We start from the raw sequence: 57,671 nt of genomic DNA on the forward strand, positions 1-57,671 counted from the left end.
TCAGTGGAAGGCAGAACTCGACGAGGCAGGCATCGTCGACGTGCCCTTGTTGCGCAGCCTGCGGCAATATATGAATGCATGGTTTCCGACCAGCGACCGACCGGAGCGCCCTTGGTTCGATCACAACGCTGTAGTGATCTCCCATGCGTTCGCCAACTGGCGCTTCGGCGGCAGCAGCGACACGTGGCGCTGGGCGCTTATGCCCGAGTTGTACGCGCAATGGCATCTGCACACGAACAAACGCCTCCCTTACGGCTATTCCGCCGACGGCGAAACGCGCAAGCGGCGCGCACCGCAGGCGGCTGTGGCGAAGTGCATTGCGCAAGCCATGTACGAGCCGGCGCGAGCTATGCCCAGCCGGCTGGCCGACGGCCTGTTCAGCCCAATCACCGATTGGCGACGCGCTTGCCAAGCCGATGCCTATCGCAGCGACGGGCCTATGCGTGGTGCGCTTGAGGGCGCGATCGGACTAGGCCTCGGCGTCTTCGATCTAATCATCCTTGATGAGGCGCACAAAAGTCGAGGCGAACAATCGGTGTTGTCTTCTCTGTTCGGGCGTGTCATCCAGCGCAATAGGAACGCGCGTTGCCTCGCGCTAAGCGCGACTCCCGTCGAGTTGAGCGTGCAGGACTGGAAATCGACACTCGCGCGTCTGGACGTGGCTTCTTCTGAGATCGACTCGCGCATCGACGAATACGCGCGCGCGGTCGAGCGCGTGCGTGAAACGCCGATGGACCGCCCCACACGTGACGCGTACAAATGCGCAGCGCGGGCGTTCGAGGATGCGCTCGCGCCGTATCTGCTCAGGCGTGACAAACGCGAGGATCGGCACGTCAGCGACTTCGAACGGCACACGGGTGAGCCGCATCACGCGTATCGCGCGGTTCAGGAAATTTTCGTGGAGACGGCTAGGCTTTCGCTACCGTGGCGTCGTGCGGTCTGCGCGGCCGAATCACTTTCGCTTACCACGCGGCGCGTCGAGGACTCGGGCGCAAACCGGCTGTATCTTACCTTTGCAAACGGGCACGGCATCGCGGGCTGGCTTCGCCAGACTGAGCAGGACGAGACCGTAGACGAGGCGACGCCGCCGCTGATGGACCACGGTGCTGATCCACCCGATGTTGTTACCGACAAACGCAAGCAACGCGCCGCTTGGTGGAAAGGTGTACTTGGCGCGGCGTTCCGCGATGATGACTCGCATCCGCTTTTTGATCACCCCGCGATTCTGGAGGCCGTCAAGGAGATTGAGCAGGTGTGCGACCGCGACGAGAAAGTGCTTGTCTTCGGGCGTTTCACCGCGCCGCTGCGCGCGCTGACCGAACTGCTGAACGCGCGCGCCATGCTTAACAGCCTTGACGCGGGCCTTCCGTGGCCGCAGGCCACAATATCGGAGAGCGAATGGACCGCGGCGCAAGCGGCTCACCGGCAACTCGGACGCACTGGGGATCTCGCCCACGAGACCCTCAAGAGCCACCTCGCCGATCAATATCGGCAAATCGAGAATCAGAGGCGCTCGTTCCGAACGCGGCTCATTAAACAACTGAGCGAAGGTCTCGGCGCTGTGCAAAAGCACCCACTCGCTCTCAGTCTCTTCGATGCTTTCCAGCGCTCCGTCACCGCTGCCGAAGAGAGCGATGAAGCATCTCCGCTTGCGCAGGTCGCGCGTACTTTGCAAGAGTTGCTGAACGCGGCGGACGCGCCCGTCGAACCGGCGGCGATCGCGGGCACGTTCATCGAGTTCGTGGAAGCGTCGATTGATCGTGGTGAGCATGTTGACGACGCCGACACCGACGAGCATGACGCGATGGCGCTGTGGAAGCGCATCACGAGCGAACTCAAGGCGTCGCAGGGGGGCTTCGCGCGCCTCATGAACGGTGACACCGCGCAGCGCACCCGCCGGTTGCTGCAACTTGCCTTCAATCGCGATCACAGTTTTCCACGGGTGCTGGTCGCGCAATCGATGGTTGGGCGCGAAGGGCTGAACCTACAAAGGGCTTGCAAGACGGTCGTCCTGCTGCATCACGAGTGGAATCCAGGAGTAGTTGAGCAGCAAATCGGGCGCGTCGACCGCATCGGCAGTCTGTGGCAGAAGTCGCTCGACAAGGCCATCGCCAACGCGACCAGCGCTTCGGACACGCCGCGCATTGTCGTGCGTCCGGTGATCTTCACCGGCACCTACGACGAGTGGAACTGGGAAGTGCTACGCACGCGTTGGGACGATCTGCGCGCGCAACTGCACGGTGTGGTGATCTCGCCACGTATGGCCCAGGAGGCGGGTATTCCGCAGTCGATCGTCGACGAGATTAACGAGGCCGCGCCGGACTTCCGCCCTCCAGGCCTTTTCGGGCCATTCACTCAACATCACGCATGAAATCGAATCATCTTCCAGTGAATCGAACTGGTACGCCACGGTGAGTCGAAGTCTTTACTACAGGTAATGAACTCAAGCAGCGCGCCGCGGACACCGGGTGAGTGGGTGAATTACTTGCGCAAATAGACGGACGTCAGACGTGATTTTCGAAAAACAACGAGTTTTAGGCCATGATTACGGGACGTAGATCGGTGACTGAACAGCAAAAGAACATAAAGACGTTTGACGAATTTTGGTCGACGAAGAGAAGCACTATCTCGCTCGGCGCAAAAACCTGGGTGTAGATTCCAAGGTTGATAGCAGGATTGGCCTCGCACTTTCTGGCGGTGGGATACGTTCCGCTTGCTTCTGCTTAGGCGTTATCTCCGCCATGCTTAAGCAGGGACGCTGGAATGAAGTTGATTACGTATCCAGCGTTTCCGGCGGGGGTTACACCGCAGCGGCGCTCTCGCGACGCATGAAAAGCAATGAGCGTTTGGACGAAGGCATGATCAATGAGTGTCTCGATAGGATGAAAACTCAAGGCGGCTTCCTGTCAAGTTGGCTACTATCTGTAATTCCGTTTCTGCTCACGTTCGCATTCTCAATCGCTTTCCCGATTGCAACCTTTCTATTTGTGACGGCGACGTTGGCGGTAGCTGCGCTACAGCACTTGTGGATGCCCCTAATCGCCTTTGGAGGCGGCACTATCTTCCTCCTAGTGTGTAGTGTCGTGTCTTATTATAGAAACAGCGACAGATTTGGAGGTTTCCTTGATTTTGCGATCATTTTCCTAGCATTTTCTATTCTGTTCCTCGTGGCTAGGCTTTTTGGGTTTTCCTCAGCACATACTCTTTGGTCCTATGCTGGGATCTCGGCGTCGCTGGTTTTCATAGCTCTCGCCTTATTGTGCCCAACGCCTGACAAACCTCACATCAGGCGACGCCAGAAACTTATCAAGCCCGTCGTATTGCCAGTCGCCTTGATTTCGGCGACTCTGTGTCTGCTTGCCGGACAGCCACGCATCAAAGAGTTCGGCGGGCGAATAGGGCTCGAAAACGTCTCGATTCTAACTATTCTTATTTCTCTGGGTTGTGCGCTGATTGTCTGGGTTAGTCCAAATTTTCTGAACGGCGCGCTGCTTTATTACCGATTCAGCTTGCGATTAACCTTTACGCCGTCTTGGGAAAAATTATTTGGCTTGAGGCTGCGCGATACGGCATCAACGGGGACGTTCCCCATTCACATCATCAACTGCTTTGCGCAGTTCTCTCGCGCAAACGGTCGGTCACGAGAAGTATTGAAGAAAAGCTTTGAAGATTCGTCACTCGATCCGATCCGTGAAATGAAGCGCCGGGGCGGAGTAAACTTCGCTTGCACGCCTCACTTTTGTGGATCGCGAGCGACGGAATATCTTGCAACGTCCCAGTGGGAATCGCGCGGAACGTTCGAGTCTAGTGCGCAAGACCGCTTTTGGACGCTCGTCGCCGCATCGGCCGCCGCGGTGGATACACACCCCACGCGAATGTCACCAATGAAGCGAATGGCGCTTGTGTTCCTGAATGTTGGTTTGGGTGTATGGGTTAGAAATCCAAGCATAACTGGAAAACTTGCCACATCGTGGCCGAGCTTTACTTGCAATATTAGAAATTTGCTTGAAGTGAATGCTCCGTCGGATGCGTGGATCCGGTTAAGTGATGGCGGCCACTTCGAAAATCTTGGGTTGTATGAACTTGTCGCACGGAAATGCACACGAATCGTTGTTGTCGACGCGGGCTATGATCCCAACTACGAGTACTTCGACCTCGCGATCGCAGCCCGCCGTTGCCTTGAGGACTTTGGCGCCAGTATCAATTTGGACATCGAACGCGGTCGACCGAGCGTAGTGACACGCGGAAAAATAGAGTACCGGAACGGAAGCGCAGCGTTACCAGCAGAGTTGATCTACATCAAGCTGTCGGCACTTGATTCGCACTCGTTGCCCCTGCGTTTGCGCGCAGCGTACGATGCTGGATTCCCTCACGAGTCGACGTTCAATCAATTCGTAGACGACGACTTTGTGCAGGCTTATTTTTCATTGGGAAAAGAAAGTGGTGAGAAAGCATTCTTCTGAAAGCAGAACATATGAAGTGGCCTTGTCAGACGCTGTGTAGTGGATGCAGCATTTCGCTTACCGGTGCAGGCATACCAGATACGTGACATTGACTGCGACGACCACGCCCTCTCAAAAGATCCAGACGAACTAGGGCAGCCACAGAAAGTAAAGGAAGGGGCCTAACTGGGTGTGCGGATCGCGTCCTTCGAACCGTGTGGAACGGGTCAGGCTCGCGTCCAGACGTCATCTTGGAAGACGCAACTCAGTGAACTCTCGATCAGCGCTTAGGCTAGGAGCAACAACAGTCGGCGGACTGACAGACGAAATTGCTACAGACGCTTCAAGCACGGACGCCGTCAAAGCGATTGCGTCTACCATGAGGCGAAATAATCCTCGACGACTTGCGTCAAGGTTCCCTCAATGAACCGGGCGCCCTGCTCGGGCGCGGCCATTTCGAGCGAGGGCTCGCCGGCGAATCAGTTTTTTTGCAGGCGGTGCCAAATCAATGCCTTCTCGCGACTGCCGAATGCGGATTTCCGTCTGAGCGATCAGCATTGCGAGATGTATGGCCTTGTCTGTTTCATCTACAGACAGTCGCTCCCCATTCCCGCGGCGACGTAGCAGGTAATGCTGCGAGATCACTGCTTGACGTGATGGGGGTTCGAAGCAACCTACCAATGCTGCTCAGCTAGCCGCCTTTTTCGCCATACGACTTCGAGTTTGAAAGATAGTGCCGAGAGGTCACCACTTTCCGCGGCTGAATTCAGGGTTATTGCTAGTTCGCGCTCGCGCCCAATAAAAAACCGGCCGAAGTGGCCGGTCTAAATGGAGTTCCGTGGTGGGAGGAGGAGGATCGAACTCCCGACCTTCGCATTGCGAACGCGGTGAGGCATGCGCGGATTGGGCCGGCCTGGGGGTGACGGAGCATCAAGGCATCCAGCTTGAGACAGCTACGACGTCGCCATTCGTCCCGCGCGTTCGCGCGGTCGACTTCGGGCGATGCACCCACACCTTTGGGCCTCAGATCGGGGTGCAAATTGCACGCGCGCAACACGTTTTCTATCGGATTCTTTGTGGCCAGGCGGTCTTCCTGCTGCAACTCGTTCGCTGCGATCAGGTAGTCCGTGATTTCACCGACCGCGAACGCAATTACAGTCCAGTCTTGGGGGCGCATAAGCAGGAATGCAGGTGGGACTTGCAAGGCATCGGCAAGACGGCCGATGGTGGCGAGGTCCGGAGTGGCGTGAGCGCCGTCACCGTTCCGCGGTCTTACCAATGCGCGAAGCGTGCTGCGTGCGATGCCGGTCCATCGCTGCACGCCCGCAGATGACACTCGGCCGGGCAAGCCACTAGCGCGCTGCTTGCCCCCTACGGCCAACATCGCCTTGAGGTTTTCGCGAAAACATTGTGCGAGGGCATCTGCGCTGTTCGTTTGTTCTTTGGATTCCATGGGCGTCTTCCGGCGTCGTGTTGGGAGAACGATACCGGCCGAGCGACGGAATGGAAATAGGAATATGGAGTTGGCACACTCCATATTTAATTAAAAGTGGATTACCCGCGCTCCACATTGGTGTCGCTAAACGGTCGCGGATATTGCACGCCTCCAGCAACGGATCCAGTTGATTTTCGAGTCTTGGTTCGGCGCCACGGGCCGCCGCTGCCACAAATTGAGGCGGGCGTTACCGCAGAGGATCTGTTGACTTGGCTTGTGGGAGGCGATTAAACGGACAGGAGAACATCATGAGCAGCGACGAACTGAGTAATAAGACTACCCAGATCCGCTTTATCCGATTTCTTTAGCCAAAAAATATTTGGGCACGTGCTTGATGCGCCGAATAGCTTGAATTATCCTTTACTAAGGCACCGGCGTGAATAATTTGCGTGCCAGTTCAGCTTGGTTTTTTGTTTTTGTTTATTCTCGGGGGGAGGATGAAGGCGTTATCAGATTCGGTTATGGGGAGTGTGCCGTTCTATGATCTAGTAGGTCTCGGCGGGTATACTGAACAGCAGATAGAAATTGCAAGCATCAAAAGAGACGGTTATTTTTTCCGTGTTGAGCATCCTGATTTTTCGTTATCCTTTGGATATGAAAATGGTGATTTTGTACTAAGGCGGAACGGATACGAAGTTCGGTTCCCCGCGATACAAGGAGAAATCGATGGTGTTTTTCATACGGTTAAGGCAGCTTGGGGTGTAGACTCACTTAAGCTTGGGGCGAATGGTCTTGTCGCAACGACCAAGACACCTTACACGGTTCCTCCAACGTCAATTGTTCGGCAAGCAAAACTCGAAAATTTGATGCCTTCAGAAATTTTCGACTCGTTGGAATCGTTTCGAGGCAGAGTGCATAATTGTTTTGCGACGCTTTGCGACAAAGTTGAGGAGTCTTTGTCCACCGATATCTACTGGAACGTCGTTAAAGATGGGAAAAAAATAATTATTAGGAAACCCAAGGATGAAACCGAAATACAGGGAAACTTGCATGCGTTACTTTATGACCAGTTTCTCGCGCAATCGATTGAAGTCATCCCGGAGGCTCGCAATTCACGCGGAAGGTTGGATTTTTCCTTGCTGGCGAATGTAAAAGGGGTTGGCATTGATCGAATAGCCGTCGAATTCAAGCATGCGCATTCCAATGACCTTGAGCATGGCCTTCTTAGCCAACTCCCTGATTACATGCACTCAATAAGGGCAAAATACGGAATTTACTGTGTTCTTTATTTTAAATGTGATTGGTTCGATCAGCCAAAGGGATTTGATGATCGTTATGATCTGGAATTGAAGTTGGCGGAACTCCGAAGCCCAACTATTCATCCTGTTCAACAAAATATTAAAGTATTTTGTATACCTTTTACGAGAAAAAAAACAGCTAGCCTGATCGAGTGATTTATCTCGTACGGGGCAAGGGAAGCGATCGGCGTACATGCGTTCGTGCTGCCACTCCCTTGGCCGTGTGAGTTGGCAGGACTTGGACGAGCGGTGGCGTTGATTCGGATCTGCGTGAACGGAGTAGAAAGCCCGCCTGGGCGGCGCCGCTCTGGATGTTTTGAACCATACAACTGGGGTCGCACCCGATGGAACACTTATGGTGCGGCTTCGTGCAAGTCTTTGATTTTTTTGTGGACGCCGTCGCATTAACTAAGGCGCCCTACGGCTGACGCAGGGTGGCAGAGTTGGTGCGACTGACCTCCGACCTCCTGCCGAGGCGAGGCTGACAAGCTGTTTCAGCGTCAGCCTTGGGTAGGCTTCGCGATGCATCGACCGGAGGTAGGTGAGTTGCCCCACGGGACGTAAGCGAGTGGACTATTCATAGATGTCCCGCAGTTCACGCGCGTTGCTTTCCTTGAACGGCATCCTTGCATGTTTCTTTGACAACTCACCGTCCGCCGCCTTACAAACTTTGATTGATGGCAATTATCATGTGCCCACCGACATTGACTGTTGCGAAGCAACGAGCTTCGGTGGCGGTTCACACTTGCAGATGCAAAGATCGTCGCTCAAAGCGGCATGCCGGCCATCGGGCGAGGTCATCACTTGACGCGGACCATCGCATTTGATTTTTGCCGTGGTATTGCAAGCCGGACATTGCACGTCATCGCCTTCGTGAGCGACATCCCGGCCTTCGAGCCGGATCGTCGTTGGGATGGCGACTACCGTTCCGTTAGCGGTGCTCTTGTCGCCGTTAAGGATTAAAAAGCGTTTCATAAAAAGATGGCGTGTTCTTTTCTTGGTTAGCTTACCGATGGTCTCGCCCGAGGAAGAAAAATCAAGATATGTCCACTCGGTTAGCGCTACCCCTCATGGCTTGATCGCTATTTGGTCGGCTCTAATCCACCGAAGCAAATGTTTGCCAGAAGCACCGACATAGTCCACGTATGCCCAGCCGGATGGCGACTGCTTCAATACCGTCACTACATCGTCCCGGACCAGATAGGCCCGGCTCGCCTGTGCATCATCCGGTGCCATATATAGCGTTGCTTTTGTCGCAGATATCGTAGCCGCGCGATGTTCGCCTTCCCCGACTGCGGGCGCTGGCGTACTAGCAGCATCACCATATGCATTTGAAAACGCGGCGTCGATCAGACGCGCATCATTGTGCGCGCCTGCCGTATGCAGGGCCGCCGCAATCTTTTGATAGCTCTCGCGATTCGCAGGCGACGGCGGATCGCAACGAAGAAGATTGTCGGCGCCGGAGTCGTCGTCAATGACTAACCGTGCCGGCTGACCTGCATTGACAACGCGCAGCAGTCGGCTTACCGACGGACGGTCGCGCTTCAGCATCACGTTGGAGTCTTCGTCCTTGCCCCACTGAGCGGGCTGGCCCGCCTGCCAGCCTGCTCCGCATATCTCACCGGTTTGATCGGCAGTGATACATCCCGTGCGTATCTCAATGACGGAACAGTATTCCCGACTTAATACGGACTCCGCCTGCCCTGGTCCCGACGAGACCGTCCCCGATTCAACTCGCCCAATAACGACGTATTGTCCAGACGGTGAGATATCGGTCTCGCTTGGCGGTTCAATTTCTGTACCGCCCGCGTTCGATTTGCCGGCTCTAGGCAACAGGCTGAACGTCGCTCCGTTTGGGAAATGAAAGATCGCTTGTCGCCAGGTACGCTCGGGTAATGGTGCTTGAGGGTTCGAAGCGTTGCTATAGAAAATGGCTGCGCCGCCCGGCAAAGCGAACCGAAATGTGGACGATGGCTCCGCAGCAAATACTGTCACGGCAGCACCGCAGGTAAGCAGTAGGGCCGATGCAATCACTGCACCGACGCGAACAGCACGCGCGCCGGAAAAGCCAATTCGAAACCGCGACATACTTACGTCCATAATTTTGAAGTTACGTTTTTTCAAGATGGCATTCCCAAGGCCTGGACCAGATGCTGATATCGCACGGGCGCGACCGACACGCCGTTGACCTGCGCCATAGAGCGCGATGGCCCATAATCCTGCAGGATACTGGTTTCGTACGCAGACCTGTTCGCCCCCCACTCTGCGGGATTGCGGGGCACCAGCGGATTGTGCTGAAAGAAGCGATCCAACGACGTTTTCATACTGACTGGCGTTGCCCGGGGCCAATTGACGTCCTGATCCAGAACGGTCGCGCGACCCAGTGGCGATTGCAAATAGTCCTTGATCTGATAAGCGTATCCACTGGGACTCTTACCAATCGCTTGATTCAGACGATCAACGAAGTCCTTGAGTTGCAGTTCCTGGTATAACGGCGACGACAACGCGTGAGCCATCGAGGCCACCGGTGGACATTGGACCGGCTTGCGAGATGTGTCGATTGAGCAGTCGCGTCGCAATGCGTTGAAAAGCTCATCGCCGATGATGCGAGCGCCGTTCGTAAATGTCGGATGTGCGTACTCCAACGCTGCGTCCTGGCCCGAACCGGTGACAGTTCAACCGCAGTTGGAAAAATACCGCTGATACTCGGCTGGATGCGCGTCTCGAAAACACGCGATCTGGGTCGCCAACTCGCCTTGGCTCGCCTGGCCACGAATGGTCTTCTGCATTGCCCCCGCGCTGATGATGGCAATGTCGATTGCCTGGACCGTATCCACCTTGCCTTCATTCTGCGACATGGCGCGCAGAATCTTCTCTTCGGTTTCGCTCAATGTCCCATTTGCACGCATCGTCGCCAACGCTGGACAATCGCCCAACGAGATCGAACCCGAATGCTGCGGTCCATACCAATACGTGTGGGCGTCCTTTTTGAAACGGGTTCCGGTAACGGGCATGCAGCAGCCGCAAGCACAGGCGTCGGGATCAAAGAAATTCCCTACGATGCCGACCGGGTGTAAGTGATAGACACTTGGTGAGGACACGGGATTCAATGCCGCCGCGCACGCATCCCACATCTGCAAGAGCTTGATTCGCTCTTTCTCTATCTTCCAGTACGGTAGACCATCGTGCATGAAGGGGTCGAGCGCATCCCATTTGCTCATCGGGCCGCCCCATTCGCTCTCGTATTACACGACCAGATGATCGACGCGGTTTGCACGCCATTTCAGGTTCAAAGCGGTAAGCAGATTCTGGCCGCCGACCTTGCCTTGTGCTTGGTCTTTCGGCGTCAGGATCTCATCCAGTTTGGCGATCAGCGCATCGCTTTTTGCCGCGTTGAAGCTGGCTTCGAATGCCGTCTTTTCGTCTGCCGTTGCGTTATCGCCTTTGAGGTAAAGAAAACGCTTGTAGAGATCGGCGGTCGTCAGATTCGAAGACAACAGTTCGAAACCGGCCCACGCCCACTTGTTCTGGAGCGAGACATTCGGCTGCCCGGATCCGCAAACGAAGCCGTTGACCGTATTCATCGTGGCGTCACCTGCGTCGACTTCGTACCAGGTTTGCTTCTTGTCGTCCACTTGCTCAGTCAAACCAGCGAGATTGACGATGCGCGTGTAATCGCTTGTTCCAGACGGCGCTGCTGACAACGACAAAGGAAAGGAATTCCACGCACGCCGCGTGCCTTGGCTCGCCAACTCGCTAGGTGCAATCCAGTAATTTGTTGTGCTGGCGGTCCCGGACGCCCTGGTCTGCACCTTCGTCCACATTCCCGTCTGCGGCGCGTTGGTCGCGAGCGTCACGGTAGTGTTCGCCGGTAGAGTCAAATCACCATCGGTCTTATAGCTGTACAGATTTGCGCCCTTCGACAGCACTAGTTGAGTCTTCGGTTCTCGCGTCAATTGCGCTGCACGTGTCCGGCTGCGCGCAAGGAATGCCTGCAAATTGTCGCCCGCGAACACCTCGACATGCAGCAGTGCGCGCTGCGGACTGGGCGGCAAGGTCGATGCATGTTCGACGTTCTGATATTCGCCCAGATAGCCGATCACCTCGCCGGCGCCAATGCGAATGGGCTTGGGCAGCACATGGATGGTGTCGATCGCTTCGGGATCGATCTCACTATCGAGCCAGGGCAGAAATACCCAGCCATGCGATGCGTCGGCGGGCACCGCGTTTCCCGGCGTCAGCGGGGCGATGTCACCGGAGACGATGCTCGCTATACGTCCCCAGTTTTTCGGTGCATGCGCTGGACGTTGAATCTTGACCTTGCTTCCCGACGGCAAAATGCCGATGTTCTGCCCTGCACGGCCGTGGTTGTCGCGATGGACATGCGAACCCGTGACCGGCTCCCCGGTGCTGACGTTGTCCTGCTGATCGATGGCGCGCTGCCTGTTGACCGTGTAAAGCAGCTGGGCGTTGTAATAGCTGGGCCACGTCTTCTTGTTCTTGTCCTGCTCCGAATGCTTATAGACCGAGCACGGTGCCAGATGCATATATAAGCTGAAGAAGACCAGCGAATCCGCCGGGTCTGTGCTCAGCGTGTTTGCGTCGTTGTTGGCAGGCGCTGTCGTCGGCGGATGCGGTGCGTTGTTCGGCGAATTGGGTGTGCTGGGCGCATTCGGCGTATTTGTCGGCGCCGCAGGCAAGGTCAGCTTGTGCTTGACCAATGTGAAGCTCCGCGAATACAAGGCCGTCGATTTGTCTGGATAGGACAAATGCTGGTAGTCGCTATCAAGCCGGTAAGCCACGACCACACCATCGGCAATGCAACGCACTTCGCCACTACGGTTCATCGCGCTATCAGTCGCCGTCGGCGACGCGCTCATCTGATCGAGGTGAATCCCCCCATGCCATAGACCGATCAAGCCCAGCGGGAACGGGCCGTCGCTTCCCTGTAGCGCGGCCAGATAGGCATCCGGATCAACGGTTCCTGCGGCGTTTTTCAGCGGAAAGGGATAGGCCCATTGCGAGATCGGGGCTAACGAATCGCCATTGTCGGCTGCCATGCTATAAATTCCTGACGTTGCTCACAAAATCATCATGCGCGCGCAGAGCTCGCTGCCAATTTGCTCGAGGCTTACCCGGAAAACGACGTAGAACGCTTCGGCTTTCCGTCCGCCGCTACCCACGATGGGAACGCCGTATCCAGGCGAGTCCACCCCGAAAAATCATGCGATGCTCCCTTCACGTCGACCGTGCCAGGCGCGTGGATCTGAATATTGCCGTCAGCAATACGGATGTAGGCGCCGCCGCTCGTCAGCAAAATCCCCTTCTTGGTCGTGACCGTGACCATGTCGGTCGCCGATATCATCGTCACCCCCTTCTGCGCCGTCAGTTCGATCGCGTCCGACTGTGCCTGCACCTGTACATGTCCCTTTCCGGCAAACAGTTTGATGCCGGCGTTCTGCACGAACAGGCTGATCTTTTCGGTGACGCTTGCGATCAACGATTTGCCGGTCGCTACATGGATGTTCTGTCCACTGACGAGGTTGATCTGCTTGTCTGCCGTAATCTGCGTTGACTGTTGGGTGGACAGCGCAATGCCCGCTGGGCTGGCCGCCAGCAGGATCGGATTCGCAAAGCCGTTGGCGTTGCCGGTACCACCACCAGCAGTGTGACCGCCGCTGTTCGCGCTACCCGACACACTGTGCCGCGTCGCGTCGGTGAACACTTTCAAGGCATCCTGAGCCGGTTGCAGTGTTTCGGCATTGGCCGCTATGCTCGACTGGGAGAGGTTCTTTACCAGTGCCTCCGAGCTGACCAGTTGCTCGCTGGCCGGTGTGACATTCAGTGGCTGGCTAGCGGACGTTGGGTGGGTCGAAACGAACAGCCCTTGACCTGCGCGGATTGCGCCATACGATTCCGACTTCAGGTCAAAGCCGGTCCCGAGGTAAGCGCCACGCGTGTTATCTGTGTGCTGCACCAGATACCCGAGGTGGAGTTGGGAATTCGCCGTGCTGCTGAACAGCTGCACGCGGTTTTGACCGGTAGCGTCGTCCATTACCATCTGGTTGTAACCACTACCGCCATACTCCTTCGAGCGGTACCCCGAAAGCAGCCCATTCGAATGCCACTGCGGTTTCGCCGAGCCGTTATAAAGCCGCGATATCACGACTGGCCGATCACAGTCTCCACCGATGTGATCGATGAGCACCTCTTCCCCCACGCGGGGCATGTGCACACCGCCGTAGCCGCTTCCCGTATCCGACTGCGCTACGCGTACCCAGCACGACGCCTTCTCGTCCCCCCATTGATACGGTCCCAGATGAACTGCACCTTGATGCGGTTTAACTCGTCCGTGTGGACCTCTTCACCTTGCGGGCCCACTACGATCGCCGACTCTAGATGCGTGTCCGGCTTATGGTGTTCGAATGGGCTGCGATACGGCACGCTGGCGCGCTGGCGCGCTGGGCCGCGATCTCCACCAGATAAAAACCTTCTGAGCCGTCCGCGTACGTCACCTTCAGTGTGCTATCGCTTGAGTGGCTTGCACGGACTTCGTCTACGGTGGTCTGCAGGCTATGCGGGAACACTGTTTCCTAGGTGCAGATCGGCAGATTGTTCGCGATCACCCATGCTGCCTCAATGACAGCGAACTCCTTCTGGCTTGACTGATCCCTGTCGTGGTCCGGATGGCCGCTGAGCGTAAAGCGCCTTCCCGCATCGATCCTTCTGACGCCGCCGACGCCCTCAAACCTCTTGGCCCGCGACTCCCATTCTTCCATGCGGATTCCGGAGAGCTGGTCGCCTCGGTCCTGTTTCGGATACGTGTACGCCCCGGTGTACTCGTAGACCTCCGCCTGATCCGGCAATGCTCCCTGGTTGGGCATAGTCGGTACGGTCGTGCCTTTGGGGTTGAACGGCGTTGACGGACTCTTGTAGTCGGATGTGCGGGTGGTAAGGGACGCGCTCTGCAACGTACGTATGCCCGACCACTGCGTGAGCGCGTCGGTTTCGCTACCGGTACCTGCGCGGTAAAAGGAGACGGTTTCCGGAGAAAGCGCATCAAGCGTCGCAAGTCGGTCGGTGATTACCAGCGTGTGCGACTTACCGTCCTGCGCCTGCTGCCAGAATCCGTATAAGCCTTCGGACTCCAGCAGTCGATGCACGAAGTTCCAGTCATCCTCGTCCTGGCGACAGTACGAGCGCGAGGGCAGCGGTTTCGATAACGCGAAGTGGAACTGGCCCTGAGCCTGGGGATGCGTGTTGAAGACATCCGTGATGATGTCGTCCGCGGCCTTGTCCTGCCAGATGCGTTGATCGCGGCGAAACTTCAGAAAGTGCATCCATGACGCAAAGCCAAGCTGATAGCTGGTCAGGCCGCTATTGGAACCCAGTCGCCGCGCAGTGTGCACGTAGCCGTTGTGCGGCAGGTAGGATTTGTCGGTCTGCTGGATCCACAGCGTATCCGCCTCAAGGACGGCAATATCGAAATACACGCGCCGGGTATGGTCGACGTCAAGGGCATCCATCTGCCTGCGGATCTGCCCGCCCATATGGATCTGAAGGTCTGGTCCGGACAGATTGCCGAGCAATACGGTGAGAAGGTTCCGACGCAATATCTCGAAGGCAGCGGCCAGCAACTCATCGTCGATCTCGGCGATCTTGCCGACGAAATAACCGCGGCGGGCGAGATGCTCAAGCGAGGCGAAGTGCCGCCGACCATTTCGAGAAATGGCGTGACCGTCGAGCTCCGGGCGACGAACTGGACCAACATCGAAGACGTCTATGGCTATAGCAAGTTTGACGAAAATGTACGCGGCGCGGCGCAGACCCGTCGCCTTGGGACCGAAGAAATCCAGACCAAGGTGAGCAATAGCAGTACAACCGCGGTGGCGCGTGCCGCCAATTCAGACAACCGGTAACGGACGACGGGACCCCAATGAAGTTGTTCAGCATGCGCGATGAAACGACGCGCCGTCAGGTTTTCTGGCTCCTGAAGAGATTGACCAGCTATAGCCTCTGGGCCAGGAAGCGCGACGACTGGGAAATTTTCACGCGTGCGTATGAGAACGCGGTCAAGACCTGGCCTGCCAGCCAGCATGAGCAGATGCCCGCGGATAACCTGCCGCGCATCTACGGCATCCTCAGCACCTACAACAAAGGTTTGGACGAACTGCGGCGAGGCTATCGATTTATCTGGCGGCGCGGGGAAGCGTTCGATCAGGCGCTAACCGACTATCAGGTGGTCGCTACCTACCTGTATCCCGACGGTGATTATTGGGAGCGAGGGGTCCAGGAGGCAGCCTATCCGCCGAAAGTTGAAACGTTGAATGTGTTGATGCGCGCAAGCGAATATGTTGGTGAATGCGCTGCCTGTGAGGTGCCGGCAGGCGACCACGCGACCGCTCATTTCACGGCGGCCGGCGCGCTGCTCAATCCTGAGGCTTATGTTTTTCGCTTCTACCGGCTGAGCTTTCCCGTTTTCCCTGAGGTATTGCCGCCCGTCCCGCAGCCGACCGGTGTCGTGATTCGTACGGGCGACGCCGTGCCCGTCGACGGCATATGGGAACCGGTCACGATCACTCGCGGGAAAGTACTTGGCCTGATTCCGGTGGGCACCGCCAGCAGCGAGAATGCGGGCTGCTTCAATTACCTTGTCGAGGGCACGCGTGCGCCGCGCATGACGGGTCCGTTCAACGAGAGTCGCGGCTACGCCGAAGACATCGATGTGAGCTGGCGTTTGCTTTGGAAAGATGATCGCTATGCGGACGGCTTGATACCCGATGAGTCCGAGTACTTGCTGAGCGCCGCTGACGACGAGCCGCACGTCGAACCGGATCCGGTCATTGCGGCGGTGAGAACCGGCGAGGTATGTCCGGCCACGGGCCATTGGCAAGCAACGGATTATCCCGAGCATCAGATGCATGCCGTGAAAGGTGCGGTGATGCCGGACCTGGTGATCAAGGACTGGTCGGGAGCCGGCAAGGTGCACTACGTGGAATGGACCCTTCTTCGTCAGGACAAAGAGGGCCACGGGCGTTGAAAACGGAGGGTGTCGTCAGCATCGATTCGTTTTCGACGGCGATGAGTTTCAAATGGCGAACGCCGCGGGTCGATCTGCGCTTAGAGGCTATTACGACCGGCGTTGCATACGCGAGCCTGAAGATGAAAGGCGGGTGACACAACGTTTTGCGAAACAGGATTGAATACGCGATAACCTTTACGTTTTAAAAGGCACAATGAAACGATTCTAATTTTGAATGGCGACAAAACGACAGCTAATGGCATCGTGCAGGCAGTCGCCACGCCTATTCAATTGAGCAATAAAGACGTCGCCCACGAAGGTGATCCCGTCGCATGTCCCGCTTGCAATACAACAGGGAAAATCCAGTGTGTCGGAGCACGCCAGACGGGAGGCACGCGGCATTAAGCGACGATTTATGTATTTGTGGCTGTCATCCGCCGCCCTCACAGCAGATGATGTCCACCGAAGCATAACTGCGCGCACTTATTCCATTCGGACATTGGCAGATTGTGTTGCTTCGCCGAATAAGCGAGTCTAACGACCCGTGGTCGCATTCAAAGAGCGAGCTATTTTTACTCTTAATCTAAATGGCATAGAAATTAGAAGCAATTAATTCCGATTTAACAATTGGTTCTGAATAGAAGATTGCTGTAAACGTCTGATCTTTTGTACTATCGCGCGATGGCGCGGGGGGCGCAATCTGGCGAAACAAGAGGCGGCATGAATGCTCAGGACATAATCGTGGCGATAAATAATGGCTTGTTGCAAAGCGATCGCTTAGTGAAACTCGATACGCCACTGGGTGCCAATGTCCTTCTGCCACAAAGGCTGGTGGGTCATTCCCGGCTAGGCCGTGACTATGAATTCACGCTGGACACCGTTTCCACGAATGAGAACATCGAACTTAAAACGCTGATCGCCCAACCGGTAACGCTGTGGATGCAGCAAATCGACCAGTCCTACGCGCCTCACCACGGTTATGTCCATACCGCGCGCCGGTTGGGCTCGGACAGCGCGATAACCTGTTATCAGATCAGCTTCTTTTCCTGGATGCATTTTCTGCGCTTCAGAAAAGATGCGCGTATCTGGCAGGATAAGCCGGCAGACGAAATTCTCACTGATGTATTCAATATGCATCCGCAGGCGCGGGGTGCGTTCCGCTTTGTTTTGCGCAGTCCGTTGCCACAACGTTCTTTTTGCGTCCAATATGAAGACGACTGGAATTTCTGTCATCGATTGATGGAAGCGGAAGGGTTGTTCGGTTATTTCGAGCAGGCCACCGACGGCAAGTCGCATACGCTGGTGATTACCGACGACATGGGCAGCCTGCAACCGCTGTCGCCGCAGACGGTGGATTTTTACCGCTCGGGCACGAACAGCGAGACGGACGCCTTTGTCCAGTGGAGTGGCACCCGCACGCTGCAGAGCACGACGCTCACCACGCGGACGTTCGACTATAAGTCGCCGTCTTCGGGGGCGAACCCGAAGGGCACGACGGTGCCCACGCTGGGTACCCAAGGCAACCTGCCGCAGCAGGCGGAGGTGTACGAATACACGGGCGCCTACACGTACGATCAGCAGCACCGCGGCGATCATTTGTCCAAGATCCGGATGGAAGAGTGGGAGTCGCGCGCGAAGCGCTTCCACGGTGTGGGCGCGGTACGAAGGATCGACACGGGACGCTGGTTTGAACTTGTCGACCACCCGGATCACAGCACCGATAGCGAGCAGGAGCGTCAGTTTGCCGTTATCAGCGTCGAGTGGGTGATCGAGAACAATCTGCCAGTTTCAGGCGGCACGACGGACTTCCCGCATAGCCTGAACGGGACGCTGGCGGCGGCCCGCGCCGCGCACGGCACGGATGCGGCGCTGGTGATCAGGTCCAGCGATGGCAGTGAAGGCTTCTTCATGGCCGCCGTCGAAGCGCAGCGTAAAACAGTGCCGTTCCGCAGCCCGTTTGAGCATGGCAAGCCGAAGATGTATATGCAGACGGCTATCGTGGTCGGCCCGGCGAATGAAGAAGTCTTTACGGACGATTTGAACCGCATCAAGGTCCACATGCATTGGGACCGTCTCAATGACGGAGATGAGAGCGCGTCGTGCTGGATGCGTGTGGCCCAGTCAGATACGGGGGGTGGCTACGGCGCAGTGCATGTGCCTCGTATTGGCGAAGAAGTGATCGTATCTTTCCTCGATGGCGACTGTGACAAACCGATTGTCACCGGACGTGCCTATAACGGCGCTAAGACGCCGGACTGGCATTCGAACGGGATTCTGTCGGGCTACAGGTCGAAGGAGTATCAGGGCAGCGGCTATAACCAGATGGTGATGGACGACGCGACCGGCCAGAACCGGGTGCAGATGTACAGCAGCAGCGCGAACTCGCAACTGCATCTGGGTTATCTGATCGCGCAGACGGGTAACTCGCGCGGCGCGTATCTTGGCAGTGGTTTCGATCTCACGTCGGATGCATTCGGGGCGATCCGGGCTGCACAAGGCATGTATGTGTCGACGCATCCGACAACGGGCGCAGCGAGCCAGCCGCTTGAGGTCCGTGAGGCCAGTAGCCAGTTGGTGAGTTCGGAAAATGTGATCGAAGCGCTTTCGCAGGCAAGCGAGAGGCACCAGACGGAAAGCTTGAAGGACGCTCACGATTCGCTGAAGTCGTTCGCCGACGCTACGCAACACAGTATCTCCGGCGCCGCGAGTAGCGGCGGCAACACGGCAGGTGGCGGTACCGGCAGCGCGAACGCATTCAAAGAACCGATCATGCTTTTCGCGACCCCTGCGGGTATTGCGATGTCAACGCAAAAGTCCACGCACGTCGCGGCGGATCAGCACATCAATCTGGTGAGTGGGGAGAGCACGCACATCGCGACCGGCAAATCGCTCATTGCGAGCGTGTCGGAGAAGATCAGTCTGTTCGTCCAGAACGCAGGCATGAAACTGTTCGCCGCGAAGGGCAAGGTAGAAATCCAGGCCCACTCCGAAAGCGTCGAATTCACTGCTCAGAAGACCTTGAGAGTGCTGTCTGCAACTGAAAAGGTCGAAGCTGCAGCCGACCAGGAAATTCTCCTCACGTCGGGCGGCGCGTATATCCGCCTCAAGAACGGCAACATCGAGATTCATGCGCCCGGCACAGTCGATATCAAGGGTAGTCCGCATACATTCAACGGTCCCGCTCAGACTAACTACCCACTGCCTTTACTTCCAACGTCCCAATACGACGCCGCGATGCAGTATCTGTATCACGACAATGAGCCGGTTCAGGGCGCCAGCTACATCGCAACGCTATCGGACAACAGTACGCGAGAGGGCGTATTGGACGCGCAAGGAAAAATGCATCTGGAAGGTGTGCCGGCTGGTCCCGTCCAGGTCAAGCTCGGGCCGGACGTGCGTTCCTATGCGCGCAAGAACGTGACCCAAAATCCGGACTTCAAGGGCGAGTCGTTATCTGACGGCGACATTGAGTCGCTGATCCAGAAACACGGGGGAGCGTGATCGTGGGTTGGAGCGTTGAAGATTTCAAAAAGACCTCGATGGAAGTCGGGCAATGGTGTTGGGGAACGATGCAAGGGGCGTTCAACGAGAAGCAGACCATTTCTCAGATCATCACCGATGCCGTGATTGGCATGATTCCGATTCTCGGCGATGTGACAGCCGTGCGTGATCTGCTCGCGGTCAGTATCGGCATGAGCACAGATGCGAGGAAACGGCAGCAAGTCATGGAGTGGGTGCTCCTCGTCGTGCTCGTGTTTGCACTGATCCCAATAGTCGGCGGCGTGATCAAAGGCGTAGGTCGACTGTCGCTGCGCGTTGCGGGTGACGCGGCGAAGGACGAAAAGTTGTTGAGCGAAGTTGTGGAGTTCCTCAACCGGATGGGCCATGGCGATGCACCCAAATGGCTGCGTTCATTGGATGTGAAAAAGTACCAGGCCGAGATTCTCGCCAAATTCAAGAGCTTTTGCACGACCGTGCATCGCACCATCGAGAAGACCCTCGATGCGAGCGTCGGCAAAATGTTGCCGACCCAATGGCACATGCAGTTGCAGACCGTCTCGGATGGATTCGAGACATTGCCGGACATCGCTGACAAAATGGTGCCGAAAGCACTGGCCGAACTGGATAACAAGATCAGGGTGTTGCAGAACGCCGCGTATGAAGGCGAATCGAGGTCGATCGCGACAGGTGGAAAGCCGAAGGTGGAGCGTGAGTCGGAGGCGGTGCTGGAGGAGAAGGCTCGTCCTCGCAAATTTCCGCAGGGGCCGTATCCAGCAAGGTCGGCACGCGTGGATGGACCATTGGAAGCGCGGTTGCAAGCGGAGTTTGGGCCAAATATCAAGAAAGGCTGGCCAGATCTTTTCTATAACAAGGGCAAAATGCCAGTGTTTGGTGAAGAAGAGGTTTATCGGAGCATCGCCTCCTTTCACGGCGCGATTACCGCGGTGGATGCACGGCAACTGGCTGGGAAAAAGCTTTATCGGGCATTTGGCAAGAAGAGTGAAGTGACGACGGCAGGCAAATCGGACGCCGGCGGCTTCTTCGGAGGTTCCTATTGGGGCGTAGGCGATGCCCCCAGAAGCGCCGAAGAATGGCGCACGCAGTCTGCCGTTCTGGACGACTGGAATGCCAACGGTTTTCTCGTGGTCGCCCATCTGCCGGACAATCTCGCTGACCTGTGGCCTGAGGCCAAGGCCTGGATAGGCAAGATTTCAGAGCAGTACAGCGAAAAAGAACCCTTGCAATATCTCGAGGGCGGTGGCGAGCAGTTACTTGCCAGCTTTGGCAAAGCGATCACCGACAGAATTACGGCCGTTGGCGAGACGGTGAAGGACGCGAGTCATAGTGGTACTCATACCGAAATCATCAATGGAGTACGCTTCGACTTCTTCAAGACAAACTGGGAAGACGTCGAACGGGTATATGGCTACGGAAAATCTGCGGAGGATACAGGCGCTGCGTCCACTCGCAAGCTTGCTCAAGACGAAGTCCGTGATAAATGACGATCTAAGACCACTGTAGGTAGCGTTAGCGACAAATGCGAGAGGGATCGAAATAATGAATCAGTACGACATGCAAGACGACGTCACGCGACGCAAGATTTTCTGGCTGCTCCAGCGTCTGACCAGCTTATCCCTCTGGAAAGCAAAACACAGCGCCTTCAAGGTATTTGCCACGGCATACGAAACGGCAGTCAAGACGTGGCCATCGACTGATCCGGAAGCGCTCGATGCGGACCACCTGACGACGATCTATGAGATCCTGAGCCACTACGACAAAGGGCTCGACGAACTTGCACACGGTCGTCGCTTTGTATGGCGCAAGGGCGAGGCACTTGAACAGGTAGTTAATCGATTCAACTATCTGGTCGATTATTTTCATAGGGATCCGAAGTACTGGGAACGCGGCAGTCAAATCCAGTCGTATCCGCCGAAAGTAGATTCGCTCGCCAGGTTGATGCACGCATCTCAGGTCCAAAAGGAGTTCGCGCCGCTGGAGGTGTGGGGTACGGATTACAACTTCGCGTATCTTCAGGTGCCAAATGGACTGCTGGACCGTCACGCATACAACCACACGTTCTACGAACTCGCTTACCCGATTTTCCCCGAAGTTTTACCCAACGTTCCGAATCCGTCTGGCCCGGTGATTCGGTCCGGCCAGCCAGTTCCGTGCGATGGCATTTGGGAGCCTGTCACCATCGAGCAAAGCCGCGTCCTGGGTGTCATTCCGCTCGGAGCAAAACTGTTCGGGAACAACGGATGTTTCAATTACTTCGTAGCCGATACGGTAGCACCCAATTTCGAAGGATACGACAGCGCCACATTCAGTTCGACTATCGTACCCACGCACTGGCGTCTGCTGTGGGAGGACACGCGCTACGCGAACGGAGTCATTCCGGACGAATCGCAGTATTTCCTCGACGCAAGCAATCCAGCAGAACCGGTGAATCCCGTCCCCGTTGAGCCAGTCCGCACCAGCGATATCTGCCCGGTATCCGGAGAGTGGGGCACAGACGAATACGGAGGCAAAACTGTGCACGTCGAACAGGGCGCGTCGATGCCAGATCTGTTGGTGAAGGACAATCTGGGTGAGCGGAAGGTGCATTGGGTTACGTGGCATCTGATTAAGCGCACGTAATCCGGCTATCCATGCGCGTTGCGATAACTACACTTCGGAGCGACGGTCGGGCTTTGGTGTGCTGAGTGCGCGTCGGTCGGGTGAGTGCGGGCTTCGCCGCGTTGCAGGACAACCGGTAACGGACGACAGGACCCCAATGAAGTTGTTCAGCATGCGCGATAAAACGACGCGCCGTCAGGTTTTCTGGCTCCTGAAGAGATTGACCAGCTATAGCCTCTGGGCCAGGAAGCGCGACGACTGGCAAATTTTCTCGCGTGCGTATGAGAACGCGGTCAAGACCTGGCCATCGAGTCAGCCCGAACAGATGCTGGCAGATACCCTCAACTAATTTCGATTGGGTTTGCCGTACTTAAAATTCAGATTGAAGCGGCAATCAAAGCGAACCACCGCATAAGCGCAAAAACCCCCCACATCCCAAACATTGCTACGATAACTACCGCATCTCACTAAGCATACCAACGAACAGGCTGAAACTGAACCACACGACAACCTCAACCGAAGGCAATCCCCCATGAAACGCTACCTGATTCTCAACGGCGACAAAACAACCGCCAACGGCACGGTCGAAGCTGCCTCCACCACAATCCAGTTAAGCGACAAAGACGTCGCCCATGAGGGCGATCCGGTCGCCTGCCCCACCTGCAATACGACTGGCAAAATCCAGTGCGACGGCCCACGCCAGGTCATGACCGCACCCGACGGTCGTCACGCCGCACTCAGTGACGATCTGTGCATTTGCGGTTGCCATCCGCCTCCCAAACTCGTGGCCTCACAGCAGTCAATTTCAATTGATGCATAACGCATTTAAATTAGCCACCGAATAACTAAAAATTATACTTCTACGCATCAATTGCTATTTTTACCGAATTTACATTTTTCCAAACAAATAAAGAAACAAATTCCGATTTAACAATTTTTTTGAATACCTAATTGCCATACCGCAGTAATTTTTTGTACTATCGCGCGATAGCGCGGGGGCGCGAATTGCATAAAAAGAGGCGGTATGGGCGCGCAGGACTTAATCGCGGCGATAAACGGCGGCTTGTTACAGAGCGATCGCCTGCTTAAACTGGACACCACACTGGGTGCCAATACGCTAGTGCCACAAAGGCTGGTCGGCCATTCCCGGCTAGGTCGCAATTATGAGTTCACGCTAGACGCTGTTTCAAACACCGATAATATCGAACTCAAAACCCTGATCGCCCAGCCCGTTACGCTGTGGATGCAGCAGAGCGATCAGTCCTACGCCCCGCATCACGGTTATGTGCATACCGCCCGTCGTCTGGGTTCGGATAGCGCGCTTACCAGCTATCAGATCGGCTTTGTCTCGTGGATGCATTTTCTGCGCTTTCGCAAAGATGCACGTATCTGGCAGGATAAAACGGTCGATGAAATCCTCACCGATGTATTCAATATGCATCCGCAGGCGCAGGGCGCATTTCGTTTCACATTACGTAATACCTTGCCGCCGCGCTCATTCTGCGTTCAATACGAGGATGACTGGAATTTCTGTCATCGATTAATGGAATCGGAAGGCCTGTTCGGCTATTTCGAACAGGCCGCCGACGGTAAATCGCATACGCTGGTCATTACCGACGATATCGGTAGCCTGCAGCCACTTTCTCCACAATCGGTCGATTTCTATCGCTCGGGCACCAGCAGCGAAGCGGATGCCTTCGTGCAATGGAGCGGCACGCGCACGCTGCAAAGCACCACGCTGACCACGCGCACATTCGATTACAAGTCGCCGTCCACGGGTGCGAATCCAAAGGGCACGACGATACCCACGCTGACCACGCAAGGAGACCTGCCGCAGCAGGCTGAGGTGTACGAGTACACCGGCGCGTACACGTACGATAAGCAGGACCGCGGCGATCAGCTGGCGAAAGTGCGGATGGAAGAGTGGGAGTCGCGCGCGAAGCGTTTCCACGGTGTAGGCGCGGTCCGTCGTCTTGATGCCGGCCGGTGGTTCGAACTGGAAGATCATCCCGAGCACAGCACCGGCAGTCAGCAGGACCGGCAGTTTGCGGTGATCGCAGTCGACTGGGTGATCGAGAACAACCTGCCGGCGTCCAGCGGCACGACCGATTTCCCGCACAGCCTGAATCAGACGATCGCCGCCGCCCGCGCGCAACATGCGAACGATCCGACGCTGGTCGTCAGGGGCGCTGACGGCAGCGAAGGCTTCTTCATGGCGAGCGTCGAGGCGCAGCGCAAGAGCATCCCGTTCCGCAGTCCGCTCGACCATCACAAGCCGGAAATGCACATGCAGACGGCCGTCGTGGTCGGCCCGGCGAACGAGGAAGTGTTCACGGACGCGCTGAACCGCATCAAGGTCCAGATGCACTGGGACCGTCTGAATCCGGGTGACGAAAACGCGTCGTGCTGGGTGCGGGTCTCGCAATCGAATGCGGGTGGCGGGCACGGCGGCGTGCACGTACCGCGCATCGGCGAAGAAGTGATCATCTCGTTTCTGGACGGCGACTGCGACCGGCCGATCGTCACCGGCCGCGTCTATAACGGTGCGACGACGCCCGACTGGCATTCGAACGGCATCCTGTCGGGTTACAAATCGAAGGAGTACCAAGGTAGCGGTTACAACCAGATGGTGATGGACGATGCCACCGGTCAGAACCGCGTGCAGATGTACAGCAGCAGTGCGAACTCGCAGCTTCATCTCGGGTATCTGGTCGCGCAGACGGGCAACACGCGCGGCGCGTATCTGGGCAGTGGTTTCGATCTGAAGTCCGATGCGTACGGCGCGGTGCGCGCGGCGCAAGGCATGTACGTGTCGACGCATCCGACGATGGGTGCCACGAGCCAGCCGCTCGATGCGCGCGCGGCAAGCAGTCAGCTGGTCAATTCCGAAAGTGTGATCGAGTCGCTCTCGCAAGCGAGCGAAACGCATCAGGCAGAGAGTCTGAAAGACGGGCACGACTCGCTGAAATCGTTCACGGATGCGACGCAGAACAGCGTGGCGGGGGCGGCCACCAGCGGGGGAAATACGGCGGGTGGGGGCACGGGCAGCGCCAATGGCTTCAAGGAACCGATCATGTTGTTCGCCACGCCGTCTGGCATAGCAATGTCCACGCAAAAGTCGGTGCACATCGCAGCGGCCGAACACGTCAATCTGGTGAGCGGGCAGAGCACGCATATTGCAACGGGCAAATCGCTAATCGCGAGCGTGTCGGAGAAGATCAGTCTGTTCGTGCAGAACGCGGGCATGAAACTGTTCGCCGCGAAAGGCAAGGTGGAGATTCAGGCTCAGTCGGATAACGTAGAGATCACTGCGCAGAAAGGCGTGAAGCTGATTTCCGCAACGGAGAAGGTCGAGGTCGTCGCGAAGCAGGACATTCTGCTCACGAGCGGCGGCGCTTATATCCGCCTGAAAGACGGCAACATCGAAATTCACGCACCTGGAAAAATCGATATCAAGGGCGCATCGCATTCATTTGCCGGCCCAACGAGCCTGTCGAGCCCGACTCCAACAATGCCGAACGGCGACGGCCCATACAACGAGCAGTTCAAGATCCACGACAAGACGTCGGGTGATCCCGCGCCTTACGTGCGCTACCGCATCGAGACCGCGGAGGGCAAGGTGTTCGAGGGCATGACCGATGATCAAGGTCTCACCTCACGCATCATGACGAGCACGCCTAGCGCATTAAAAGTCTTTCTGGATACCTGATCCCGGCCAACGAGTACGTGCGCCTTCTTTTGTGAGGCGCTGAATCCTTTGCGCATTCAAGCTGACCGATACCATGAACGCTCCGAGTACAAACAACGCGCCTGACGGCAACGGCACCACCAACACGACACCCGACAGCATCGTGAAGGTGCCGCACGATCCCGCGCCAATGCTTTATTTCCGGCCCGAGACGGGGGAGTTCATCCTCGTTCCCGCGGAAGATGTCGGTGCGTTACAGAGCGAGTGCAATCTACTGCACGATCGGGTCGACAAATATCATAAGGCGAACGAGAAGCTCGACACCGTGTTGAAGGCGTATGCGGAGGACGTCCGGAATCACATGTCCGATCCGCGTGCCGGTGAAGCGTACAAGAGCTCCGTCGATAGTGCGTTGAAGGAGCGCGAGGCCGCGCACAAGGCATTGAAAAAGGAGCTGGAGCCACTCAGCAAACTCGACAGCAAAGACCTGACGATGGTCGAGCTGATTCCCATCCATATGGATGCGAATGGCAACAAGTCGGTGAAGTTCGCCAAGTACAAGCTTCACTATGTGCGCTCCAACAAGATCAAAGCCGGCTGGCATAAATTCGGTCCCGCCGCATTCGAAGACATGAAGGGCCGCAAGTCGGAGAAGGAAACCGGTGCGAAAAGTTTCATCAAGACCAATGCGCAGGGCAAGCGCAAGATCGACATCGACAAGCTGAAAGAAGGCGTACTGATCAATCGCGATAGCGCGATCAAATCGCAGTTGTATGAAAAGACCAAGGTGTCGTCGGAGGTTGTCGAAACACACGTGACGGGTACGCTCTTCGCGTGGGCCGAACAGTGGAACAAGGATCTCAGTTACAGCGCGGGCGCGGAAGAACCTGCGGAGCGCGGCGAAGCCGGGGAGAGCAGTGAGGGCGGTGAGGGTGCGAAGAAAGAAAAGGAAAAACCCAAGCAGACGGTATTCAGCAACAACGTCAGCATCGAGGCGAAAGCGCAGTTGATGCGTTATCTGGCCGGCGCAGGTCTCGACACCGAATGGGAACCGAAGAAAGGACGGGTGGCGCTCAAGGCATCCGCGCAAGCGGAATTCGCCATCGCGGAAGGCAAGGTGTCGGGTGCGTTCTATTACCCCGACATCGCTGGCTGGATGTGGAGTCTCGACGGAGACGACGGCAAGAACTATCCGCTCGGCGCAGTGCGATTCAAGGGTGAACTCGGCCTCTCCGGCATGGTGGGCGCGAGCGTGGTCGCGCAGTTAGGGGTCGTCGTCGACTATCGCGATGAGAAACGCGAGGAGTTGGGCCTGTATGGCGCAGCGGTCGACAATCCAGCGACCAAACAACGTGAAATCAAGGTAGGTGGCAAACCGGTCGATCCCAGCGCTAACGTCGATCTCGACGTGTTCGCCGGCGCGCGTGCAGACCTGTCTCTGGAAGGCGCGCTCGAGTGGATGGAGCCGGCAAAGACAGGACCGAGCGGCAAATACAAGGCGTTCGCTAAGGTGGGGGATACGGTCACCGCGATGGCCGGTGCGGGTCTCACGTGCATGCTCGACGTGAGCTACGCAGCGGGACGTTTCCGGATCAAGGCTAAGGCTGGGCTATGCCTGGGGGTAGGCGCGAAGGGCGACATCGAGGTGTCGGTCGATGCGCTGTATATCGCCGAGTTTTTCAAATGGTTCTTCTATCAGCTCTACCACGCGAATTTTCAGCGGTTGAAGTTCGTGGACGAACCGGCGTTCGACGCTTTTACGCAAATCCAGGTGATGGTGATCCAGGGTTATCAGAAACTGGCGGATACGGTTGGCCAGGCAGCACTGGACATCAACCAGGCATTCATCGAACTGGTTGCTGAATACGAGAAGGAAGCTGCACGGGTCAAACTGATGAACAGCGTATTGTCCAATCCGTGGATGCTTCAATACGCAACACCCGAAGCAAAGGGAATAATGATTTATCAGCTGACTCGTCACTGGTATGTGTCCGATGGTACCGATATGGCCAACCACACCTATGGACGTTGGTATGGACGTCGCAAGGACGCGGTCAAGCAGATCCTCAAATGGTCACATACCCGGCACGATCTCGATAACGTCGTCCAGCATATCGATCCGCAAGGGGATTCAGGCGATATCACCGAACGCCGAGCCGCTTTGCGCAGGTTTCTGGCGATGTCGCTCGGCTCGACACCCGCTAGCGACGCGAAAGAAATCGACGACTACTACAACAGCTTGACCGCCATGTTAAAAACCGACCCGACACCGGGCTATGCGGTTGCTCAGGTCGATTCACACGACTACGCATTCCAGACCGCCGCGGGTCCCCACCCGTTCTACCAGAACATGCCTGACGTGCGGGTCGCATAACGTGTCTCTGCCTAAAGCGGACCAGCCTTTTGCACGGCGCAGCGAAAGGTCAGATTGACAGAAGTAGGCCCGATCGTTTGGCCGTTCCGCAGCTTGATGACGTACCCTCCCGGTGGCGCGCTATCCCGGTAAACCGTCATCGCAGTTCCCTGCTGATTGCTTTCGGCACCGCGAATCACCTTCATCGTGCCCGTTGCCGGGCCCGTCGGATTCTTTTCCGGCGAGTGCTCGTAGTAGTCGGGCGCGAACCAGTCGTTGACCCAATCCCTCCCATCGAGGCCGACATCATATAAACCGAGAGGATTCGGCGGATATTGACCGACGAGGTAGAGGTACAAGGAAACAACGGAAGGCGCGGTGAATTTGTGCTTGATCGTATCGACGGAAGGCAGGTTGCGATCCGATTCGTATTTGCCGTTGTCGGTTCCGAAGATCACCGGTTTGCCGCCTGAGCGCGCCGCATATTCCCACTGAGCCTCGGTGGGCAGATCGACAGGTTCGCCACTGTTCTTGCCGACCCACTCGCAGTAGTCCTTTGCCATTTGCCACGGGACGCCCGCCGGGTTGCCCGCCACCTTTTGCAACTTATCGAGCTTGTATTCCGGCCAGGATGGTTTGCCGGTTGCGGTGGTATAGACGTCGAGATCGGCATACGTGACCTTGTGCCTGCCGATCGAGAAACTGTCGAGCGTCACCTGATGCGCCGGCTTGTTTTCATGCTGCGACGTGTACGGCAATTTTTCCGGCGTCACTTGCGGACCGAAGTCCCCCATCGTGAACGTGCCGCCTTTGACGAACACCATGTCACCGAGCGATTTCTTAACCAGCGCCCCGACTTCGGGAGACTGCCCGGTCTGACTGCAAGCCGGTAAAGAAAACACGAGTACCGCGAGTGGAATAGCTGACAGTTTGACGTACTTCGGCAATGACGAATGCATGCGATCAATCTCCGGGCGGATAGCTGACGGATTATAAGTTCGATCCGTATTTTTGGACGTTTTTCAATTGCAACAACTCGTAGTTTCGAAAGGTTTCGTGCATATCTGGTAAAAATTGGACCGAGATACCGCGATCTGCCTTTTCAATCTGAAAAGCGTGGCACCCGCTGTTTTTTTGCATTCGCTATTGGCGAGTTGCTCAATTGCGTTTGAGACAGAACAAAGGAATAGATTAAAACGGCAATCACGCCTGGGGATGTTGTGACGCGCAGCGGCACGTGTCGATAATGAACAGCGATGGTAACGTCATCCAGGGATATCGATCCGCAAGTGGATTCGGGCGATACAACCGAGCGACGCGAAAGTAGTCGACGACCACTACGACAGCTTGACCGCCATGCTAAAGCCCACCTGACATCGGGCTGTACGGTTGCTCACGTCGATTCACACGACTACGCATTCCAAACGGCCGCGGGTCCTCCCCCTTTCTAACAGAACATGCCTGACGTGCGGGTCGCATAGCGCGCGACTGACTAAAGTGGAGCAGCTTTCTGCACCGCGCAGCGAAAGGTCAGATTGACAGAAGTAGGCCCAATCGTTCGGCCGTTCCGCAGCTTGATGACGTACCCTCCCGGTGGCGCGCTGTACCGGTATACCGTCATCGCAGTTTCCTGGTTGTCCCCTTCCGCGCCGCGAATCACCTTCCTCGTGCCCGTTGCCGGGCCGGTCGGATTCTTTTCCGGCGAGTGCTCGTAGTAGTCGGGCGCGAACCAGTCGTTGACCCAATCCCTCCCATCGAGGCCGACATCGTATAAACCGAGCGGATTCGGCGGATATTGGCCAACTAGGTACATGTACGAGGAAACAGTAGAAGGCGCTGTGTACTTTTGCTCGATCGTGTCGATGGAAGGCAGGTTGCGATCCGATTCGTAATTGCCGTTGTCGGTGCCGAAGATCACCGGTTTGCCGCCGGAGCGCGCAGCGTATTCCCATTGCGCCTCGGTAGGCAGATCAACGGGTTCGCCGCTTTGCTTGCCGAGCCACTCGCAGTAGTCCTTAGCCATTTGCCAGGGAACACCCGCCGGGTTGCCCGCCACCTTATCCGACTGATCGAGTTTGTCTTGAGGCCAGGATGGTTTGCCGGTTGCGGCGGTATAGACGTCGAGATCGGCATAGGTAACCTTGTGCCTGCCGATCGAGAAACTGTCGAGCGTCACCTGATGCGCCGGCTTGTTTTCATGCTGCGACGTGTACGGCAATTTTTCCGGCGTCACTTGCGGACCGAAGTCCCCCATCGTGAACGTGCCGCCTTTGACGAACACCATGTCACCGAGCGATTTACTGACCAGTGCTTTGACGTCGGCCGATTGAATGTTTTGATCGCCGTGGGTGCACGCAGGCAGGCAAATAGCAGATCCGACGAGCATGGCGATCCCGATAACGGGGTGTTTCGTGACAAACAAAGGCATGCAATCAATCTCCATGTCGAAGGCTGCGTAATTATAGGTTTGATATGCCGCTTTCGAACGGAGTCTGATTTGATAATCGGTAAATCTGGAACGAATATATGCTAATTGCGTAATTAGCCGACAACCAGCCGTCAAGCGACGACGAACACAATTACATTCGGATTTATTTGACATCAAAAAAATCGCGTACTTAATACCGATTAAATTAATTTAGCCTTTGAAATCGGTCAACGACATTTAATGCAAAGTGGATTTAAGACGGACAACCGATCGCCCGCCCGGCATGCAATCGATGTATGCCGCCGAACGGGGGATCCGGAGCCGAACGGCTTTGCCGATACGACACAATACGCAGATCCTCCACCTCAAAAACTTATCCACACCCCCCTCTGGATAACTTTTGTACAAGCCCCCTGGCAGCTTGTGGGCGAAACTTTGATAACAACGCCGGTTAACCAGGTCATCAAAAAGTTGTCCCTGGCTCCGTGTTCCTATCCGCGTTAACTCCGCAGGCTTATGGTTTACGCAGCCCCTTGATACGTAAACGAAGTTCCAAGTTATCCACAGCCAGAGGCGAGGCTTGTTAACTATTACTACGTATACGTATACAAAGAATATAAAAACCAGAGAAGCAGGCAGAGCACCTGCATCACAAGCGTGCATCAAGCATGCAGACCGGCAACGTAAACGTCATCCGTAAACATCGGACCACGTATACCCAGCCCATCAAACCCGTCACTTCAACGGTAAACATATCTCCGTCACCAGATCCGCCGGCGCCGTGTCCTTCGGACTATTCAAATACTCTTCAAACACCGGCGCATCCGCCGCTTCACGACCGGACTGCACAAGCCACGTTCCATACAGCCACTCATACGCTGCCCGCATATCGCTATACGGACCTTTGTGCCGCAACACTGCATATTCCCCGCCTCGCACGGAAGTCGCCAAAACCGGCGCATTCGCCGTCACCGCCGCCAACACCCGCTGCGGCAATAAAACCCCAGCCTTCGATCGCAACGCATTTTCATCAACCACACCGGGATCATCTAGATAAATCCCGATCATCCGCATTTCCGCCTCCAGCAGATTATGTCGGGCCAGCCAGCCGAACAAAGCATCAAACGCCTTGCCGATCTGCATATACGGTCCAATGTGATCCACCGTTAAAAGCGTAAACGGCTCGACAGAACGGATATCCACTTCGCGCATCGTCATTTGATCGTCTCCTGAGAGTGCCGGACGGAACCGGCTATGCGTACCTCGCTTGCGATACTGCGCCGGCGGCACGCCGAACACCGCACGAAAAGTACGGGAAAAAGACTGCAGACTGCTGTAACCGGAGCGCTCGGCAATCTCGGCAATCGACATCGAACCGTTCGCCAGATGTCCCGCCGCGTGATGCAACCTCAGCCGGCGCACAGTCGTCGCGACCGTCTCGCCATACATCGCCTGATAAATCCGATGCCAGTGATACGGCGACAAACACGCGATTTCCGCCAGATGATCGATGTCGAGCGGCTCATCGAGATGATCGTAAATATGGTCGAGCACACGTGCCAACCGCGTTTCATAGCGGGCCCGGCTACTGGAATCATCCATGACAGAGCGGAGAGGAATAACGAAAACCAAAAGTACCACGTCCCCGTTTACCAAATCCTGCGGAGTTAACCCGCTACCGAATCCGCGTAAACGCGATAACAGTGACCCGGTAAACAAACGCCATCCACCGCAAAACTTTGCCGAATTTCGATAACACCCTCGAATAATGGCTCCCTACCATCGGCTGAAGCCTGTCTGTCAGCCCACGCGTAAACGTCGCGAACCGACGCTACGCACCAACGCCAACCTCGGGAGCCTCCGATGAAACCAGAGTCCAGCAGTCAGCCCATCGGCAAAATCGTGCATCACGAGCTCAAGCAGACGCTTGGCACATGGCAGTTATGGGGTATTGCAGTCGGCCTCGTCATCTCGGGCGAATACTTCGGCTGGAGCTATGGCTGGGCGAGTGCGGGCACCCTCGGCTTCGTTATCACGGCGATCTTCATTGCCGCGATGTACACGACCTTCATCTTCAGTTTTACCGAACTCACCACGTCGATCCCACACGCAGGCGGCCCGTTCGCGTACGCGCGCCAGGCGTTCGGCCCGACCGGCGGCTATCTCGCGGGCGCCGCGACGCTCGTCGAATTCGTGTTCGCGCCACCGGCGATCGCGCTCGCCATCGGCGCCTATCTTCACGTGCAATTCCCCGGCCTCGAACCGAAGCACGCGGCAATGGGCGCGTATCTCGTCTTCATGGCGTTGAACATCGTCGGCGTGCAGATTGCCGCGGCGTTCGAGTTGTGCGTGACGTTGCTCGCGATTTTCGAACTACTGGTTTTTATGGGCGTCGTGTCGCCTGGTTTCCGCTGGTCGAACTTCACAACCGGTGGCTGGTCGGGCGCGAATACCTTCAGCATGGGTTCGTTCCACGGCATGTTCGCGGCGATTCCGTTCGCCATCTGGTTTTTCCTCGCGATCGAAGGCGTCGCGATGGCCGCCGAAGAAGCCAAAAATCCGAAGCGCTCGATTCCGATCGCCTATGTCACCGGCATCCTGACGCTGGTCGTACTCGCCATTGGCGTGATGGTGTTTGCCGGCGCGGCAGGTGACTGGACCAAGCTCTCGAACATCAACGACCCGCTGCCGCAAGCAATGAAATTCATCGTCGGTGAACATAGTGGGTGGATGCATATGCTCGTGTGGCTCGGCCTGTTTGGTCTCGTCGCGTCGTTTCACGGCATCATCCTCGGCTATTCGCGACAGATCTTCGCGCTGGCTCGTGCGGGTTATCTGCCGGAGTGGCTTTCGAAGGTGCATCCGCGTTTCAAGACGCCGCATCGCGCGATTCTCGCGGGCGGCGTGGTCGGCATTGCCGCGATTTATAGCGATGAGTTGATCCAGTTCGGCGGCCAGACGCTGACGGCGAACATCGTGACGATGTCGGTTTTTGGCGCTATCGTGATGTATATCATCAGCATGTTGTCGCTGTTCAAGCTGCGCCGTACTGCGCCGAACATGGAGCGTCCGTTCCGCGCGCCGCTGTTTCCGTTGTTTCCGGCGTTCGCGCTGGTGGCTGCGGTGATCTGTCTGGCGACGATGGTCTACTTCAATTTTCTGGTGGCGATCGTGTTTGCAATCTTTCTCGCGCTGGGCTACGTCTACTTCCTCGCGACGCGCCATCAACGCGATGCGGCGCCGTCGGATGCATTGCTGGAAGAGTGACATAGCGGATCGAGCCGCTGCGCCAGCAGCGGCGATGGAGTCGTAATCATGAGCTACACCGAGTCGATCGGCAGTCGAACGTACCGGTTTGCCGATCTGAAAACGCTGATGGCGAAAGCCAGTCCGCAACGTTCCGGCGACCAGCTCGCGGGCGTCGCAGCAGCCAGCGAAGAAGAACGGGTCGCTGCAAAAATGTCGCTGGCGCAGGTGCCGTTGCGCACGTTCCTCAATGAGGCACTGATCCCGTACGAGAGCGACGAGGTCACGCGTCTCGTGATCGACGGGCATTCGCCGCAAGCGTTCGCCGAGATCGCGCATCTCACGGTCGGCGATTTTCGCAACTGGCTGCTGAGCAGCACGACCGATGCCGACGCGCTCACGCGCATCGCTGCCGGGCTCACGCCGGAGATGGTCGCGGCGGTGTCGAAGCTGATGCGCAATCAGGATCTGATCGCGGCTGCGCGCAAGCGTCCGGTGATCACGCGGTTTCGCAACACGGTCGGTTTGCCCGGCCGCATGTCGGTGCGTCTGCAACCGAATCATCCGACCGACGACGTCAAAGGCATCGCTGCATCGATGCTCGACGGTCTGATGTACGGCTGCGGCGACGCGATGATCGGCATCAACCCGGCCAGCGACAATCTCGCGGCCATCACGAAGCTGCTGGTGATGATCGACGAGTTCCGTCAGCGCTACCAGGTGCCGACGCAATCGTGCGTTCTCACGCACGTCACCAATACGATTGCGGCAATCGAGAAGGGCGCGCCGGTCGATCTGGTGTTTCAATCGATCGCGGGAACGGAGAAAGCGAACGCAGGCTTCGGCATTTCGCTCGCTCTGTTGCAGGAGGCGTACGAAGCGGGCTTATCGCTGAAACGCGGGACTGTCGGCAACAATCTGATGTATTTTGAAACGGGGCAGGGCAGTGCGTTGTCGGCGGACGCGCATTTCGGCGTCGATCAGCAAACGTGCGAAGTGCGCGCGTATGCCGTCGCGCGCAAGTTCAATCCGTTTCTGGTCAACACAGTGGTCGGCTTTATCGGACCCGAGTACCTGTACGACGGCAAGCAGATCACGCGCGCAGGTCTCGAAGATCACTTCTGCGGCAAGCTGCTCGGCGTGCCGATGGGTTGCGATATCTGCTACACCAACCATGCCGAAGCGGATCAGGACGACATGGACAACCTGCTCACGCTGCTCGGCGTAGCAGGCATCAATTTCATCATGGGCATTCCGGGCGCGGACGACGTGATGCTCAACTATCAAAGCACGTCGTTCCACGACGCGCTTTATGTGCGCGACGTTCTCGGTTTACGCCGTGCGCCGGAATTCGAAGAATGGCTTGAGTCGATGCAGATCACCGACGCGCGCGGCGCGTTGCTGAGCGCATCGCCGCAACAGCCGCTGCTCGAAGGCGCACGCGACTGGATGGGAATTGCATGAGCGACTTCCTCGAAAAGAATCCGTGGAATGCGTTGCGGCAGTTCACTAATGCACGCATTGCATTGGGCCGCGCGGGCAGCAGTTTGCCGACTGCGCCGTTGCTGGCGTTCAACCTGTCGCATGCGCAGGCGCGCGACGCCGTGCATCATCCTCTAGATACCGGGGCGTTGCATCAGCAGTTGCGGGAACAGGGCTTCACGTCGCTGGACGCGCATAGCGCAGCGCCGGATCGCGAGCACTACCTGAGGCGTCCCGATCTGGGCCGCCGTTTATCGGAGGAGAGTCGTGCAGAACTTGTGCAGGTCGCTGCAGAACCGAGCGACGTAGTGTTCGTCATCGGCGATGGTCTGTCGGCGTTCGCTGCGTCAAAGCAATCCATTCCGCTACTACAGGCCGTATGCCCGCAATTGAAGGATTGGAAGATCGGACCGGTGGTCGTCGCGCGTCAGGCGCGGGTCGCGTTGGGCGATGAAATCGGCGAATTGCTGAAAGCAAAAATGGTGGTGATGCTGATCGGCGAGCGGCCTGGTTTGAGTTCGCCCGATAGCCTCGGAATCTACCTGACTTACGCGCCGAAGGTGGGTTGCAGCGATGCGCAACGCAATTGCATATCGAACGTGCGTCCCGAAGGACTCGACTATCCGTTGGCCGCGCATAAGTTGCATTACCTGCTGACCAACGGCCGACGCCTCGGGCTCACCGGCGTCGGTCTGAAAGACGACAGCGACGCACAGCAGCTTGCAGGCACAAGCACCGCGCCCGCCGTGAGTGACGACTCAAATCCGGGCGCAGCGTAATACACCGTCGCATACCTTCGATTACGCGTCCGCTTTCTCCACAGGATGCGTTTCGAGCCACGCGTTCTCGTCGTCTTCGAACAACCTGGAGCGCGTCAGAAACCGCAGGCCACTGGGACGCTCAAGCGAGAACATCCCGCCATTTCCCGGCACCGCGTCGATGATCAACTGCGTGTGCTGCCAGTACTCGAATTGCGATTCGCTCATGTAAAACGGCACGCCGGCAATGAAGCCGAGTTTCACGTCGGAGCCACCGACCATGAACTCGTTCTTCGGAAACATCATCGGGGCGCTGCCGTCGCAGCATCCACCGGATTGATGGAATATCACGTCCCCATGTTCGGCGCGTAATTTGTCGATCAACTCGATGGCGGCAGGCGTCGCGATTACGCGCGCGACTTTCTTTTCATCGGTCATCACATGCCCTCGCTGAAAAAGAGCGGGCCGCGTCATGCGGCCTGCCCGAACCGACTCGTTAATGCAGGGTTACATCAGGACGACTTTCAGAAAAACCCGAGCGGCTTGTCGCTATAGCTGACCAGCAGGTTCTTGGTCTGCTGATAGTGGTCGAGCATCATCTTGTGATTTTCGCGTCCGATGCCCGACTGCTTGTAGCCGCCAAACGCCGCATGCGCCGGATACGCGTGATAGCAATTGGTCCACACTCGGCCAGCTTGCACCTCGCGGCCGAAGCGATACGCACGCGTGCCGTCGCGAGTCCACACGCCGGCGCCCAGGCCGTACAGCGTATCGTTGGCGATTTCGAGTGCTTCTTCTTCGTTCTTGAAAGTCGTCACCGACACGACTGGTCCGAAGATTTCTTCCTGGAAAATGCGCATCTTGTTGTGGCCGCGGAACACGGTCGGCTTCACGTAGTAGCCTTTGCTCAACTCGCCGTCGAGCGTATTGCGTTCACCGCCAATCAGACATTCGGCGCCTTCCTGTTTGCCGAGATCGACATACGAGAGGATTTTTTCAAGCTGTTCCTGCGACGCCTGCGCGCCGATCATCGTCTTGCTGTCGAGCGGATGCCCTTGCGTAATCGCGGCGACGCGCTTCAGCGCACGTTCCATGAAGCGGTCGTAAATCTTTTCTTCGATCAGCACGCGCGACGGACACGTACACACTTCGCCCTGGTTCAGCGCGAACATCGTGAAGCCTTCGAGCGCCTTGTCGAAGAAGCTGTCGTCCTCGTTCATCACGTCGGCAAAGAAAATGTTCGGGCTCTTGCCGCCGAGTTCGAGCGTCACCGGAATGATGTTCTGGCTCGCGTACTGCATGATCAGACGGCCCGTCGTGGTCTCGCCGGTAAACGCGATCTTGGCGATGCGTTTGTTCGACGCGAGCGGCTTGCCTGCTTCGAGACCGAAGCCGTTCACCACGTTGATCACGCCGGGAGGCAGCAGGTCGTGTATCAGTTCGAGCAATACGAGGATCGACGCGGGTGTTTGTTCAGCTGGCTTGAGCACGACGCAATTGCCGGCTGCGAGTGCGGGTGCAAGCTTCCACACGGCCATCAGAATCGGGAAATTCCAGGGGATGATCTGGCCGACCACGCCTAGCGGCTCATGAAAGTGATACGCGACGGTGTCGTGATCGATCTCGGAGATACCGCCTTCCTGCGCACGCACGGCGCCGGCGAAATAGCGGAAGTGATCGATGGCGAGCGGAATGTCGGCGGCCATCGTTTCGCGCAGCGGCTTGCCGTTGTCAATCGTTTCGGCGACCGCGATGCGTTGCAGGTTCGCTTCCATCCGGTCGGCGATGCGGTTCAGGATGTTCGCGCGCTCTGCGACGGACGTTTTGCCCCACGCTACTTTCGCTTTGTGCGCGGCGTCGAGTGCGAGTTCGATATCGGCTTCACGCGAACGGGGAATCGACGTGAACGGCTCGCCGGTAATCGGCGACACATTGTCGAAGTACTCGCCGCCCACCGGCTTGACCCATTCGCCGCCGATGAAATTCGCATACTGCTTCTTGTACGGGAATTCGGTGGTCAGAAACTGCATCTCTGCATGATTCATCTGTGTGCTCCTCACATGTTTGAATGGGCTATATACGGCGAGATATTTCGCTCGACCGTGACGGGCTAGAGCTAGAAGCGTGCCAATGCACCGCACTGGTGATCCGTGCACGTGGAGAAGGCACATTTGTGCAATTGCGCGCATCGTCGTGTTCAATCCCTTGGCGATGGTGCGCTGCGTTTCTGAGCAATCTGGGAAAGGGTGTTCAGGAATTGAGCAGGGCGCGGCGAGTGTGGTGGCATTTCAAACAGGAAAGGCTGCGAGCGGGTTCGGCATGGGAATTGCCTTCTATTGCGGCTTGTTATTCCCTTTCTGCGCCCATCTCGTATGACGATTGATGCCCGAGACGATCGCCTGACACATTCCGCGCCGAGCCCGCAACCAAGCTTCTGCGTGCAGACACACGTCGCCTACGACGCCGACGAGCAGGCGCGCAATCTTCACGGCTGGAACCAGACTTACGACCAGTTGACCGCAGGCTGCTTCGTCGGCGGTCTGACGGAGCTGTGCGTCGACGATATGCAGGTGTTCGTCGAAACGACGAGCCACACGCTGCGGCAAACCTGTGAGGTGCAGAAAGACGCGTATTGGTTCGGCATTCCGACTTGCCCGTTGGGCACGGGCCGAATCGATGCGCAAATTATTTCCGCCGACGCTCTCGCGTTTCGTCCGGGCGGCGTCGAGTTCGAACTGCTGACGTCCGCGGGGTATGAGATTTTCGGCGTGGTGGTAACGGGTGAAGCATTGCGTCGTTATGCAGCGAATATCGAGGGCGTAAGCCTCGACGAGCATCTGCCGAACGCGCAGGTCGTGTCGATCGGTGCGGAGCGCAAGGAGCAGTTGTGCGCGTCGCTGCGCCAGTTGCTAGGTGGCGGTGCGGCGAGCGATGCGCCTTTGACTTCAACGGCGCGTAGCAACTTGCAGGCATCGGTACTGGCGTCGCTGTTCGACGTCGGCGCGTTGTCGGCGTGCGAAGGCGTTGCGATGCCCGCACGTCCGCGTCGTCAGTCGATTGTGTGGGAAGCGCGCGACTATGTGCTGGCCAATCGGGATCGGGCGATCAACGTGCCCGAATTGTGCGAACGGCTGCACGTGAGCCGTCGAACCTTGCAATACTGCTTTCAGGACGTGCTCAACATGGCGCCGGCCACGTATCTGCGCGCGATCCGTTTGAATGGCGCGCGCCGCGATCTGTCGAATGCCGCGCGCGAATCGCGCTCCGTGCAGGATGTGGCGGCGGCGTGGGGCTTCTGGCATCTGAGCCAGTTTGCAACCGATTATCGGAAGATGTTCGGCGTGCGGCCTTCTGAGACGTTAAAGGCCGCTGCGGGTCGTCAGGCTGAATTCGCTCACTAACCGCGCGTGGCGCAGCTAGCAGGCGAGCATTAAAACGGTCACACCGGAATCGCCGCGCAATTTATTTGCGCAGCAAACGCAAGCCATTACCGACGACCAGCAAGCTCGCGCCGACATCGGCGAATACTGCCATCCACATCGTGCCGAGACCCATCAGCGTTAGCACGAGAAACACGCTCTTGATGCCGAGCGCCAACGCGATGTTCTGCACCAGCACCGCATGCGTCGCCTTCGATAAACGGATGAACGACGGAATCTTGCGCAGGTCGTCGTCCATCAACGCGACGTCGGCGGTTTCGATGGCGGTGTCGGTGCCCATCGCGCCCATCGCGAAGCCGATGTCGGCGCGTGCCAACGCGGGGGCGTCGTTGATGCCGTCGCCGACCATGCCCACGGTCGCGCCATTCGCTGACCACTGCGCGACCGCGTTCAACTTGTCTTCCGGCAACTGATTGCCGCGCGCTTCGTCGATGCCGACCTGTTGCGCGATGGCGGTTGCGGTGTGCGGGTTATCGCCGGTGAGCATGGCCGTGCTCACACCGAGCCGTTGCAACTCGGCGATCGCGGCGCGGCTCGTTTCCTTCACCGTATCGGCGACAGCGAACAGCGCGAGCACGCGTTCGGCGTCGGCCAGCATCACGACAGTTTTGCCCTGCTGTTCGAGCGAATCGAGACGCGTCTCGAGCGACGCGGAACAGCGCCCCAATTCTTCGATCAGCCGATGATTGCCGAGCCAATACGATGTGCCTTCGATCTCGCCACGCACGCCGCGTCCGGCGAGTGCTTCGAAAGCATCGACCGGGAGTTGGCCGATGTCTTCGGCTTTAGCCGCCGCAGCAATCGCCATCGACACCGGATGATCCGAACGCCCGGCGAGACTCGCGGCGAGCGTACGATAACGAAGCGCGTCGCCTTCAATCTTTGCAACGGCGATCAACTCGAACTCTGTCTGCACCGGTTTGCCGTGCGTGAGCGTGCCGGTTTTATCGAGCGCGAGGCGGGTCAGCCTGCGGCCTTGCTCCAGATAAGCGCCGCCCTTGATCAGAATGCCCTTGCGCGCGGCCGCAGCCAGCCCGCTGACGATCGTCACGGGCGTTGAGATCACCAGCGCGCACGGACACGCGATCACCAGCATCACCAACGCCTTGTAGACCCACTCGTGCCACAGTCCGCCGAATAGCAGCGGCGGCACGACCGCGACCGCAAGCGCGATCGCGAACACGATCGGCGTATAGACCCGCGCGAATTGATCGACGAAACGTTGCGTGGGGGCCTTGGTGCCCTGCGCCTCTTCGACGGCGTGGATGATCCGCGCAAGCGTCGTGTTGCTCGCCGCAGCCGTGACGCGGTAATCGAGCGAACCCGCCTGGTTGATCGTGCCGGCGAACACCGCGTCGCCTACCGTTTTGTCGACCGGCAGGCTTTCACCGGTGATCGGCGCCTGATCCACGCTCGAACGGCCCGCGATTATTTCCCCATCCAACGCGATCCGCTCGCCCGGTTTCACGCGAACTACTGCGCCCAATCCGATCGCGGCGAGATCGGTGAGCTGCCAGCCGCCGTCGGGTTGCTGCACGCTGGCCTGTTCGGGCGTGAGCTGCATCAATCCCTGGATCGCGTTGCGGGCGCGGTCGAGCGACTTCGCCTCGATCAGTTCGGCGACCGTGAAGAGCACCATCACCATCGCGGCTTCCGGCCACTGACGCAGGATCAGCGCGCCGGTGACGGCAATGCTCATCAGCGCGTTGATGTTCAGATTGCCGTTGCGGATCGCGAGCCAGCCCTTGCGGTACGTCGTGAGGCCGCAGGAGGCGATTGCGAGGATCGCAAGCAGCGCAGACACCCAGGCGGGTGCGCCGAGCCAGCCAGCAGCCTCTGACGCCGCCGCAGCGACGCCAGCGAGCGCAAGCGGCCACCAAGGTTTGACGGGCGCTTGCGGAATGGCGGCCGATTGGCCGTCCTGACCGGCATCCGCGAGTTCGGGCGTGAAGTCGAGCGAACGGAGCGCGGCGAGGATCGTGTCGAGCGCGTCGGGTGCGTGGACGACGGTCAGCACGCGCTGCATCAGGTTGAAGTCCATGCTGCGAACTTGCGGCATGCGGCTGAATTTCTTGCGGATCAGCGCTTCTTCGGTCGGGCAATCCATCTGCATGATGCGGATGGCGGTACGCATGTCACTGCCGACGGCTTCGGAGCGCGGCAGGCGCACGGGGGTGACGATGGCAGGCGCGGCGGCGCAGCAGGCTGCGTCGTCGTGGCTGTGCGCGTGGGAGTGATGCTGGTGATCGTGATGGTTTTCGTGGGCCTGTTCATGCGAGTGATCATGTCCGTCGCCATGGTCGTGATTACACCCATGCCCGGCTTCGTGCCCGTGATCGTGCCCCGACTCCGGCTCATGCGCATGCTCGTGCGCATGGTCATGCCCGCACCCGCCCACACCCTGTTCCAAAGCCTCCGCAGCCGCGCCCGCGGGCTTTTCGCGGGCTTCCAGACGCTCTTCTTCGGGATGGCTAACGTGACGCATAGTGGCTTCCTGGGTCGATTTGTGGTCTAGTAAACACCTTGAAGCCACTACAAGGTCAAGGTCGCCTTCAAGACCATCACCCGGAGGGCTCATGAAAATCGGCGAACTGGCGAAAATCGCCCATTGCACGACCGAAACCATCCGTTTCTACGAAAAAGAGGGCCTGTTGCCCGAAGCGGAGCGTACCGAGGCCAATTACCGCAGTTACTCGGCGAAACACGTCGAACGGCTGCGATTCATCCGTAATTGCCGCGCGCTCGACATGACTCACGACGAAATCCGCGCTTTGCTGCGTCTGACCGACGCACCGGCAAACGGCTGCGGCGGCATCAACGCGCTGATCGAAGAACACATCGCGCACGTCGACACCCGCATCAACGAACTGAAGCAGCTGAAAACGCAGCTCACCACGCTGCGCGAGCAATGCCACGGCGAACAGAGCGTCGAAGACTGCGGCATCGTGCACGGTCTGACCGACATGGATGTCAGCGCGCCGCGGGTGCGGCACACGCATCTGGGTTGAAACGCTTCCCGTAGTCCGGCAGCAGTGACCTTATTTATGGCCGGGCGGTTCATCGCCGACCCGCCCGATCAACCATCGAATCAAGCTGGAGAATCAACGTGTTTACCTGCAGAAATCAGTCCTGCGACGCGCAGTGGGAAATGTCGGACGTCGTCATCAAGAATGAAGGGCAGGGGCTCCTGTTCCGTTGCCCGATGTGCGGCGCGCGCAATTATGTCGAACGCTTCGAAGGCGAAGACGGCGAGGTGCTGTACGAGCAGCTCGAAGGCCGTCCCGCCGACGGTCCGATGGCCGAATAATCCGCAGCCTTCGTTGCCTCAGCCGCTTAGCCCATATCGAGCCATCATCTTATGAACAGTCCCACTCCCGCCGGCGCGCCGTTTAGCGAACTGGCGCTGCCGCCCGCGACTCTCGCGAATCTGTCGCAACTCGGCTATGTCGAGATGACGCCGATTCAGGCAGCAAGCTTGCCGATCGCGCTCGCCGGCCACGATCTGATCGCCCAGGCGAAAACCGGCAGCGGCAAGACCGCGGCGTTTTCGCTGGCACTGCTCGCGCGTCTCGACGTGCGCAACTTCGCCGTTCAGGCGATGGTGCTGTGCCCGACGCGCGAACTCGCCGATCAGGTCACTCAGGAAATCCGCCGCCTCGCGCGCGCGGAAGAAAACGTCAAGGTGCTGACGCTGTGCGGCGGCACGCCGATGCGTCCGCAAACCGCGAGCCTCGAACACGGCGCGCACATCGTGGTCGGCACGCCGGGCCGCATCATGGATCACCTTGAGCGCGGCAGCTTGCCGCTGCAATCGCTGAACACGCTGGTGCTCGACGAAGCCGACCGCATGCTCGACATGGGTTTCTTCGACGACATCGCGACGGTGGTCAAACAGTGTCCGAAAGAACGTCAGACGCTGCTGTTCTCGGCGACGTACCCGGAAGGTATCGTCAAACTGAGCCAGCAGTTTTTGCGCAACCCGAAGGAAGTGAAGCTCGCCGAGCGGCACGACAACACCAAGATCCGTCAGCGCTTCTATGAAGTCGAAGAAGACGGCCGCCTGCATGCGGTTGGATTGCTGCTGAATCACTACCGTCCGGTGAGCACGCTTGCGTTCTGCAACACCAAGCAGCAGTGCCGCGATCTGCTCGACGTGCTGCGCGCGCAGGGTTTTCACGCGCTCGCGCTGCATGGCGAACTCGATCAGCGTGAACGCGATCAGGTGCTGATCCAGTTCGCAAACCGTAGCTGCTCGGTGCTGGTCGCGACCGACGTCGCCGCGCGCGGTCTCGACATCGCGCAACTCGAAGCCGTGATCAATGTCGACGTGACGCCGGACCCGGAAGTGCACGTGCACCGGATCGGCCGCACGGGCCGCGCCGATCAGGAAGGCTGGGCGCTGAGCCTCGCGAGCATGAACGAAATGGGCCGCGTCGGCAGTCTCGAACAGGCGCAGAAGCGTGAAGTCGAATGGCACAAGCTGTCCGAACTCACGGCGGCGAGCAACGAGCGCCTGCTTCCGCCCATGGAGACGCTGCAGATTCTCGGCGGCCGCAAGGAAAAGATCCGTCCTGGCGACGTACTCGGCGCGCTGACCGGCGACGCGGGCTTTGCCGGTTCGCAGATCGGCAAGATCAACGTGACCGAGATGTCGACCTATGTGGCAGTGGAGCGCAGCATCGCGCGCGAAGCAGTGCGCAAGCTCAGCGCCGGCAAGGTGAAGGGCAAGAAGGTCAGAGTCCGTCTGATGGACGACGCCTGACACTTGACGCTTGACAAGGGCCGGCTGCACTGCCGCAGCCGGCCCTTCATACCGCTTCGTGCATCACATTACGTCATACCTCTGCAGCTCTCCGCGTACTTCGCGCGACCTTGTTTCTCCCCCCAAAGCCCGATCTGACTAGCGTTGTCCGCAATGGCGCGTCTTTACGCGAGCCATGACATAAACGCATGCCGCGCATGACAAAGTTTCGATTGTGAGCGTTCTTTGGCTGATGCCTAATCACTCCACCGGGATGGATCGCCGCGCCGTTGGCCGTCCGCGAATCCCCTGCTGGATGGAGAAAGGGAGAAAGCCTTATGCAGAGCGCCACGCAAGCCCGCTCGAAACTGCCCGATGTGGGCACGACGATTTTTACCGTGATTGGTCAACTGGCCGCGCAACATGACGCGCTGAACCTGTCGCAAGGCGCGCCGAATTTCGCGCCGGATGCGAAACTGGTCGACGGTGTCGCCCAGGCCATGCGCGCCGGTCACAATCAGTACTCGCCGATGGCCGGCATCATGACGTTGCGCGAAGCACTCGCCGACAAAGTCGAGACGCTGTACGGCGTGCGCTACGACCCAGCTAGCGAAGTGACCGTGATCGCCAGCGCGAGCGAAGGGCTGTATTCGACGATCAGCGCATTGGTGCATCCCGGCGATGAAGTGATCTACTTCGAGCCTTCGTTCGACAGCTACGGCCCGATCGTCCGTTTGCAGGGCGCAACGCCGGTGGCGATCAAACTCTCGCTGAGCGATTTTCGCGTGAACTGGGACGAGGTCGCGGCCGCGATCACGCCGAAAACACGCATGATCATCATCAACACGCCGCACAATCCGACCGCGACCGTATTCAGCGAAGACGATATTGCGCGGCTCAAAGCGATCACGCGTAACACCGATATCGTGATTCTCGCCGACGAAGTTTACGAGCACGTGGTGTTCGACGGCGCGAAGCATCAGAGCATGGCATGCCATTCCGAACTCGCTGAACGGAGCGTGATCGTGTCGTCGTTCGGCAAGTCGTATCACGTCACGGGCTGGCGTGTGGGGTACTGCCTCGCGCCCGCCGCATTGATGGACGAGATTCGCAAAGTCCATCAATTCATGGTGTTTTCCGCCGATACCCCGATGCAGTACGCGTTCGTCGATGCATTGGCCAATCGCGAAAGCTATCTCGGGCTTTCCGCGTTTTATCAGCAGAAGCGGGATTTGCTCGCGCACGCATTGCGCGAGTCGCGTTTCGAGTTGTTGCCGAGCGAAGGTAGCTTCTTCATGCTTGCGCGCTTTCGCGGTTTCTCCGACGAGAGCGATAGCGATTTCGTGCTGCGCCTGATTCGCGATGCGCGTGTCGCGACGATTCCTTTGTCGGCGTTTTATAGTGACGGCACCGATTCCGGTTTGATCCGCCTGAGCTTCTCGAAGGACGACGCGACGTTGATCGAAGGTGCGCGGCGTTTGTGCGAGATCTGATCGCTGCGTCGTGGCGTCAATTGCTTTTTCAGCGTGGGCGCCGAGAACACAATCGTAGAGAAAAAGGGACCTGTTTATGAAGTTGCTCAAGCCGCTATTGGCATTGGCCTGCGCATTTGCATCGTTCGCCACCGCATCCGCCGCGAGCGCTGCCGACACCTCGACGCTACGTTTCGGGCTCGAAGCGCAGTATCCGCCGTTTGAGTCAAAGGGCGCGAACGGTCAATTGCAGGGGCTCGATATCGACGTCGGCAATGCGGTCTGCGCCGCTGCGCATATGACGTGCAAGTGGGTCGAAACCTCGTTCGACGGTTTGATTCCGGCGCTGCAAGGCCGCAAGTTCGACGCGATCAATTCGGCGATGAACGCGACCGAACAGCGTCGCCAGGCGATTGATTTCACCACGGTCGTGTATCGCGTACCGTCGCAGTTGATCGCACGGCGCGACAGCGGCCTGCTGCCGACGACTGCATCGCTCAAGGGCAAACGCGTGGGCGTATTGCAGGGATCGATTCAGGAAACCTTCGCGAAAACGCATTGGGAATCGGCGGGCGTCACCATCGTCCCGTATCAGGATCAGAACCAGGTTTATACCGATCTCCAGGCCGGCCGCCTCGATGCCACGCTCGTTCTCGCGCCCGCAGGACAAACGGGATTTCTGTCGAAGCCCGACGGCAAGGACTATGCATTTGTCGGCCAGCCGGTGCGCGACGACAAGATTCTCGGCAGCGGTATCGCGTACGGAATTCGCAAGGGCGATACGGCGTTGCGCAATCAGTTGAATGCGGCGATCGCGAAAGTGCAGGCCGACGGCACCGTGAAAACGCTGGCGGCGAAGTATCTCGGCGATATCGACGTGAGCGCCAAATAAGCTCATACGCGTGTGCTTGTTGACGATGCATTTGACGGCTAGGATACGTAGGCTTCGCTACGGCGAGGTCTACGTAACAACCGGAGAGCGCGTAAATGAGCGACGCAGCGACAACGGCAACACCAGCCGCAACTCACGCGAACAATGCTTCGGCGCCGAAGTTCTGGCGCAGTGACGCACTGCCGTTCATCGAAGCGCGTTCCATCGAAGACGGCCGCTCGGTCTGCTACGCCAGGCACTCGCACGAAACGTTTTCGATCGGCGCTGTTATCGGCGGACGCAGCGTCTATGTGAATCGTCACGCACATGAGTGGATCGGCGCGGGTGCTGTTGTCATGATGAATCCCGACGACGTGCACGCATGCAATCCCGTCGCCGACGAGCGCTGGTCGTATCTGATGCTGCATGTCGATGTAGCGTGGCTCACGAAACTGCAACACGAACTGGGGTTCAGCGAGAATCACGCGTTTCGCGCGTTTTCTCAAACCATGTCGCTGGACCCGACGTTATTCGATGGCTTGAGCAAGCTACACGCGATTCTCGTCGACGCCGACGCTGAGTCGCTGCGCAAGCAAGGCGCGGCGATTACATTCTTCTCGGAAGTGCAGCAGAAACTGAATCCCGCGTCGTCGAAGCCGTATTACGACGCAAGCCATCAACTCACGCGAGCCGCAGAATTCATCGCTGAAAACTGCACGCAGGCGCTAAAACTCGAAGACGTTTGCAAGGCCGCGGATTTGTCCGCGTCGCATCTGATTCGTGCTTTCAAACAACGCTACGGAATGACGCCGCACGCGTATCTGATCAACCGCCGTATTCAATACAGCCGCGCGCAACTCAGACGCGGCCGTCTGATCGCCGACGTCGCGCTTGACGCCGGTTTCGCCGATCAGGCGCATTTGCAGCGCACGTTCAAACGGCTGGTTGCTGCGACGCCAGGGCAGTATCGCAGTTGATCACACGATCAGCAGATACAACGCGCTCGCCGCGAGCAGCGCTGCCATCACGCGATTGAATAGCCGCACCCGTTTCGGGTCTTGCAAGTATTTGCGCAGAAACGTGCCGGCATAAGCCCAGCTCGCAATCGATAAATAGCAGACCACGAAATACACCACCGCGAATTGCCAGACGAGGCCGCCGTCGCCTCCGGCTGCATACGCACCCATGCCGGCTAGCGACGCAAGCCATGCCTTCGGATTCAGCCATTGCATCGCTGCGCCATAAGCGAAGGAGGGTCCGCGGGACGGTTTGTCGGCGCCGAGTTGACCGTTGTCGACGGCGAGTTTGTAGGCCATATAAAGCAGAAACGCAACGCCCGCCCATTTGACCGTGTCGATCAGATTCGGGAAATAGAGAAGCAACTCATGCAGACCGAGTCCGATGAGCAGGAGCAATACCGTGAAGCCAACCGTTGCGCCGCTGACGTGCCGCATGCTCGCGGCGAGCCCGTGCTGCGCGCCCGCGCTCAGTGCGACGACATTCACCGGGCCCGGTGTGATCGAACTGGCCAGCGCGAACGCGGCCATGGAAAGTAAAACGGTCATCTGATGCCTCGATACGTAAGCGCGCAGGAATGGCGACGCTCAACGGTATCGGGCAACGGCGGCGGCGTATTGAAGGAAATTGCTGTTTGATCCGCTGCATGCGGGGCAGCAGGCCGAAAAAAAAGCCCGATCGCAGGATCGGGCTTTTTCTTTTGCCGGAGGCCTCAGGCGTGTTGCAGGCTGAATTCGGCCAGTGCGTTCGTCAACGTGGTCACCGCTTCTTCAGTCACCGCGTTATACAGCGACGCACGCAGACCGCCGATAGAGCGATGCCCTTCCAGTCCGATGATGCCCTGTTCACGAGCGGCATTGATGAACTCTTCGCCAAGCCGTTCATCGCGGAACTTGAAGGCGACGTTCATCTGCGAGCGCCAGCGCGGGTCCGCGTGGATGGTCACGACTTCGCTCAACGCGTCGAGCGTGTCATACAGATGCTGCGACTTGCGCTCGTTGATCTGCTGCATCGCGTGCAGGCCGCCGATGTCGTCGCGCAGCCAGCGCGTGATCAACGTCAGCACGTAGATCGCAAAAACCGGCGGCGTGTTGTAGTTCGAACCGTGCGTCACGTGCGTGCGGAAATCGAGAATAGCCGGCAGACTGTCCGGCACGCGCTCGAGCAGCGAACGCTTCACGATCGCGACCGTGACGCCCGCCGGACCGAGATTCTTCTGCGCGTGCGCATAGATCATCGAGTAGGCGTCGGGCTGGATTGGCTTCGACAGAAAATCGGACGACATGTCCGCGATCAACGGCACGCGCGGCGCTTTTTCGTAGACGGGAAATTGCAGCCCTTCGACCGTTTCGTTCGTCACGTAATGCAGATACGCGGCGGAGTCGTCGATAGCCAGTTGTTCCAGATCGGTCAGTTGCCGATAGCCGGTCGCGTGGCCGTCCCACGCAATTTTGCGCTCGGTGACCTTCGCGGCCTCCGAGGTCGCGCGGCCGCTCCAGTAACCCGACGTCACGTACTCGGGCGGCGCAAAGCCTTTGCCCGCGAAGTTCATCGGGATCATCGCGAATTGCAGGCTGCTGCCGCCTTGCTGGAACGTGATCGCGTACTCGTCCGAGATGCCGAGCAACGTGCGCAGATTGTTTTCTGCTTCGTCCAGAATCGCGCGGAACCAGTCCGAACGATGGCTCATGCCGAGTATCGACACGCCGGTGTCCGGCAACGCGGTAATCGCGATGCGCGTTTGCTCCAGCACCGATTCAGGAAGGGCTCCGGGACCACCGGAAAAATTCAATGCATTGGACTTCACTGCGCCTCCGAGGCCGTCGGTTGAACTGTGTTTGCACTCGCAGCGGCGCTGCGCAGCATCTGATGAAATGCGTCGGAAACCCGGCGAATTTGCGGCAATTTGTACGGGAAGGCGCTGGCGTCATCCATGTCGTGAATCACCATGCCCGTCGCGATTTCGAAAATGAGCAGGCGGCCGTCGCTGGTTTCCGCGCAATCGAATCCGACGTAATCGAGGCCGGTCAATTCGCTGATGCTGCGAAACGCGTCGCGGTGGCGCACAGCGAAATCGTCGTCGAACGTTCTCATGATTTGCGCTTCTTCTTCGCGCCGGTCCGCATTCGCTAGCATTTCTGCGTATGGGTAGTGGACCATCCAGTCCTTCGAAATGCCCATATGGCACACGAACGGCTTGCCGTCGATGATCACGATCCGGTACTTGCGGAATAGACCATCGGCGCTGCTGTAGTCGATGAACGGCGCCATGTAGTATTCGCCGGCGTCGGACTCGCCCAGGTAGGCTGTGAGGTCCTGCGCGTCGGATACTTTTGCGAGGCCTTGTCCCGCGTGCGATCCGCGCGGCCGGATGATGAACGGATAGCCGGTGCCGAGCACTTCGCTCAAGTCGAAGGTTCCGGACGCAGCCTGATCGACCTGCTCGCGCGACAGACGCACCGTGCGCGCCATGCAGATGCTGGGGACTGCACCCAGCAATTCATACGCGGCGTCGCGGGTCGTCTTCGCGACGTGTTCGGAGCGGTTCAGCACGCGGCGGTCGGTGCCGTTGGTCAACGCGGCGATTTGTGCGTGAACCGCGACGGTTTCATCCGACGCACAGGCCGCGACGAACACCACGTCGTGCGGCGGCAAGACGGTATTCGACAACGTGTGCGAGTCGACGTAAAGCGCTTCGATTTGCAGATCGGCGTTCTCGACCAGGCATTCGAACGGCGTGTTCGCCATCAGATCGCCGGGCGCTTTCAGAACCAGCACTCTCACTGGAGCTTGAGCGGTCTGCACATTTTTCAGGCGGAACCGCCGCGTGATTTGCAGTGCCTGCTGCTGGACGGCAAGCGCCGCCGCCTTCTCGTATTTCATTTCCAGCACGAGCGACAAATCGAGCAGCGCGTAGGGATCGTCGTGTTGCCTGACGTGTTCGAGCAGGCCTTCGCCGAGCGGCGTCAGATCGCTTCCGGCGGTGGCGGCGCGAAGCAGCGTCGCCAGTCCGAGCGGCTGATAGAGCCACGGATGAGCGGCATCGCCGGTTAATTCAGTTTGAACGGTAGTCATGAAGGGCGCGTTTCAGTGGAGCACTACCCAAGGCGTAAGACGGCATCTGGTGGCATCGCTCTTACGTGGAGTTCACTCGGGTTATTGACGGTGAGCGATCGGTCCGGCTGTTGCTGCTTCACCTTCCGCAGAGATCGCGACGGTGCGCGACGTGTCGATTGCACGGGACAGTCGGGCCGGGTTCGCGCGTCGCGTTGCAATTGCCATACAGTTTTCCTTCGATTAAGACGTCTGGATTCGTGTATCGACAAAGAGTCCGCCACGTCGCATTGAACCCACGGTACGAGCCCATCATACGAGCGCGCGGCGGAAGCAAATGGGGGAAAAGAGGGGCGATTGACTGCTTAATCCCGAGACTTTGGGATGGGAGATTTTTGGGCTTCGAGCTGAGGTGAAGCGGGGGAGGTGCGGTTTCTTCGACGTGATGTGCTGTATCAGGCCGTACGCGTATGGGCAAATCGATTTGCCGGCGAGCGCTGAAAAGCAAAAAGCCCGGTCAGCTTTCGCTAACCGGGCTTCAAAATGCTTGGTGGGGCGTGAGTGACTCGAACACTCGACCTACGGATTAAGAGTCCGCTGCTCTACCAACTGAGCTAACGCCCCCAACAGAAACGAGATTATGCAGTAACTTCCTCGCCTTGCCAAGTCCCTTTCGCAGATTTCTTAAAAATATTTGCGTCGACGGGTTCGAGGCCTCCCTCGACCGCCGTGACGCCATGGAGAAGGCGCGGGCTTCGCCGTCCCGGTATTATGTCGCGGACACCATGCCGCTCGAAGCGTCGCGCGGCATTCGACCGGGGGCCCGCCATGGACGACAAAGAGATCAACGAGCTGCTCGACCGCATTCTTGCCCCATGGGTCCGCGCGCTGACGCTGACCCCGGTCAAGGTCGATGAAGAGAGCGCTACGTTACGCCTGCCGTTTTCCGGTGGCCTGCGTCATTCGGGCGGCGTGATTTGCGGGCAGGTGTTCATGGCCGCCGCCGACACGGCGATGATCGTCGCCATTTCCGCTGCGCTCGGCGGCTTCAAGCCGATGAGCACGGTGTCGCAAAACATCAATTTCATGCGTGCTGTCCGCAAGGGCGACGTGCTGATCACCGCACGCGTGCTGCGCATGGGCCGCAATCTGGTGTTCGGCGAGGTCGAATTATTCGACGAAGGCGGCCACATGGCCGTGCACGCGACCACGACTTACGCGCTGGTCGACTGAGACCGGCCACACCGCGTCAGAAAGCACTCAGAGGAAAAGGAAAAATCAGGATGTTCGATCAGGTCGTATTCGCGGGCGGGGGCAATCGCTGCTGGTGGCAGGCAGGTTTCTGGGACGTCGTGCAGCCGGAGCTGAAAATCCGTCCGCGCGTCATCACCGGCATTTCGGCCGGCGCCGCCACCGCGTGCATGCTCTACACGCGCGATTCCGACTGGGTCATGCGCTACTACGAAGACGCGCTGCGCCACAACACGCGCAACGCGTACTGGGGCAACCTGCTGCGCGGCGAATCGGTGTTTCCGCACTACCGCATTTACCGGCAGGCGCTGCTCGATATCTACGGCGAGAAATTTTCGACGCTCGCCGATGCGCCGGAAATCCGCATCGGCGTGTCGCACCTGCCGCGCTGGCTTGGCGCGCGCAGCGCGGTCGCGGCGGGTCTGATCGCGTACAACATCGAAAAATATGTACGCAAGACGCTGCATCCAACCTTGGGTCAGTCGCTCGGTTTTCATCCGGAATTCGTGCGCGCGCAGGATTGCGCGAGCGTCGAGGATCTCGCGGATCTGATCCTGCAGTCGTCGAGTACGCCGCCTTTCACGCCGGTTCTGCGACGCAACGGGCGTCCGGTGCTGGACGGCGGAATGGTCGACAACGTGCCGGTCGGCGCGCTCGACGCCGATGCGCCGGGCAACGTGCTGGTGATGGTCACGCGTATTTATCCGCGGCCGCAGATGTTTGTCGTGCCGCACGGCGTGCAGCAACGGCTGTATGTGCAGCCGTCGCGCAAGGTGCCGATTTCGAGCTGGGATTACACGAGCCCTTCGCAGATGGCGCACGCGTATAACCTGGGGCGTGTCGACGGCGAGGCTTTTCTGGAGCGCATGCCGGATCTGCTGGAAGCGGGGGCACACGAGGCGCGGTGAGGGGCGTGGCGGCGAGCCGGGCGCTAGACAAACGCTGAATGCTGCGTGTGTGCTGAAAAAATAGACCTCGCCGCGTGGCACCTGTCGAGCGTGCCAGCGCGGCCAAAGCCAATACGTAACGGTCAAAACGGTCAACGCTCGACGCGCACCCGCCCCGCAAAAAACTACCGCCGACGCCCGCCCTGCAACGCCTCGGGATTCGCCACGCTGGTCGTATCGCCAGAATCGAACGCCAGAATGTTGTTGAACGCCGCGGTGAAATACAACTCGTAGCTCTCGCGTTCCACATAGCCGATGTGCGGTGTGCAGATCACGTTTTCCATTCGCAGCAGGCTGTAGCCCTGCAGGATCGGCTCGCTTTCATACACGTCGATGGCGACCATCCCCGGACGGTTGTGCGACAGCGCATTCACCAGCGCGTTTTCGTCGAGCAGTTCGGCCCGGCTCGTGTTCACGAGCAGCGCGGTCGGCTTCATCCGCATCAGGTCTTCCTGCTTGACGATGCCGCGCGTGTCGTCATGCAGACGCAGATGCAGCGACAGCACGTCGCTCTGTTCGAACAACTCTTCACGGCTTTCGGCCACGCCATAACCATCGGCGCGAGCCGCTTCACGCGAATGCTCGCGGCCCCAGATCAGCACGTTCATGCCGAACGCCTTGCCGTATCCTGCCACCAGACGGCCGATCTTGCCGTAACCCCAGATGCCCAGCGTCTGACCGCGCAAAACCTGCCCCAAACCGAAGTTCGGCGGAAGCGCCGACGTCTTCAGACCGGATTGCTGCCAGGCCCCTTGCTTAAGGTTTGCCACGTATTGCGGAATGCGCCGCTGCGCCGCCATGATGAGAGCCCACGTCAGTTCGGCGGGGGCGATCGGCGAGCCAGTGCCTTCCAGCACGGCGATACCGCGTTCGGTACAAGCCGCCAGATCGATATGGCCGGCAACTTTGCCGGTCTGGCTGATCATGCGCAAACGCGGCAGTTTGTCGAGCAGTTGCGAGTTGATACGCGTACGTTCGCGAATCAGGACGAGTGCGTCGACTTCGGAAAGACGGCTCGCCAGCTGGCCGAGACCGCGCACGGTGTTGTTGAAAACTTTGACTTCATGGTCGGCCAGCAATTGAAAGCAGTCGAGCTTACGAACGGCGTCCTGATAATCGTCGAGGATGGCAATCTTCATGGTATGTGTCTTGCGGCGCACCGTGACGGTGCGGAACGGAGTGTTATGCTGACTGTCCCACCATGTGACCCAGGTCACATGCCGGTCTGGCTGGATGCCTTACCGTAGAAGCTGCTGCAAAGAACGGCAGCGCCACGTTAAGGCTGATTGACATCGTTTTTAACAGTTTGTTGCGTGTTGAGGCAAGCCGCTTTACAGACGGTTGCAGAAGCCCCGTCAGCAGGCGTCTCCGCCCGACAAGCTGGTTGGCCCAGGTTGACCTGCGCAATTATGCGTCGAGTGGTGGAAACATCGGCGCGAAGAATTGAAATGCCTCTCGCATGCAGCGTCGCCGGGCTTGTACCGTTTTTCTATTGCTACAAAACGGAGACAGGTCGATGAATCATCCCTCATTCGAAGGACAGCCCGCTATCGAGGCGCCCGCGTGGGTCAAACACCGAAAACTGATCGACTGGGTTCAGCGGGTTGCCGCCAGAACCAAGCCGGACAGCATCGTCTGGTGTGACGGCTCGCAGGAGGAATACGACCGCCTGTGCGCACAGATGGTCGCGGCGGGCACCCTCAGGAAGCTCAATCCCACGAAACGTCCCAATTCTTATCTGGCATGGTCCGATCCATCCGACGTCGCGCGCGTCGAGGATCGCACGTTCATCTGCTCGCAACGCGCGGAAGATGCCGGCCCCACCAACAACTGGGTCGCCCCGGCCGAAATGCGCACTACGCTCGACGGTCTGTTCGAAGGCGCGATGCGCGGCCGCACGATGTACGTGGTGCCATTCTCGATGGGCCCGCTCGGCTCGCCGATCGCGCACATCGGCGTCGAATTGAGCGACAGCCCGTATGTGGTCGCCAACATGCGCATCATGACGCGCATGGGTCGCAAGGTGTACGACGTGCTGGGCGAAGACGGCGAGTTCGTGCCCTGCGTCCACTCGGTCGGCGCGCCGCTTTCGGCGGGGGAGCAGGACGTCGCGTGGCCGTGCAACAAGACCAAGTACATCGTCCATTTCCCTGAATCGCGTGAAATCTGGAGCTACGGTTCGGGCTACGGCGGCAACGCGTTACTCGGCAAAAAATGTTTCGCGCTACGGATCGCGTCGACGATGGGCCGCGACGAAGGCTGGCTCGCCGAACACATGCTGATTCTCGGCGTGACGTCGCCGGAAGGGCGCAAGCATCATGTGGCGGCGGCGTTTCCGTCGGCGTGCGGCAAGACCAACTTCGCGATGCTGATTCCGCCGGAAGGTCTGAACGGCTGGAAAATCTCCACGATCGGCGACGATATCGCGTGGATCAAACCGGCTCAGGACGGCCGTCTGTACGCGATCAACCCCGAGGCCGGTTATTTCGGCGTTGCGCCGGGCACCAGCGAAAAGACCAACTTCAACGCGATGGCCACGCTGAAAGAAAACGTGATCTTCACGAACGTCGCGCTGACCGACGACGGCGACGTCTGGTGGGAGGGCATGACCGACGAGCCGCCCGCGCATCTGATCGACTGGCAGGGCAAGGACTGGACGCCGGCCAGCGCGAAGGAAAGCGGTCGCAAGGCGGCGCATCCGAACGCGCGCTTCACGGCGCCGGCGTCGCAATGTCCGTCGATCGACGCCGATTGGGAAAACCCGGCAGGCGTCGCGATCGATGCGTTTATTTTCGGCGGTCGCCGGTCGACCACCGTGCCGCTCGTCACCGAGGCGCGCAACTGGGTTGAAGGCGTCTACATGGCCGCGACCATGGGCTCGGAAACGACCGCCGCCGCCGCCGGCCAGCAGGGCGTGGTGCGCCGCGACCCGTTCGCGATGCTGCCGTTCTGCGGCTACAACATGAGCGACTACTTCGGCCACTGGCTGAAAACCGGCGAACGTCTGGAACAACTGAACGCGAAGCTGCCGAAAATCTTCTGCGTGAACTGGTTCCGTAAGGGCGCGGACGGCAAGTTCGTGTGGCCTGGTTTCCGCGAAAACATGCGCGTGTTGAGCTGGATGGTTGGCCGGATCGAAGGCACGACGCAAGGCGAGGAGCATGCGTTCGGCGTGTCGCCGCACTATGACGACATCGACTGGCGCGGTTTGAATTTCAGCCGTGAGCAATTCGAGCAGGTCATTTCCGTCGATGACGCAGCGTGGCGCGACGAACTCGCGCTGCACGCCGACCTCTTTGACACATTGCAACAAGGGCTCCCGCCCGCGTTGCAACAGACCAAACGCTCGCTCGAAGAGAAACTCGCCGTCTAACAACGTGAGTGTTCACTCTCGTGAAAAGACCGCCTTCGGGCGGTTTTTTATTTGTGATCGATCCCCGAATAGCGATTTTTTCTGAATCCGCAATGCCGGAATGACCTTTGCATCTATTCGCACAAAAAAGACAGTTCAAGGTGCGGTGCAGCAGATTGTTTCTTTTTTCGGATCAATCGACGGTCATGCCCCACATTGGGGAGCAGAGTCGCACGAAAATTGACAATATTTCGGCTGTTGTGGGCAACTTATGCACGATTTCGCGAGTCGTAGGAGAATTCCAAGTTCGCTTCACTGGTTTTCACTAATTGTCAGGAAGCTGTAACACGGCAGGAGTTGTCCTATGGATCATTTGCAGTCGATGCGAGTTTTCGTCAAAGTGGCGGATCTCGGCAGTTTTGCCCGCGCTGCGAGCGCGATGGATATTTCCAACGCAGTTGCCACCCGTCACGTAGCCGACCTCGAAGGGCGTCTTGGTACGCGGCTGCTCAATCGCACAACCCGCAGCTTGTCTCTGACCGAATCGGGTCAGGTGTATCTCGAGCGTGCGCGCCAGATTCTCGACGAACTGGAAGACGTCGAACAGATGGTGGTCGCGCGCAATCATGAACCCGTCGGCACGTTGCGAATCGTCGCGCCGGTGGTGTTCGGGCTGCATAACCTCGCACCCGTACTTCAAACGTACGCGGAGCGCTATCCGAAAGTTATTCCCGATGTCACGCTGGTCGACCGGCAGGTCGATCTGGTCGAAGAAGGTTTCGACGTTGGCGTGGTGATCGCGCGGCAAATGCGCAGCGCGAGCATTGTCACGCGGCGTCTCACCACCGGTTGCATGACAGTGTGTGCAACGCCGGCTTATCTCGAGAAGCACGGCACGCCGACGCGTCCCGAGCATTTGCTGGAGCATCCGTGCCTGAGTCTGCCCTCTGAGTATTGGGGCGACGAACGTGTGTTCACGGGACCGGAAGGCGAAGTGCGTGTGCGTCCGTCTAACGTGATCGTCGCGAACAATACGGAAATGCTGCGGCAGTTTGCGTTGCTCGGCATGGGCATCGCGATTTTGCCGAGCTATCTGATTGGCCGTGATATGACGCGCGGGCGCCTCGTGCGTCTGCTCGGCGATTACCGCTTGCCGCAGGTCGAGATCAACATTGCGTATCCGAGCCGCCGTCACTTGCCGGCGAAGGTGCGCACGTTCATCGACCATCTGGTCGAGCATTTCAGCCAGACGCCGAA

43 protein-coding genes, 1 tRNA gene and 2 pseudogenes (2 of these 46 cut by a window edge) are annotated in these 57,671 nt (G+C 58.3%); 28 read left to right on the forward strand and 18 right to left on the reverse strand.

The features are described 5' to 3' along the window. Together ABH945_RS10705 and ABH945_RS10710 are read left to right on the forward strand one after the other, a co-directional pair. Positions 1-2,371: the 3' portion of a helicase-related protein gene (locus tag ABH945_RS10705; RefSeq protein WP_429250546.1), read on the forward strand. It extends 92 nt beyond the left edge of the window; the window shows 2,371 of its 2,463 coding nt (coding positions 93-2,463); the start codon falls outside the window, past its left edge; the stop codon is at positions 2,369-2,371. A gap of 232 nt (positions 2,372-2,603) precedes the next feature. Then, complete coding sequence (locus tag ABH945_RS10710) at positions 2,604-4,463, forward strand: hypothetical protein (RefSeq protein WP_429250547.1); 1,860 nt, start codon at positions 2,604-2,606, stop codon at positions 4,461-4,463. A 757-nt stretch (positions 4,464-5,220) separates the two neighbouring features. On the opposite strand, the gene ABH945_RS10715 is transcribed toward ABH945_RS10710, so the two are convergent. After that, complete coding sequence (locus ABH945_RS10715) at positions 5,221-5,895, reverse strand: hypothetical protein (RefSeq protein ID WP_429250548.1); 675 nt, start codon at positions 5,893-5,895, stop codon at positions 5,221-5,223. Between the two features lie 431 nt (positions 5,896-6,326). Here ABH945_RS10715 and ABH945_RS10720 point away from each other — a divergent pair, with 431 nt between their 5' ends. Beyond that, entirely contained in the window at positions 6,327-7,331 is a 1,005-nt protein-coding gene (locus tag ABH945_RS10720; protein WP_429250549.1) for a hypothetical protein, read from the forward strand. Positions 7,332-7,862: 531 nt separating this feature from the next. Here the strand turns inward: ABH945_RS10720 and ABH945_RS10725 are convergent. From ABH945_RS10725 to ABH945_RS10750, 6 genes and pseudogenes are all read right to left on the reverse strand, one after another. After that, a complete protein-coding gene (locus ABH945_RS10725; protein WP_429250550.1) occupies positions 7,863-8,150 on the reverse strand; it encodes a PAAR domain-containing protein in 288 nt (95 codons plus the stop codon). 93 nt (positions 8,151-8,243) lie between these two features. Continuing rightward, complete coding sequence (locus ABH945_RS10730; protein WP_429250551.1) at positions 8,244-9,299, reverse strand: hypothetical protein; 1,056 nt, start codon at positions 9,297-9,299, stop codon at positions 8,244-8,246. Then, positions 9,296-9,820, reverse strand: a complete 525-nt coding sequence (locus tag ABH945_RS10735; RefSeq protein WP_429250552.1) for a hypothetical protein — start codon at positions 9,818-9,820, stop codon at positions 9,296-9,298. The genes ABH945_RS10730 and ABH945_RS10735 overlap by 4 nt, the downstream gene beginning before the upstream one ends. A 30-nt stretch (positions 9,821-9,850) precedes the next feature. Next, complete coding sequence (locus ABH945_RS10740; RefSeq protein WP_429250553.1) at positions 9,851-10,396, reverse strand: hypothetical protein; 546 nt, start codon at positions 10,394-10,396, stop codon at positions 9,851-9,853. A 24-nt stretch (positions 10,397-10,420) separates the two neighbouring features. Continuing rightward, the gene (locus ABH945_RS10745) at positions 10,421-12,235 is read right to left on the reverse strand and encodes a hypothetical protein (RefSeq protein ID WP_429250554.1); all 1,815 of its coding nucleotides are present in this window, start codon (positions 12,233-12,235) and stop codon (positions 10,421-10,423) included. A 71-nt stretch (positions 12,236-12,306) separates the two neighbouring features. Beyond that, positions 12,307-14,791, reverse strand: a pseudogene (locus tag ABH945_RS10750) (type VI secretion system Vgr family protein). On the opposite strand from ABH945_RS10750, the gene ABH945_RS10755 reads away from it, so the two are divergent. The 10 genes and pseudogenes from ABH945_RS10755 (at position 14,678) to ABH945_RS10800 (ending at position 28,376) form a co-directional block, all read left to right on the forward strand. Further along, a complete protein-coding gene (locus ABH945_RS10755) occupies positions 14,678-15,094 on the forward strand; it encodes a hypothetical protein (protein ID WP_429251105.1) in 417 nt (138 codons plus the stop codon). The pseudogene ABH945_RS10750 and the gene ABH945_RS10755 overlap by 114 nt on opposite strands. 17 nt (positions 15,095-15,111) lie before the next feature. Beyond that, complete coding sequence (locus ABH945_RS10760; protein WP_429250555.1) at positions 15,112-16,215, forward strand: Imm72 family immunity protein; 1,104 nt, start codon at positions 15,112-15,114, stop codon at positions 16,213-16,215. A 204-nt stretch (positions 16,216-16,419) separates the two neighbouring features. Continuing rightward, positions 16,420-16,670 (forward strand): annotated as a pseudogene (locus tag ABH945_RS10765) (PAAR domain-containing protein). 247 nt (positions 16,671-16,917) lie between these two features. Next, positions 16,918-19,698, forward strand: a complete 2,781-nt coding sequence (locus tag ABH945_RS10770) for a type VI secretion system Vgr family protein (protein ID WP_429251079.1) — start codon at positions 16,918-16,920, stop codon at positions 19,696-19,698. Between the two features lie 2 nt (positions 19,699-19,700). Next, positions 19,701-21,200, forward strand: a complete 1,500-nt coding sequence (locus ABH945_RS10775) for a hypothetical protein (protein ID WP_429250556.1) — start codon at positions 19,701-19,703, stop codon at positions 21,198-21,200. Positions 21,201-21,255: 55 nt separating this feature from the next. Continuing rightward, positions 21,256-22,335, forward strand: coding sequence for an Imm72 family immunity protein (locus ABH945_RS10780; protein WP_429250557.1), 1,080 nt, complete (start codon positions 21,256-21,258; stop codon positions 22,333-22,335). Between the two features lie 136 nt (positions 22,336-22,471). Next, positions 22,472-22,663, forward strand: coding sequence for an Imm71 family immunity protein (locus ABH945_RS10785; RefSeq protein ID WP_429250558.1), 192 nt, complete (start codon positions 22,472-22,474; stop codon positions 22,661-22,663). A 183-nt stretch (positions 22,664-22,846) separates the two neighbouring features. After that, complete coding sequence (locus tag ABH945_RS10790; protein ID WP_429250559.1) at positions 22,847-23,134, forward strand: PAAR domain-containing protein; 288 nt, start codon at positions 22,847-22,849, stop codon at positions 23,132-23,134. A gap of 204 nt (positions 23,135-23,338) precedes the next feature. Further along, entirely contained in the window at positions 23,339-26,023 is a 2,685-nt protein-coding gene (locus tag ABH945_RS10795) for a type VI secretion system Vgr family protein (protein WP_429250560.1), read from the forward strand. A gap of 73 nt (positions 26,024-26,096) precedes the next feature. Then, positions 26,097-28,376: a hypothetical protein gene (locus tag ABH945_RS10800; RefSeq protein WP_429250561.1), complete on the forward strand. Its 2,280-nt coding sequence runs from the start codon at positions 26,097-26,099 to the stop codon at positions 28,374-28,376. 11 nt (positions 28,377-28,387) lie between these two features. On the opposite strand, the gene ABH945_RS10805 is transcribed toward ABH945_RS10800, so the two are convergent. The 3 genes from ABH945_RS10805 to ABH945_RS10815 form a co-directional block, all read right to left on the reverse strand. After that, positions 28,388-29,314, reverse strand: coding sequence for a formylglycine-generating enzyme family protein (locus ABH945_RS10805; RefSeq protein ID WP_429250562.1), 927 nt, complete (start codon positions 29,312-29,314; stop codon positions 28,388-28,390). Between the two features lie 533 nt (positions 29,315-29,847). Next, a complete protein-coding gene (locus tag ABH945_RS10810; RefSeq protein WP_429250563.1) occupies positions 29,848-30,783 on the reverse strand; it encodes a formylglycine-generating enzyme family protein in 936 nt (311 codons plus the stop codon). Between the two features lie 735 nt (positions 30,784-31,518). Next, positions 31,519-32,385, reverse strand: coding sequence for an AraC family transcriptional regulator (locus ABH945_RS10815; RefSeq protein ID WP_429250564.1), 867 nt, complete (start codon positions 32,383-32,385; stop codon positions 31,519-31,521). A gap of 261 nt (positions 32,386-32,646) precedes the next feature. Here ABH945_RS10815 and eat point away from each other — a divergent pair, with 261 nt between their 5' ends. The 3 genes from eat to eutC are packed head-to-tail and all read left to right on the forward strand — an operon-like array spanning position 32,647 to position 36,290. Then, positions 32,647-34,050: an ethanolamine permease gene (gene eat, locus ABH945_RS10820; RefSeq protein WP_074762644.1), complete on the forward strand. Its 1,404-nt coding sequence runs from the start codon at positions 32,647-32,649 to the stop codon at positions 34,048-34,050. A gap of 48 nt (positions 34,051-34,098) precedes the next feature. Beyond that, entirely contained in the window at positions 34,099-35,493 is a 1,395-nt protein-coding gene (locus ABH945_RS10825; RefSeq protein WP_429250565.1) for an ethanolamine ammonia-lyase subunit EutB, read from the forward strand. After that, positions 35,490-36,290: an ethanolamine ammonia-lyase subunit EutC gene (gene eutC, locus ABH945_RS10830; protein ID WP_429250566.1), complete on the forward strand. Its 801-nt coding sequence runs from the start codon at positions 35,490-35,492 to the stop codon at positions 36,288-36,290. Before ABH945_RS10825 ends, eutC begins: the two co-directional genes overlap by 4 nt. Before the next feature lie 21 nt (positions 36,291-36,311). Here eutC and ABH945_RS10835 read toward each other — a convergent pair whose 3' ends face one another. Then, entirely contained in the window at positions 36,312-36,707 is a 396-nt protein-coding gene (locus ABH945_RS10835; RefSeq protein WP_074762647.1) for a DUF779 domain-containing protein, read from the reverse strand. Positions 36,708-36,793: 86 nt separating this feature from the next. Then, positions 36,794-38,314 (reverse strand): aldehyde dehydrogenase, encoded by a 1,521-nt coding sequence (gene adh, locus ABH945_RS10840; protein ID WP_074762648.1) that lies wholly within the window; start codon positions 38,312-38,314, stop codon positions 36,794-36,796. 327 nt (positions 38,315-38,641) lie between these two features. Here adh and ABH945_RS10845 point away from each other — a divergent pair, with 327 nt between their 5' ends. After that, positions 38,642-39,670: a helix-turn-helix domain-containing protein gene (locus ABH945_RS10845; RefSeq protein ID WP_429250567.1), complete on the forward strand. Its 1,029-nt coding sequence runs from the start codon at positions 38,642-38,644 to the stop codon at positions 39,668-39,670. Between the two features lie 61 nt (positions 39,671-39,731). Here the strand turns inward: ABH945_RS10845 and ABH945_RS10850 are convergent, their stop codons facing one another. Continuing rightward, the gene (locus tag ABH945_RS10850) at positions 39,732-41,843 is read right to left on the reverse strand and encodes a heavy metal translocating P-type ATPase (protein WP_429250568.1); all 2,112 of its coding nucleotides are present in this window, start codon (positions 41,841-41,843) and stop codon (positions 39,732-39,734) included. A 102-nt stretch (positions 41,844-41,945) separates the two neighbouring features. On the opposite strand from ABH945_RS10850, the gene ABH945_RS10855 reads away from it, so the two are divergent. The 7 genes from ABH945_RS10855 (at position 41,946) to ABH945_RS10885 (ending at position 47,770) form a co-directional block, all read left to right on the forward strand. Beyond that, positions 41,946-42,224 (forward strand): hypothetical protein, encoded by a 279-nt coding sequence (locus ABH945_RS10855; RefSeq protein WP_429250569.1) that lies wholly within the window; start codon positions 41,946-41,948, stop codon positions 42,222-42,224. 61 nt (positions 42,225-42,285) lie between these two features. Then, positions 42,286-42,717 carry a Cd(II)/Pb(II)-responsive transcriptional regulator gene (gene cadR / locus ABH945_RS10860; RefSeq protein WP_074762652.1) on the forward strand — a complete coding sequence of 144 codons (432 nt, stop codon included), beginning with the start codon at positions 42,286-42,288 and terminating at the stop codon, positions 42,715-42,717. A gap of 98 nt (positions 42,718-42,815) precedes the next feature. Then, positions 42,816-43,016 carry a hypothetical protein gene (locus tag ABH945_RS10865; protein ID WP_074762653.1) on the forward strand — a complete coding sequence of 67 codons (201 nt, stop codon included), beginning with the start codon at positions 42,816-42,818 and terminating at the stop codon, positions 43,014-43,016. A gap of 51 nt (positions 43,017-43,067) precedes the next feature. Next, positions 43,068-44,471 carry an ATP-dependent RNA helicase DbpA gene (dbpA, locus tag ABH945_RS10870; RefSeq protein WP_074762654.1) on the forward strand — a complete coding sequence of 468 codons (1,404 nt, stop codon included), beginning with the start codon at positions 43,068-43,070 and terminating at the stop codon, positions 44,469-44,471. 317 nt (positions 44,472-44,788) lie between these two features. Beyond that, entirely contained in the window at positions 44,789-45,943 is a 1,155-nt protein-coding gene (locus ABH945_RS10875; RefSeq protein ID WP_429250570.1) for a pyridoxal phosphate-dependent aminotransferase, read from the forward strand. 76 nt (positions 45,944-46,019) lie between these two features. Beyond that, a complete protein-coding gene (locus ABH945_RS10880) occupies positions 46,020-46,814 on the forward strand; it encodes an ABC transporter substrate-binding protein (protein ID WP_429250571.1) in 795 nt (264 codons plus the stop codon). 95 nt (positions 46,815-46,909) lie between these two features. Further along, entirely contained in the window at positions 46,910-47,770 is an 861-nt protein-coding gene (locus ABH945_RS10885) for a helix-turn-helix transcriptional regulator (protein ID WP_074762657.1), read from the forward strand. Here the strand turns inward: ABH945_RS10885 and ABH945_RS10890 are convergent, their stop codons facing one another. From ABH945_RS10890 to ABH945_RS10905, 4 genes are all read right to left on the reverse strand, one after another. Continuing rightward, entirely contained in the window at positions 47,771-48,358 is a 588-nt protein-coding gene (locus tag ABH945_RS10890) for a LysE family translocator (RefSeq protein WP_429250572.1), read from the reverse strand. It lies immediately after the preceding gene. Positions 48,359-48,522: 164 nt separating this feature from the next. Further along, positions 48,523-49,617 (reverse strand): 3-phosphoserine/phosphohydroxythreonine transaminase, encoded by a 1,095-nt coding sequence (serC, locus tag ABH945_RS10895; protein WP_429250573.1) that lies wholly within the window; start codon positions 49,615-49,617, stop codon positions 48,523-48,525. After that, a complete protein-coding gene (locus ABH945_RS10900) occupies positions 49,614-50,885 on the reverse strand; it encodes an ATP-grasp domain-containing protein (RefSeq protein ID WP_429250574.1) in 1,272 nt (423 codons plus the stop codon). The genes serC and ABH945_RS10900 overlap by 4 nt, the downstream gene beginning before the upstream one ends. A 527-nt stretch (positions 50,886-51,412) precedes the next feature. Next, positions 51,413-51,488: transfer RNA gene (locus ABH945_RS10905), tRNA-Lys, on the reverse strand. Positions 51,489-51,692: 204 nt separating this feature from the next. On the opposite strand from ABH945_RS10905, the gene ABH945_RS10910 reads away from it, so the two are divergent. Beyond that, positions 51,693-52,097, forward strand: coding sequence for a PaaI family thioesterase (locus ABH945_RS10910; protein WP_074762661.1), 405 nt, complete (start codon positions 51,693-51,695; stop codon positions 52,095-52,097). Positions 52,098-52,147: 50 nt separating this feature from the next. Then, entirely contained in the window at positions 52,148-53,023 is an 876-nt protein-coding gene (locus ABH945_RS10915) for a patatin-like phospholipase family protein (protein ID WP_074762662.1), read from the forward strand. 164 nt (positions 53,024-53,187) lie between these two features. Here the strand turns inward: ABH945_RS10915 and ABH945_RS10920 are convergent, their stop codons facing one another. Beyond that, positions 53,188-54,201, reverse strand: coding sequence for a D-2-hydroxyacid dehydrogenase family protein (locus tag ABH945_RS10920; RefSeq protein WP_074762663.1), 1,014 nt, complete (start codon positions 54,199-54,201; stop codon positions 53,188-53,190). Positions 54,202-54,578: 377 nt separating this feature from the next. Here ABH945_RS10920 and ABH945_RS10925 point away from each other — a divergent pair, with 377 nt between their 5' ends. Both ABH945_RS10925 and ABH945_RS10930 read left to right on the forward strand, forming a co-directional pair. Further along, complete coding sequence (locus tag ABH945_RS10925) at positions 54,579-56,435, forward strand: phosphoenolpyruvate carboxykinase (GTP) (RefSeq protein ID WP_429250575.1); 1,857 nt, start codon at positions 54,579-54,581, stop codon at positions 56,433-56,435. A gap of 343 nt (positions 56,436-56,778) precedes the next feature. Beyond that, positions 56,779-57,671, forward strand: partial view of a LysR family transcriptional regulator gene (locus ABH945_RS10930; RefSeq protein WP_074762665.1) — the 5' portion only. It continues 208 nt past the right edge of the window; 893 of the gene's 1,101 nt are visible here — the first part of the coding sequence; the start codon lies at positions 56,779-56,781; its stop codon lies beyond the right edge, outside the window.

The organism is Paraburkholderia sp. GAS333 (assembly GCF_050435665.1).
GTDB classification, from domain to species: Bacteria; Pseudomonadota; Gammaproteobacteria; order Burkholderiales; family Burkholderiaceae; genus Paraburkholderia; species Paraburkholderia fungorum_A.

Bases quoted from the DNA above. Each gene is read 5' to 3' on its own strand.
- ABH945_RS10715 (WP_429250548.1), bottom strand. From the start codon at position 5,895: ATGGAATCCAAAGAACAAACGAACAGCGCAGATGCCCTCGCACAATGT.
- ABH945_RS10725 (WP_429250550.1), bottom strand. From the start codon at position 8,150: ATGAAACGCTTTTTAATCCTTAACGGCGACAAGAGCACCGCTAACGGA.
- ABH945_RS10740 (WP_429250553.1), bottom strand. From the start codon at position 10,396: ATGAGCAAATGGGATGCGCTCGACCCCTTCATGCACGATGGTCTACCG.
- ABH945_RS10745 (WP_429250554.1), bottom strand. From the start codon at position 12,235: ATGGCAGCCGACAATGGCGATTCGTTAGCCCCGATCTCGCAATGGGCC.
- ABH945_RS10755 (WP_429251105.1), top strand. From the start codon at position 14,678: ATGGTCGACGTCAAGGGCATCCATCTGCCTGCGGATCTGCCCGCCCAT.
- ABH945_RS10760 (WP_429250555.1), top strand. From the start codon at position 15,112: ATGAAGTTGTTCAGCATGCGCGATGAAACGACGCGCCGTCAGGTTTTC.
- ABH945_RS10770 (WP_429251079.1), top strand. From the start codon at position 16,918: ATGAATGCTCAGGACATAATCGTGGCGATAAATAATGGCTTGTTGCAA.
- ABH945_RS10780 (WP_429250557.1), top strand. From the start codon at position 21,256: ATGAATCAGTACGACATGCAAGACGACGTCACGCGACGCAAGATTTTC.
- ABH945_RS10785 (WP_429250558.1), top strand. From the start codon at position 22,472: ATGAAGTTGTTCAGCATGCGCGATAAAACGACGCGCCGTCAGGTTTTC.
- ABH945_RS10790 (WP_429250559.1), top strand. From the start codon at position 22,847: ATGAAACGCTACCTGATTCTCAACGGCGACAAAACAACCGCCAACGGC.
- ABH945_RS10795 (WP_429250560.1), top strand. From the start codon at position 23,339: ATGGGCGCGCAGGACTTAATCGCGGCGATAAACGGCGGCTTGTTACAG.
- ABH945_RS10800 (WP_429250561.1), top strand. From the start codon at position 26,097: ATGAACGCTCCGAGTACAAACAACGCGCCTGACGGCAACGGCACCACC.
- ABH945_RS10805 (WP_429250562.1), bottom strand. From the start codon at position 29,314: ATGCATTCGTCATTGCCGAAGTACGTCAAACTGTCAGCTATTCCACTC.
- ABH945_RS10810 (WP_429250563.1), bottom strand. From the start codon at position 30,783: ATGCCTTTGTTTGTCACGAAACACCCCGTTATCGGGATCGCCATGCTC.
- ABH945_RS10815 (WP_429250564.1), bottom strand. From the start codon at position 32,385: ATGGATGATTCCAGTAGCCGGGCCCGCTATGAAACGCGGTTGGCACGT.
- eat (WP_074762644.1), top strand. From the start codon at position 32,647: ATGAAACCAGAGTCCAGCAGTCAGCCCATCGGCAAAATCGTGCATCAC.
- ABH945_RS10825 (WP_429250565.1), top strand. From the start codon at position 34,099: ATGAGCTACACCGAGTCGATCGGCAGTCGAACGTACCGGTTTGCCGAT.
- eutC (WP_429250566.1), top strand. From the start codon at position 35,490: ATGAGCGACTTCCTCGAAAAGAATCCGTGGAATGCGTTGCGGCAGTTC.
- ABH945_RS10835 (WP_074762647.1), bottom strand. From the start codon at position 36,707: ATGACCGATGAAAAGAAAGTCGCGCGCGTAATCGCGACGCCTGCCGCC.
- adh (WP_074762648.1), bottom strand. From the start codon at position 38,314: ATGAATCATGCAGAGATGCAGTTTCTGACCACCGAATTCCCGTACAAG.
- ABH945_RS10845 (WP_429250567.1), top strand. From the start codon at position 38,642: ATGACGATTGATGCCCGAGACGATCGCCTGACACATTCCGCGCCGAGC.
- ABH945_RS10850 (WP_429250568.1), bottom strand. From the start codon at position 41,843: ATGCGTACCGCCATCCGCATCATGCAGATGGATTGCCCGACCGAAGAA.
- ABH945_RS10855 (WP_429250569.1), top strand. From the start codon at position 41,946: ATGCTGGTGATCGTGATGGTTTTCGTGGGCCTGTTCATGCGAGTGATC.
- cadR (WP_074762652.1), top strand. From the start codon at position 42,286: ATGAAAATCGGCGAACTGGCGAAAATCGCCCATTGCACGACCGAAACC.
- dbpA (WP_074762654.1), top strand. From the start codon at position 43,068: ATGAACAGTCCCACTCCCGCCGGCGCGCCGTTTAGCGAACTGGCGCTG.
- ABH945_RS10875 (WP_429250570.1), top strand. From the start codon at position 44,789: ATGCAGAGCGCCACGCAAGCCCGCTCGAAACTGCCCGATGTGGGCACG.
- ABH945_RS10880 (WP_429250571.1), top strand. From the start codon at position 46,020: ATGAAGTTGCTCAAGCCGCTATTGGCATTGGCCTGCGCATTTGCATCG.
- ABH945_RS10885 (WP_074762657.1), top strand. From the start codon at position 46,910: ATGAGCGACGCAGCGACAACGGCAACACCAGCCGCAACTCACGCGAAC.
- ABH945_RS10890 (WP_429250572.1), bottom strand. From the start codon at position 48,358: ATGACCGTTTTACTTTCCATGGCCGCGTTCGCGCTGGCCAGTTCGATC.
- ABH945_RS10900 (WP_429250574.1), bottom strand. From the start codon at position 50,885: ATGACTACCGTTCAAACTGAATTAACCGGCGATGCCGCTCATCCGTGG.
- ABH945_RS10910 (WP_074762661.1), top strand. From the start codon at position 51,693: ATGGACGACAAAGAGATCAACGAGCTGCTCGACCGCATTCTTGCCCCA.
- ABH945_RS10915 (WP_074762662.1), top strand. From the start codon at position 52,148: ATGTTCGATCAGGTCGTATTCGCGGGCGGGGGCAATCGCTGCTGGTGG.
- ABH945_RS10920 (WP_074762663.1), bottom strand. From the start codon at position 54,201: ATGAAGATTGCCATCCTCGACGATTATCAGGACGCCGTTCGTAAGCTC.
- ABH945_RS10925 (WP_429250575.1), top strand. From the start codon at position 54,579: ATGAATCATCCCTCATTCGAAGGACAGCCCGCTATCGAGGCGCCCGCG.